The sequence below is a fragment of the Ruegeria sp. AL1 genome, from assembly GCF_056540905.1.
This window is the reverse complement of sequence record NZ_JBQFXP010000016.1, coordinates 1-57,509: the sequence shown is the minus strand read 5'-3', so window position 1 is coordinate 57,509 and position 57,509 is coordinate 1. Positions and strand designations below refer to the sequence as shown.

51 protein-coding genes and 1 tRNA gene (1 of these 52 running past the window's edge) are annotated in these 57,509 nt (G+C 58.7%); 29 read left to right on the top strand and 23 right to left on the bottom strand.

Annotated elements, in window-relative coordinates; genetic code table 11:
- Together uvrB and ACRZ9X_RS21085 are read left to right on the top strand one after the other, a co-directional pair.
- Positions 1-2,110, top strand: the 3' portion of a protein-coding gene (gene uvrB, locus ACRZ9X_RS21090; RefSeq protein ID WP_480522060.1) for an excinuclease ABC subunit UvrB. It extends 77 nt beyond the left edge of the window; the window shows 2,110 of its 2,187 coding nt (coding positions 78-2,187); the start codon falls outside the window, past its left edge; it ends in the stop codon at positions 2,108-2,110.
- Positions 2,110-2,748 carry a hypothetical protein gene (locus ACRZ9X_RS21085; RefSeq protein ID WP_480522059.1) on the top strand — a complete coding sequence of 213 codons (639 nt, stop codon included), beginning with the start codon at positions 2,110-2,112 and terminating at the stop codon, positions 2,746-2,748. Before uvrB ends, ACRZ9X_RS21085 begins: the two co-directional genes overlap by 1 nt.
- A 178-nt stretch (positions 2,749-2,926) precedes the next feature.
- Here the strand turns inward: ACRZ9X_RS21085 and ACRZ9X_RS21080 are convergent, their stop codons facing one another.
- Complete coding sequence (locus ACRZ9X_RS21080) at positions 2,927-3,217, bottom strand: hypothetical protein (RefSeq protein ID WP_480522057.1); 291 nt, start codon at positions 3,215-3,217, stop codon at positions 2,927-2,929.
- Positions 3,218-3,395: 178 nt separating this feature from the next.
- Entirely contained in the window at positions 3,396-4,319 is a 924-nt protein-coding gene (locus tag ACRZ9X_RS21075; protein WP_480522055.1) for a LysR family transcriptional regulator, read from the bottom strand.
- Positions 4,320-4,438: 119 nt separating this feature from the next.
- Between ACRZ9X_RS21075 and ACRZ9X_RS21070 the strand changes: the two genes are divergently transcribed.
- From ACRZ9X_RS21070 to ACRZ9X_RS21060, 3 genes are all read left to right on the top strand, one after another.
- On the top strand, positions 4,439-4,915 hold the full coding sequence (locus tag ACRZ9X_RS21070; RefSeq protein WP_480522054.1) for a nuclear transport factor 2 family protein: 477 nt from the start codon (positions 4,439-4,441) through the stop codon (positions 4,913-4,915).
- 18 nt (positions 4,916-4,933) lie between these two features.
- A complete protein-coding gene (locus ACRZ9X_RS21065; RefSeq protein WP_480522052.1) occupies positions 4,934-5,557 on the top strand; it encodes a glutathione S-transferase family protein in 624 nt (207 codons plus the stop codon).
- 62 nt (positions 5,558-5,619) lie between these two features.
- Positions 5,620-7,236 carry an FAD-binding oxidoreductase gene (locus ACRZ9X_RS21060; RefSeq protein WP_480522051.1) on the top strand — a complete coding sequence of 539 codons (1,617 nt, stop codon included), beginning with the start codon at positions 5,620-5,622 and terminating at the stop codon, positions 7,234-7,236.
- Positions 7,237-7,266: 30 nt separating this feature from the next.
- On the opposite strand, the gene ACRZ9X_RS21055 is transcribed toward ACRZ9X_RS21060, so the two are convergent.
- The 6 genes from ACRZ9X_RS21055 to ACRZ9X_RS21030 form a co-directional block, all read right to left on the bottom strand.
- Positions 7,267-7,611 (bottom strand): DUF427 domain-containing protein, encoded by a 345-nt coding sequence (locus ACRZ9X_RS21055; protein WP_480522050.1) that lies wholly within the window; start codon positions 7,609-7,611, stop codon positions 7,267-7,269.
- 61 nt (positions 7,612-7,672) lie between these two features.
- On the bottom strand, positions 7,673-9,454 hold the full coding sequence (locus ACRZ9X_RS21050; protein ID WP_480522049.1) for an aminopeptidase P family protein: 1,782 nt from the start codon (positions 9,452-9,454) through the stop codon (positions 7,673-7,675).
- Between the two features lie 256 nt (positions 9,455-9,710).
- Positions 9,711-11,588: a cobaltochelatase subunit CobT gene (gene cobT, locus ACRZ9X_RS21045; RefSeq protein WP_480522048.1), complete on the bottom strand. Its 1,878-nt coding sequence runs from the start codon at positions 11,586-11,588 to the stop codon at positions 9,711-9,713.
- A gap of 121 nt (positions 11,589-11,709) precedes the next feature.
- Entirely contained in the window at positions 11,710-12,696 is a 987-nt protein-coding gene (cobS, locus tag ACRZ9X_RS21040; RefSeq protein WP_170657405.1) for a cobaltochelatase subunit CobS, read from the bottom strand.
- A 172-nt stretch (positions 12,697-12,868) separates the two neighbouring features.
- Entirely contained in the window at positions 12,869-14,287 is a 1,419-nt protein-coding gene (locus ACRZ9X_RS21035) for a hypothetical protein (protein WP_480522046.1), read from the bottom strand.
- A gap of 458 nt (positions 14,288-14,745) precedes the next feature.
- A complete protein-coding gene (locus ACRZ9X_RS21030; RefSeq protein ID WP_480522045.1) occupies positions 14,746-15,369 on the bottom strand; it encodes a DnaJ domain-containing protein in 624 nt (207 codons plus the stop codon).
- A gap of 107 nt (positions 15,370-15,476) precedes the next feature.
- Here ACRZ9X_RS21030 and ACRZ9X_RS21025 point away from each other — a divergent pair, with 107 nt between their 5' ends.
- The 10 genes from ACRZ9X_RS21025 to ACRZ9X_RS20980 all read left to right on the top strand — a co-directional run bounded on the left by ACRZ9X_RS21025 (position 15,477) and on the right by ACRZ9X_RS20980 (position 28,596).
- Positions 15,477-15,731 (top strand): BolA family protein, encoded by a 255-nt coding sequence (locus ACRZ9X_RS21025; protein ID WP_480522043.1) that lies wholly within the window; start codon positions 15,477-15,479, stop codon positions 15,729-15,731.
- Positions 15,732-15,751: 20 nt separating this feature from the next.
- Positions 15,752-17,965: a hybrid sensor histidine kinase/response regulator gene (locus tag ACRZ9X_RS21020; protein ID WP_480522042.1), complete on the top strand. Its 2,214-nt coding sequence runs from the start codon at positions 15,752-15,754 to the stop codon at positions 17,963-17,965.
- Positions 17,966-18,103: 138 nt separating this feature from the next.
- Positions 18,104-19,210 carry a cytochrome-c peroxidase gene (locus ACRZ9X_RS21015; protein WP_480522040.1) on the top strand — a complete coding sequence of 369 codons (1,107 nt, stop codon included), beginning with the start codon at positions 18,104-18,106 and terminating at the stop codon, positions 19,208-19,210.
- A gap of 11 nt (positions 19,211-19,221) precedes the next feature.
- The gene (locus ACRZ9X_RS21010; RefSeq protein WP_480522039.1) at positions 19,222-20,406 is read left to right on the top strand and encodes a cytochrome-c peroxidase; all 1,185 of its coding nucleotides are present in this window, start codon (positions 19,222-19,224) and stop codon (positions 20,404-20,406) included.
- A gap of 5 nt (positions 20,407-20,411) precedes the next feature.
- Positions 20,412-20,981 carry an arsenate reductase (azurin) small subunit gene (locus tag ACRZ9X_RS21005; RefSeq protein WP_480522038.1) on the top strand — a complete coding sequence of 190 codons (570 nt, stop codon included), beginning with the start codon at positions 20,412-20,414 and terminating at the stop codon, positions 20,979-20,981.
- Between the two features lie 13 nt (positions 20,982-20,994).
- Positions 20,995-23,676 (top strand): arsenate reductase (azurin) large subunit, encoded by a 2,682-nt coding sequence (locus ACRZ9X_RS21000; protein ID WP_480522037.1) that lies wholly within the window; start codon positions 20,995-20,997, stop codon positions 23,674-23,676.
- Between the two features lie 144 nt (positions 23,677-23,820).
- On the top strand, positions 23,821-26,028 hold the full coding sequence (locus ACRZ9X_RS20995; RefSeq protein WP_480522036.1) for a HEAT repeat domain-containing protein: 2,208 nt from the start codon (positions 23,821-23,823) through the stop codon (positions 26,026-26,028).
- Positions 26,029-26,043: 15 nt separating this feature from the next.
- A complete protein-coding gene (locus tag ACRZ9X_RS20990; protein ID WP_480522035.1) occupies positions 26,044-26,529 on the top strand; it encodes a plastocyanin/azurin family copper-binding protein in 486 nt (161 codons plus the stop codon).
- Positions 26,522-27,766 carry a molybdopterin molybdotransferase MoeA gene (locus ACRZ9X_RS20985; protein ID WP_480522034.1) on the top strand — a complete coding sequence of 415 codons (1,245 nt, stop codon included), beginning with the start codon at positions 26,522-26,524 and terminating at the stop codon, positions 27,764-27,766. The genes ACRZ9X_RS20990 and ACRZ9X_RS20985 overlap by 8 nt, the downstream gene beginning before the upstream one ends.
- Before the next feature lie 104 nt (positions 27,767-27,870).
- Positions 27,871-28,596 (top strand): response regulator, encoded by a 726-nt coding sequence (locus ACRZ9X_RS20980; RefSeq protein ID WP_480522033.1) that lies wholly within the window; start codon positions 27,871-27,873, stop codon positions 28,594-28,596.
- Here the strand turns inward: ACRZ9X_RS20980 and ACRZ9X_RS20975 are convergent.
- The 5 genes from ACRZ9X_RS20975 to ACRZ9X_RS20955 all read right to left on the bottom strand — a co-directional run bounded on the left by ACRZ9X_RS20975 (position 28,593) and on the right by ACRZ9X_RS20955 (position 31,385).
- Positions 28,593-29,111 carry an N-acetyltransferase family protein gene (locus ACRZ9X_RS20975; RefSeq protein ID WP_480522031.1) on the bottom strand — a complete coding sequence of 173 codons (519 nt, stop codon included), beginning with the start codon at positions 29,109-29,111 and terminating at the stop codon, positions 28,593-28,595. The two genes, ACRZ9X_RS20980 and ACRZ9X_RS20975, sit on opposite strands and share 4 nt — an antisense overlap.
- Entirely contained in the window at positions 29,108-29,662 is a 555-nt protein-coding gene (locus ACRZ9X_RS20970) for a helix-turn-helix domain-containing protein (RefSeq protein WP_480522030.1), read from the bottom strand. The genes ACRZ9X_RS20975 and ACRZ9X_RS20970 overlap by 4 nt, the downstream gene beginning before the upstream one ends.
- A gap of 118 nt (positions 29,663-29,780) precedes the next feature.
- The gene (locus ACRZ9X_RS20965; protein WP_480522029.1) at positions 29,781-30,797 is read right to left on the bottom strand and encodes a Fe(3+) ABC transporter substrate-binding protein; all 1,017 of its coding nucleotides are present in this window, start codon (positions 30,795-30,797) and stop codon (positions 29,781-29,783) included.
- Positions 30,798-31,094: 297 nt separating this feature from the next.
- Positions 31,095-31,220 (bottom strand): type B 50S ribosomal protein L36, encoded by a 126-nt coding sequence (ykgO, locus tag ACRZ9X_RS20960; protein WP_005648635.1) that lies wholly within the window; start codon positions 31,218-31,220, stop codon positions 31,095-31,097.
- 90 nt (positions 31,221-31,310) lie between these two features.
- Positions 31,311-31,385 (bottom strand) — tRNA-Val (locus ACRZ9X_RS20955).
- Positions 31,386-31,533: 148 nt separating this feature from the next.
- Between ACRZ9X_RS20955 and ACRZ9X_RS20950 the strand changes: the two genes are divergently transcribed.
- A complete protein-coding gene (locus ACRZ9X_RS20950) occupies positions 31,534-32,394 on the top strand; it encodes an N-formylglutamate amidohydrolase (RefSeq protein WP_480522027.1) in 861 nt (286 codons plus the stop codon).
- A gap of 3 nt (positions 32,395-32,397) precedes the next feature.
- Here ACRZ9X_RS20950 and ACRZ9X_RS20945 read toward each other — a convergent pair whose 3' ends face one another.
- Positions 32,398-33,651, bottom strand: coding sequence for a DNA polymerase IV (locus ACRZ9X_RS20945; RefSeq protein ID WP_480522026.1), 1,254 nt, complete (start codon positions 33,649-33,651; stop codon positions 32,398-32,400).
- 404 nt (positions 33,652-34,055) lie between these two features.
- Positions 34,056-34,775, bottom strand: coding sequence for an orotidine-5'-phosphate decarboxylase (pyrF, locus tag ACRZ9X_RS20940; RefSeq protein WP_480522025.1), 720 nt, complete (start codon positions 34,773-34,775; stop codon positions 34,056-34,058).
- Between the two features lie 111 nt (positions 34,776-34,886).
- Between pyrF and ACRZ9X_RS20935 the strand changes: the two genes are divergently transcribed.
- On the top strand, positions 34,887-35,192 hold the full coding sequence (locus tag ACRZ9X_RS20935) for a hypothetical protein (RefSeq protein WP_480522024.1): 306 nt from the start codon (positions 34,887-34,889) through the stop codon (positions 35,190-35,192).
- A 128-nt stretch (positions 35,193-35,320) separates the two neighbouring features.
- A complete protein-coding gene (clpB, locus tag ACRZ9X_RS20930) occupies positions 35,321-37,939 on the top strand; it encodes an ATP-dependent chaperone ClpB (protein WP_480522022.1) in 2,619 nt (872 codons plus the stop codon).
- A 150-nt stretch (positions 37,940-38,089) separates the two neighbouring features.
- Here the strand turns inward: clpB and ACRZ9X_RS20925 are convergent, their stop codons facing one another.
- A complete protein-coding gene (locus ACRZ9X_RS20925; RefSeq protein WP_480522021.1) occupies positions 38,090-39,043 on the bottom strand; it encodes a LysR family transcriptional regulator in 954 nt (317 codons plus the stop codon).
- 113 nt (positions 39,044-39,156) lie between these two features.
- On the opposite strand from ACRZ9X_RS20925, the gene ACRZ9X_RS20920 reads away from it, so the two are divergent.
- The 7 genes from ACRZ9X_RS20920 (at position 39,157) to ACRZ9X_RS20890 (ending at position 45,159) form a co-directional block, all read left to right on the top strand.
- Positions 39,157-39,627, top strand: coding sequence for a TRAP transporter small permease (locus tag ACRZ9X_RS20920; protein WP_480522020.1), 471 nt, complete (start codon positions 39,157-39,159; stop codon positions 39,625-39,627).
- Entirely contained in the window at positions 39,624-40,934 is a 1,311-nt protein-coding gene (locus tag ACRZ9X_RS20915) for a TRAP transporter large permease (protein ID WP_480522018.1), read from the top strand. The genes ACRZ9X_RS20920 and ACRZ9X_RS20915 overlap by 4 nt, the downstream gene beginning before the upstream one ends.
- Positions 40,935-40,977: 43 nt before the next feature.
- On the top strand, positions 40,978-41,979 hold the full coding sequence (gene dctP, locus ACRZ9X_RS20910; protein ID WP_480522017.1) for a TRAP transporter substrate-binding protein DctP: 1,002 nt from the start codon (positions 40,978-40,980) through the stop codon (positions 41,977-41,979).
- A 64-nt stretch (positions 41,980-42,043) separates the two neighbouring features.
- Positions 42,044-43,144 (top strand): NAD(P)/FAD-dependent oxidoreductase, encoded by a 1,101-nt coding sequence (locus ACRZ9X_RS20905; RefSeq protein WP_480522016.1) that lies wholly within the window; start codon positions 42,044-42,046, stop codon positions 43,142-43,144.
- Complete coding sequence (locus ACRZ9X_RS20900) at positions 43,119-43,427, top strand: (2Fe-2S)-binding protein (RefSeq protein WP_480522015.1); 309 nt, start codon at positions 43,119-43,121, stop codon at positions 43,425-43,427. The genes ACRZ9X_RS20905 and ACRZ9X_RS20900 overlap by 26 nt, the downstream gene beginning before the upstream one ends.
- A complete protein-coding gene (locus ACRZ9X_RS20895; RefSeq protein ID WP_480522013.1) occupies positions 43,417-44,808 on the top strand; it encodes an FAD/NAD(P)-dependent oxidoreductase in 1,392 nt (463 codons plus the stop codon). The genes ACRZ9X_RS20900 and ACRZ9X_RS20895 overlap by 11 nt, the downstream gene beginning before the upstream one ends.
- A 9-nt stretch (positions 44,809-44,817) precedes the next feature.
- Positions 44,818-45,159 carry a RidA family protein gene (locus ACRZ9X_RS20890; RefSeq protein ID WP_480522012.1) on the top strand — a complete coding sequence of 114 codons (342 nt, stop codon included), beginning with the start codon at positions 44,818-44,820 and terminating at the stop codon, positions 45,157-45,159.
- Between the two features lie 12 nt (positions 45,160-45,171).
- Here the strand turns inward: ACRZ9X_RS20890 and ACRZ9X_RS20885 are convergent, their stop codons facing one another.
- From ACRZ9X_RS20885 to ACRZ9X_RS20865, 5 genes are all read right to left on the bottom strand, one after another.
- A complete protein-coding gene (locus tag ACRZ9X_RS20885) occupies positions 45,172-45,756 on the bottom strand; it encodes a c-type cytochrome (RefSeq protein ID WP_480522010.1) in 585 nt (194 codons plus the stop codon).
- Positions 45,753-47,015: a PQQ-dependent sugar dehydrogenase gene (locus ACRZ9X_RS20880; RefSeq protein ID WP_480522086.1), complete on the bottom strand. Its 1,263-nt coding sequence runs from the start codon at positions 47,013-47,015 to the stop codon at positions 45,753-45,755. Before ACRZ9X_RS20880 ends, ACRZ9X_RS20885 begins: the two co-directional genes overlap by 4 nt.
- A 319-nt stretch (positions 47,016-47,334) precedes the next feature.
- On the bottom strand, positions 47,335-48,663 hold the full coding sequence (locus ACRZ9X_RS20875) for an ATP-binding protein (protein ID WP_480522008.1): 1,329 nt from the start codon (positions 48,661-48,663) through the stop codon (positions 47,335-47,337).
- Complete coding sequence (locus tag ACRZ9X_RS20870; protein ID WP_480522006.1) at positions 48,663-49,322, bottom strand: response regulator transcription factor; 660 nt, start codon at positions 49,320-49,322, stop codon at positions 48,663-48,665. Before ACRZ9X_RS20870 ends, ACRZ9X_RS20875 begins: the two co-directional genes overlap by 1 nt.
- Positions 49,323-49,360: 38 nt before the next feature.
- Positions 49,361-49,963, bottom strand: coding sequence for a PepSY domain-containing protein (locus ACRZ9X_RS20865; protein WP_480522005.1), 603 nt, complete (start codon positions 49,961-49,963; stop codon positions 49,361-49,363).
- A 210-nt stretch (positions 49,964-50,173) separates the two neighbouring features.
- Here ACRZ9X_RS20865 and ACRZ9X_RS20860 point away from each other — a divergent pair, with 210 nt between their 5' ends.
- Entirely contained in the window at positions 50,174-51,193 is a 1,020-nt protein-coding gene (locus tag ACRZ9X_RS20860) for a hypothetical protein (RefSeq protein ID WP_480522004.1), read from the top strand.
- A 292-nt stretch (positions 51,194-51,485) separates the two neighbouring features.
- On the opposite strand, the gene ACRZ9X_RS20855 is transcribed toward ACRZ9X_RS20860, so the two are convergent.
- Positions 51,486-51,677: a hypothetical protein gene (locus ACRZ9X_RS20855; protein ID WP_480522003.1), complete on the bottom strand. Its 192-nt coding sequence runs from the start codon at positions 51,675-51,677 to the stop codon at positions 51,486-51,488.
- A 595-nt stretch (positions 51,678-52,272) separates the two neighbouring features.
- Here ACRZ9X_RS20855 and ACRZ9X_RS20850 point away from each other — a divergent pair.
- Positions 52,273-53,379, top strand: a complete 1,107-nt coding sequence (locus ACRZ9X_RS20850; RefSeq protein ID WP_480522002.1) for a saccharopine dehydrogenase family protein — start codon at positions 52,273-52,275, stop codon at positions 53,377-53,379.
- Positions 53,380-53,397: 18 nt separating this feature from the next.
- On the top strand, positions 53,398-54,894 hold the full coding sequence (amaB, locus tag ACRZ9X_RS20845) for an L-piperidine-6-carboxylate dehydrogenase (RefSeq protein ID WP_480522001.1): 1,497 nt from the start codon (positions 53,398-53,400) through the stop codon (positions 54,892-54,894).
- A 38-nt stretch (positions 54,895-54,932) separates the two neighbouring features.
- Here amaB and ACRZ9X_RS20840 read toward each other — a convergent pair whose 3' ends face one another.
- Entirely contained in the window at positions 54,933-56,510 is a 1,578-nt protein-coding gene (locus tag ACRZ9X_RS20840; RefSeq protein ID WP_480522000.1) for a DUF5928 domain-containing protein, read from the bottom strand.
- Positions 56,511-56,653: 143 nt separating this feature from the next.
- Here ACRZ9X_RS20840 and ACRZ9X_RS20835 point away from each other — a divergent pair, with 143 nt between their 5' ends.
- Complete coding sequence (locus tag ACRZ9X_RS20835; protein ID WP_480521999.1) at positions 56,654-57,478, top strand: sulfotransferase family protein; 825 nt, start codon at positions 56,654-56,656, stop codon at positions 57,476-57,478.
- Positions 57,479-57,509: the final 31 nt, after the last annotated feature.

The window sequence follows — 57,509 nt, the reverse complement described above, 5'->3', positions numbered from 1 at the left end:
GCAATTCGTGATGCATACCGAGTTCAATGCGGCAGGCGACCAGCCGACGGCAATCAAGGAACTGGCGGGCGGCGTTCTGGACGGCGAGCGCGATCAGGTTCTGCTGGGCGCGACCGGGACCGGCAAGACTTTCACTATGGCCAAGGTGATCGAAGAAACCCAGCGCCCCGCCATCATCCTTGCGCCCAACAAGACGCTGGCGGCGCAGCTATATGGCGAGTTCAAGGGCTTCTTCCCCGAAAACTCGGTGGAATATTTCGTTTCTTATTACGATTACTATCAGCCCGAGGCCTATGTCCCGCGGTCGGACACCTATATCGAGAAAGAGTCCCAGATCAACGAACAGATCGACCGGATGCGCCACTCGGCCACCCGCGCGCTGCTGGAACGCGATGACGTGATCATCGTCGCCTCGGTGTCCTGCATCTACGGTATCGGCTCGGTTGAAACCTACGGCGCGATGACGCAAGACCTGAAGGTCGGCCACGAATACGATCAGCGGCAGGTCATGGCGGATCTCGTCGCCCAACAATACCGCCGCAATGATCAGGCGTTTCAGCGCGGCTCGTTCCGGGTGCGCGGCGACAGCTTGGAAATCTGGCCCGCCCACCTAGAGGACCGCGCATGGAAACTGTCCTTCTTCGGCGAGGAGTTGGAACAGATCACCGAGTTTGACCCTCTGACCGGTGAACGTGCGGCGACGATGGAGCATGTGCGCGTCTACGCAAACTCGCATTACGTCACGCCGAAACCCACGATGCAGCAGGCAATCATCGGCATCAAAAAGGAACTCCGCATCCGGCTGGACCAACTGGTCGGCGAGGGCAAACTGCTGGAAGCCCAACGCCTTGAACAGCGTACCAATTTCGACCTTGAAATGCTTGAGGCCACCGGCGTCTGTAACGGGATCGAGAACTACTCGCGCTATCTCACAGGCCGCGCCCCGGGCGAACCGCCCCCGACCCTGTTCGAATTCATCCCCGACAACGCCATCGTCTTCGCCGACGAATCCCACGTCTCGGTCCCGCAGATCGGCGGCATGTACCGCGGCGACTATCGCCGCAAATTCACACTGGCCGAACACGGCTTCCGCCTGCCGTCCTGCATGGATAACCGCCCGCTGAAGTTCGAAGAATGGGACGCCATGCGCCCGCAATCCGTCTTCGTCTCGGCCACCCCAGCTAAGTGGGAGATCGAGCAAACCGGCGGCGTCTTCACCGAGCAAGTCATCCGCCCGACCGGCCTTTTGGACCCCGAGGTCGAAATCCGCCCCGTGTCGATGCAGGTGGACGACCTGCTGGACGAGGTGCGCAAAGTCGCCGCCAACGGGTTCCGCACGCTGGTCACCACGCTGACCAAACGCATGGCCGAGGACCTGACCGAATACCTGCACGAACAGGGCATCAAAGTGCGCTACATGCACTCGGATATCGACACGCTGGAACGCATCGAAATCCTGCGCGACCTGCGGTTGGGGGCCTTCGATGTGCTGGTCGGCATCAACCTGCTGCGCGAAGGCTTGGACATCCCCGAATGCGGGCTGGTCGCCATTCTGGACGCGGATAAAGAGGGTTTCCTGCGCTCGGAAACCTCGCTGATCCAGACCATCGGCCGCGCCGCGCGGAACGCCGATGGCCGGGTGATCATGTATGCCGACAAGATCACCGGTTCCATGGAACGCGCCTTGGGCGAAACCAACCGCCGCCGCGCCAAACAGCTCGCCTATAATCAGGAACACGGCATCACGCCCGAGACGGTGAAGAAGAATGTCGAGGACGTTCTGGCCGGTCTCTACGAGGGCGACGTCGACATGAACCGCGTCACCGCCACCATCGACAAACCGATGCACGGCGCGAATTTGGAGGCGCATCTGGACGGTCTGCGCGAAAAGATGCGCAAAGCCGCCGAGAACCTCGAATTCGAAGAGGCCGCCAATATCCGAGATGAGATCAAACGTCTGGAAGCGGTCGATCTGGCCGTCGCCGACGACCCCATGGCGCGCCAATGGGCGGTTGAGAAAGCGTCAGAGGATGCCGTCAAGTCGCGCGGGAGGTCAACGGCTGGCAGGCCGGGGCAAAGGGGTGGGAATGTGAAGCGGCGGAAGCGGTGATGCCATCCAGTCGAGAAGTAATTCGTTTCTGCCCAACAAATGAGGTCACCGAAAAGGATAAGGCTACTTTCACATTGTTCAGGCAAAGAGTTCTGACTTTGCTAGAAAACTGGAACGACTTGAATGACGGTCTAAAGAATATCCCATTTAGTTTTTCTCGATCGGACGAAGGCCACATTACCGTCGATGACTTCCCCTTTAACATTCACCGGATGAAAGGCCTATATCTCGACTACAGAGTTTTCATTTCTAAACAAGAGTTTACAAATTTCGGGCGGATTGCCAACCAAACGAAAAAGTGCTTTCGATCGGTGCCAGTCATCTCTGAGGTAGAGAGGTTCCAACGCAGTTGGAACGAGAATCAAACGGCTCTGGGCGATTGGCACGGTTACAACCATGTGCAACTCACGGACAATTACTTTAACGGCAATCTGTTTCATACCGACCCAGACAAGCGGGAGTTTTTTCAAACTATCCAAAGTTCAATTTCAGACCCCGCATTTCACGCTACGCTGTGGTTGGACATTCACTTTAGACTACAACTGATATTGTCGCTCGCCTTCATTATAAAACCAGTTGCAGTTGGGGAAATGTTTGCTCAATTGCCTATTGAAGTTGCTGGACGTAACTCGGCCTAGTTCGCAATTGACTAAGCTGGAATAGTTGCTTCCGGAGATCTTCTCGGCGGTCTACAAGCGCTTAGCAACCGTAGGATGGGTTTCCAACCCATCGCGCCGCATCACCAAAACACATGATGGGGTAAAACCCCATCCTACACCGCCACAAAAAAGGGCGGGGAAACTCCCGCCCTGTCGCTCACCCCTTATCCCAATGGGCAATCACATCATACCCAACCGGCGTCGGCGGGCCTTCCATGAACTCGGCGAAATGGCCCCACAGCTCGGCCACTTTGGGCGCGTTTGCGTTTGAGGTCGCCTCGCTCTCGACCACCGAGACCACATAGCCCGAGCCGTCCTCGTTCATCACATTGGTAAAGCAGTGCATGCCGGGCATGCCCATGATTTCGGATTTAAGTTCATTCATTTTCGCCGTCGCCGCCTCGCGCGTGCCGGGCTTCATTTTGTATTGAGTAATACGTGCAAACATAACGTTCCTCCCTCGTCTGGCGAAATTGCCAAGCGGCGCGGCCGGAAGGGCCGTGCTGGGGAAACTTAACACAACATCAAGAAATCTCATATTGAGATTCATGATCTGCGGTCATTTTCAACCCTACGCTTTATCATTATCTGATACCTGACACTTCAGGGTTGAGGTATTTCCCAGTTCATCCGGTCTGATCCGGAATCGGCGGGAAATTCAGTCGTGATACTGCACGCAATCGGGTTTTGGCGAATTCCACAAACGCCCGGGTTTTTGCCGGGGCCCGGCGTCCTTCCGCATGTACCAGATGGATCGGCAACGGGGCTGGTTCGTGTTCGGCAAGAACAAGACGCAGCTTGCCTGCGTCCAGATCAGGGCCCACCTGATAGGACAGAACGCGGCACAAACCCCAACCGCTGCGTGCAACTGAAATCGCGGTGGCAACGCTGCTGACGGTCAAGCGGGGGTCAATCCGGATCGCCTCGTGCTGGGTGAGTCCGAACTTCCATTCCGGCAGAGGGCTGCCCGATGCCGCCGCGACGATCCGATGTGCCTGCAGGTCTGATGGGATTTGCGGAATGCCATGCGTCTCGAAATAGGAAGGCGCCCCGCAAATGACGCGCCGCACCTGCCCGACGCGGACAGCCATGAGGCCCGAGGACGGTAGCTCTCCGATCCGGACGGCAAGGTCAAAGCCCTCCTCGACCATATTCACGACCCGGTCGAGCATCACCACTTCGGCGGATACATCCGGGTAGGCGTCCAGAAAATCGGTTAGAATAGGGGTCACGTAGATACGCCCAAACTCGTTTGGACAGGTGATCCTCAGCTTGCCGACGGGTATGCTCGCAGCCCCCGAGGCCGCATCGTCCGCTGCCTGCAGCTGTGCCAGAATGTGGCGGGCATCTTCCAGATAGGCCGCGCCCACTTCGGTCAGCCTGACGCGCCGGGTGGTGCGGGTAAACAAGCGCGCGCCCAGCCGCAATTCCAGCGCATTGATGCCGCGTGTGGCAGACGGCGCGCTCAGGCCGGTTTTACGCGCGCCACCTGCAAAGCTTTCTGCTTCGGCGACGGCAATAAAGACTTCAAGGCTTTTGATACGATCCAAACCCGACCTCGCTGATTATCATCGTTTTGCAAAGCAATGAGTTTCCAATTCAGAGTATTAATACATTTTTCGACATAAACTAGATGTGGCTTGCAGAAACCAACGCAGGATGCCCTCGGATGACCGCTGAACCGCCACGCCCCCCTCTCCCTCCGTTCACGAAAGAGACCGCAATTCAAAAGGTGCGCCTAGCCGAAGATGGCTGGAACGGTCGCGACCCGGCCAAGGTTGCGCTGGCCTATACGCCCGACACCACCTGGCGCAACAGGGCCGAGTTTCCCAAAGGCCGCCAACAGGTCGAAGAGTTCCTGACCCGCAAATGGAACAAGGAACTGGATTACCGCCTGATCAAAGAGCTGTGGGCCTTCTCGGACAACCGGATCGCAGTGCGATATGCCTATGAATACCATGACGACAGCGGCAACTGGTTTCGTGCCTACGGGAATGAAAACTGGGAGTTCGATGAGAACGGCTTCATGGCCCACCGGCACGCGTCGATCAATGAATTGCCCATCAAAGAAGAAGACCGGAAATTCCGTTGGCCTTTGGGTCGGCGGCCCGATGACCATCCGGGTCTCAGCGATCTTGGCCTCTAATCAAAACAGGATACTGTGATGACACCGATCAAACTCTACCGAAACCCGAAATCCGGCCATTGCCACCGCGTTGAGCTGATGCTGGCCCTGCTGGATCTGCCATATGAAACGGTCGATCTGGATATGGCAAACGGCGCGCATAAAGCACCCGACTACCTGAAAATCAGCCCGTTTGGACTGGTGCCTGCCATTGATGATGCAGGATACACGCTGGCCGATTCAAACGCGATTCTGGTTTATCTGGTTCAAACCTATGCCAAAGGGTCCAACTGGATGCCGGAAGATCCCAAAACTGCGGCCGAGGTGCAGCGTTGGCTGACCGTCGCGGCGGACAATGTCTATTCCGGCCCCTGCGCGGCACGGCTGGTCAAAGTATTCGGCGCGCCTTTGGATCATCAGGCTGCAGTGACCAAAGCCCATGCCTTGTTTCAGGTGATGGATGCGCATCTGGACGGGCGCGAGTGGCTGGCCCACGACACGATCACAATCGCGGATGTGGCCGGGTACAGCTATATCGCTCATGCACCCGAGGGCGGTGTGAATCTGGCCCCATACCCGAATATCCGAGCATGGTTGGAGCGGATCGAAGGCCAGCCGAACTTTGTTGGAATGGTCCGGTCCCCCATACCCGAACTGGTCTGATCCATCGGGTCAGCCGGACGGGCTGACCCTCAATCACCTATGTACATGAAGGAGCGGATGCGATGGAAAGCCCTTTCCACGCAGGCGAACGTGCTGCGCAGATCAAGGCTGGCGTCGGTGACGTCGCGACATGGGCGGGCGGTTTTATCCGGGATCACATGCCGGAACAGCATCGCGCTTTTTATACATCGTTGCCGTTTCTGGTGTTGTCCGGCGCGGATGCATCAGGGTCAGTCTGGGTCACTCTGGTCGATGGGCCCGAAGGGTTTGTACGGTCCCCAGATCCCCGGACCCTGACGCTGGCGACGGGTCTCGATAGCCAGGACCCGCTGCATGCGGCATTTTCGGCGGGGGCCGAGGTCGGTCTGATCGGGATCGAACTGGCCACGCGCCGCCGCAACCGACTGAGCGGGTTTGTCGGTCCGTCCGCGCAGGGTTTTCAGCTGGATGTCCGCCAGACCTTCGGGAACTGTCCGCAATACATCCACGAAAGGGCTTGGCGGCGCGAAGACGCGAACATGCCCGACAAAGCCCGGCGCAGCACCCAACTCAGCCCCGACCAGATGGCATGGATCAAACAGGCCGACACGCTCTTCATCGGGTCCGGCACGCTGAACGAGGCCTCGGGTCCGGCGCGGGGTTTTGATGCCTCGCATCGGGGTGGCGCGCGCGGATTTGTGCAGATCAAATCGCCAAACCATCTGCGCATCCCGGATTATTCGGGCAACAACTTCTTTAACACCATCGGCAATCTGCTCAGCGACCCTCGCATCGGTCTGGTGTTCATTGATTTCGAAACCGGCAGCCTGCTGCATTTGTCCGGTCGTGCCGAGATCGACTGGTCGCTCGGGGATGCCCGGGACCCTGACGCGTGGCGTATGATCGATATGACCATCGACACCGTTATCGAGCGCCCCTGTGCGCTGGCTTTGCGCTGGGCCCGTCAGGATGCGGCCGATCGTGTGCTCCGGGTTGCCCGGCGGGTCCGGGAAACAGAAGAAATCATGTCGTTCTATCTGACGCCTACGGATGGCCAACCACTGTGGCCGTTCCGGGCAGGTCAGCACTTGCCGATCTCGGTGTACCTACCGGGTCAAACAGCGGCGCAGCGGCGGACCTACTCACTCTCGGGATCACCGTACGACAAAGATACGTACCGCCTGACAGTCAAGCGCGCGCCCGGGGGGCAGGTCTCGGGTTACCTCCATGACGCTTTGCGGGAAGGAGCAGAGGTAACGGCCTCGCGCCCGTCAGGTGACTTTGTGATCCCAAGCAGCGATGCCCCGCTTGTGCTGGTCAGCGCCGGTGTTGGCCTGACGCCCATGGTGTCGATGCTGCATGCCGCTGTCACGCGCCAGTCAAACCAGCGCATATGGTTCATACACGGGGCCAGAAGCGGCACGGATCACGCGTTGTCGCCTGAAATCGAAGGGCTTTTGCAAGCGCATCCTGATGCAGTGGGACAGGTCTATTACAGTCGCCCGGACCTGCATGACGCGCCGCACAAAACCGGACGCATCACCGTGCAGGATTTGTTGAATTTGGGCGCGGGTGACGGGGCACAGTATATGCTGTGCGGCCCGGCACCGTTTTTGTCCCAGCTTCAGGCCGGTCTGGAACAGGGCGGCGTGCCCGCCCGCAATATCCATTTCGAAAGCTTCGGGTCGTCCGACCCGTGAGTCAGAGTTCAGGCTGTGAAGAAGTCGATGTCAAAGCTGTTCGACCTTTACCGAATCCGCCGGGTAAAAAGCCAGATATTCTTTGATTTCGGCAACAGTTGGGATCGGGTCCTCATAACTCCACGCCGCGTTCTCTGTGACCGAGGATTTGTTGACGATGGAAAAATGTGTGGCATCGCCCTTATGCGGGCAATGGGTCACCTTATCTGAGCGATCCAGAAAGGCCATCGCGATATCGGCGCGGGGGAAATAGATCACCGGGTCCAGGTTGCCCTCGAACAACTCCAGCGCGTTGGTCGTTTCACCCAAAATCGCACCGCCGGACCGGACGCTCCATTTTCCCGGTGCTTTGCGAATTTTTGTCAGATCGGTCATTTCCACTTCTCCCCTTGGGCCAAGGCCCATTCCTGTGTCCACTTTATGTGAAAGTGCGATGTCAGATCGGCGCCGTTGCGGCATCCAACCACAGCTGAGCGTCATCGCCCAGCCTTGGGCGGACTTTATCCGCAACGCCACGATGGTAAGCGTTCAGCCACGCGCGCTCATCTGCTGACAGCATGCTTGTCATGATCAGACGCCGATCAATCGGAACATAAGTCAACGTCCGCCAACACAGCATAGCGCGTTCGGGATCTGCGGTCGGAAGGGCCGGTGCCTCTTGCACGACAAGAAGATTTTCGATGCGGATGCCAAAGGCTCCTTCGCGGTAATATCCCGGCTCGTTCGACAGGATCATGCCGGGTTCAAACGGGACATGACTGACCTTTGACAGACGCTGCGGCCCCTCATGCACACTCAGATAGGCCCCGACCCCATGGCCAACCCCGTGGTTGAAATCCTGCCCCGCAGTCCAAAGCGGCGCGCGCGCAACGCATTCGATGTCGCGCCCTGCAAGCCCCACTGGCCAGCGCAACACGGACATGGCGATCATCCCCTTGAGAACCCGGGTGAAACAGGCTCTTTCTTCGTCCCCGACCTCTCCAATCGCAATCGTTCGAGTGATGTCGGTGGTCCCGTCCAGGTATTGCCCTCCACTGTCCAGCACCAGAAGATGCCCATTCTGTAACCGGGAATCCGTTTCTTCGGTTACGCGGTAGTGCATGATTGCACCGTTGGGCCCGGTGCCCGCGATCGTGTCGAACGAGATGTCCTGAAGGGCGTTGTCTTTGCGCCGGTTTGCCTCCAGACGGCTGACCACCTGGGTCTCGGTCAGGCTGCCCGGCGTCTGCTTGTCGAGCCAGCACAGGGTTTCGATCACGGCGACTGCATCCCGCAGATGCGCTTCGGCGCTTCCTGCGATTTCCGCTGCATTCTTGCAGGCTTTGGGCAAGGCGCACGGATCGCCATCATCCACCATCTTGTCCTGCAACACATCGGCCACCGCTTGCGGCAGCGTGCCCAGGTCCACCTGAATTTTGCCTTGCAGCGCGGCGGCGACACCCAGAAAGGCAGATGGCGCATGAAGACGCACCTGTTCGCTCAGTTGAACTGTTAGTTTTTCCTCCGCCATGAACAGGTCCACACGACCAGTGTCGTGCAGAATGGCGAACCCGTGCGCTACCGGATTATACCTGACATCCGAGCCCCGAATGTTCAGCAACCACATGATCGAGTCCGGCAAAGTGATCACGGCGGCGCTGTTGCCCGCCTCCCGCAACGCTTCGGACAATCGTTTGATCTTGCTATCGGCGGTTTCTCCGGCAAACTCCACCGGATGTAATTTGACCGGACTCATAGGGGGATCGGGTTGATCCGACCACACACGGTCGATCAGGTTATCACACCGCACAAGCGCGATCCCGGTATCTGCAAGTTCCTTCTGAGCAGAAGAGATTTGTCGGGCAGCATGCAGCCAGGGGTCAAAACCAACTTTGCCCCCCTGCGGCAACTGTTCTTTCAACCATGCGCTCAGACCGACATCGGGCCAGGGCACCGGAGTATAGTCGCTTGCCAACTGCGCTTTGACCTGTGTGCGGTAACGGCCATCGATAAACACGCCAGCCACGTCCGTCAGAACGGCACAAAAACCGGCAGAGCCCGTAAACCCCGTCAACCACGCCAGTCGCTCGTCCCGCGGGGCGACATATTCTCCCTGATGGGCGTCGGCGCGCGGGACCAGAAACCCGGCCAATCCGTCGCGCAGCATCTCCGCGCGCAAGGCTGCCAACCTGGGAGGCCCCTGTTCCGGACGTGCCGTGACCGCAAAGGACTGAAACATGATCTCCCCTTTCATTGTCTTGCCCGGGAACCTGCGGCGCAATGCGCCAAATGTCCAGATGCCGGGTTCTTTTCAGGTCATCTGCATCCAACCGACGGGCTCTGTTTAAAACAGGGGGCCACATCAAAGACCCATGATGGCGATAAAACCCCACGCAACCTTAATAAAACTATCGTCGGACCCGCCCATTCACTTCTTTGAACAAGCCCCACACTTCATCTTTTTAAAAATACTCCCGCCGGAGGCAAGGCAAGCGTCAGCTTGCCTTTTTCATCCCCATCACCCGAGCGCGGGCACGTGGATCACTGTCGAACAACGCTGCCAGTTGCTCGGTCATCGCCCCAGCCAGTTGCTCGACATCCGTGATTGTCACCGCACGATCATAATACCGCGTCACATCATGCCCGATCCCGATCGCGAGCAATTCGACCATTTTGCGCTTTTCGACCATCGCGATCACATCGCGCAGGTGTTTTTCGAGATAGTTCGCGGGGTTCACGCTCAGCGTTGAATCATCGACCGGAGCGCCATCAGAGATCACCATCAAAATCTTGCGCTGCTCACGTCGGGCCAACATCCGACGATGCGCCCATTCCAGCGCTTCACCGTCGATGTTTTCCTTCAGCAGCCCTTCTTTCATCATCAGGCCCAGATTGTCCCGAGCCCGCCGCCAAGGCGCGTCGGCGCCTTTGTAGATGATGTGGCGCAAATCGTTCAGACGCCCCGGCTGCTGCGGACGCCCATCGTTTAACCACGCCTCACGCGCCTGACCGCCCTTCCACGCCCGCGTGGTAAAGCCTAGAATCTCGACCTTCACATTGCAGCGTTCCAGCGTCCGCGCCAGAACATCGGCGCAGATCGCGGCAATCGAGATCGGACGTCCGCGCATAGACCCTGAATTGTCCAGCAGCAGGGTCACCACCGTATCGCGGAACTCGGTATCTTTCTCGACCTTGAAGCTCAGCGGCGTCGTGGGGTTTGCAACAACCCGCGCCAGGCGTCCGGCATCCAGAATCCCTTCCTCGCGGTCAAACTCCCAGCTTCGGTTCTGCTGCGCCTGCAACCGGCGTTGCAGCTTGTTGGCCAGACGACTCACCGCGCCTTTCAACGGCTCCAACTGCTGGTCCAGATAGGCCCGCAACCGCTCCAACTCGGCCGGTTCCGCCAGATCCTCAGCCGCGATTTCTTCGTCATGGGTGTTCAGATAAACCTTATAATCCGGATCGGCCTCGGACGCGGGCGGTGGGGCAGGTGGCTCCAGCGGAGCCTCCCCTTCGGGCATTTCCGCCTCTTCTCCCATCTCCTCATCGGCCATCTCATCCATCGAGACCTGGGCCTGAGACTGATCCTGCTGTTCTTCCTGCGTCTGCTCTGGATTGGCGTCGGCGTCCTGTTCGTCCTGATCATCCTGCCCGGTGCTGTCGGGATCGGGCTGTTCCTCGGCGTCGTCTTCGGCCTGATCTTCCTGCTCGTCATCCAACTCATCGGGGTCGTCCCCCAGCTGATCGCCATAGCCCAGATCCTTGATCATCTGCCGCGCGAACTTGGCAAACTCGGCCTGATCCGAGAGCACCTCGTCGAGGTTTTCCAGCACACCACCGGCCTGTTCTTCGATAAACCCGCGCCACAGATTCATGACGTTCTCGGCGGCAGGCGGCATGTCCCGCCCCGTCGCCAAATGCCGGATCAGGTAACCGGCGGCAACGGCCAAAGGCGCATCAGCAGGCTGCTTGCATTGATCATAGCCACGCCGGATCGCCTCATGTCCTATCTTGACATCGATATTCGACGCGGTCCCCGGCATGTCTCGTGCACCCATCGCCTCGCACCGGGCCACCTCCATGGCCTCATACAAATCCCGCGCCATATCTCCCGGAGGCGCATAGCGCGCATGGGTCGCGTCATCATGGTATTTGCGCTGCAAAGCCAAGGCATCCGCCGTCCCGCGGGCAAGCAGAACCTCTTCCCGCGTCATCCGCCGCGAGACTTGGGGCAACCGCATCGACTCACCCGTCATGCCCGACGGATCGACGGTATAGGTCACGTTCAACTCAGGATCATCGGCCATCACCTTGGTGGCCTCGGCCAAGGCCTTCTTGAACGGATCAGCAGGATTGTCGTTCTTCTGCACCATGTTCAAACGCCCTTTGTGTTGCGGAGATCCAATGCCTCAAAGCGCAACCGGATCCCCCTTCATCTGGCCAAAAATATCCCCGCCGGAGGCATTGCGCCCGGTACGGGCGCAATTCAGTACGCTATCCCAAACTCGCAGACGCCGCACTTTCAGGCAATTCCTCATCAAAACAGCGCTGATAGAACTCCGCCACCGTCTGGCGCTCCAACTCATCACATTTGTTCAGGAATGACAGGCGGAACGCGTAACCCACATTGCGGAAAATCTCGGCGTTCTGGGCCCAGTTTATCACGGTCCGCGGGCTCATCACTGTACTGAGATCGCCGTTCATGAACGCGGTCCGGGTCAGATCGGCCACCGTCACCATCTGGCTGACGGTCTTGCGGCCCTTTTCGGTGTTGTAATGCGGTGCCTTTGACAAAACGATCATCGTCTCGGCATCGTGGCTGAGGTAGTTCAGCGTCGAAACCAGCGACCAGCGGTCCATCTGCGCCTGGTTGATCTGCTGCGTGCCGTGATAGAGGCCCGTCGTATCGCCCAGCCCCACCGTGTTCGCCGTTGCGAACAGGCGGAAATTCGGGTTCGGCGTGATGATCTCGTTCTGGTCCAGCAGGGTCAGCTTGCCGTCATGCTCCAGCACGCGCTGGATCACGAACATCACATCCGCGCGACCCGCATCATATTCGTCGAACACAATGGCCACGGGGTTACGCAGCGCCCAGGGCAGAATACCCTCGTGGAATTCAGTCACCTGCTTGCCGTCGCGCAGTTTGATCGCGTCCTTGCCGATCAGATCGATCCGGCTGATATGGCTGTCCAGGTTCACCCGAACCGCAGGCCAGTTCAGACGCGCGGCGACCTGTTCGATATGGGTCGATTTCCCGGTGCCGTGATAGCCCTGGATCATAACGCGGCGGTTATGGGCAAAGCCTGCCAGAATCGCCAGCGTCGTTTCGGGGTCGAACTTGTAAGTGTGATCGATCACCGGCACCCGGTCACTGCGTTCGGCAAAGCCCTTGACCGCCATATCGCTGTCAATGCCAAACACTTCACGGACCGAGATATCCTCGGTAGGTTTTGCGTTGATATCGATCGATCCGTCAGCCATGCGCCTTGTCCTTATCCTTTGACCCGCTCCCCGGGTTTGAACCCGTGTGTGGTGCAACAAATTGCGGGCAAGGGCAAGGGAAAGCGCTGCGATAAGATGAAATCATGCCGTGGCGTCCGCCATCTGTCCGGACGGGGCAATCAGCGGTGCATTATTGTTCGAATCCGGCGGATCAGGATGGGCGGGCGGACTCGGGCGTTTGCAGGCGACCCTGCAGGAATGCCTCCATTCGGTGCAACGCAGACAGCACGGCATCAAAGGAATACCCGAACAGAAAACAGGCCAAAAAGATTAGCGTCGGATTGCTTTGCTCATTGATGGTGAAAACATTTGCCGGAATCAGCAGCATCGAAAGCGTCATTGCCGCAAAGGCTCCGAACAAAATACGCAGGAATGCACGTGCAGGGCCAAGGTCGGACAGCGCTGGTGTCAACACCCGAACCAGGCAGAACAGCGCGGCACCAAGCGAGCCGTAGACCATTGGCAATGCGAACCTGTTGGATAGGGAAATCTTGGCCTGCAAACGTTCGGCCGATTGCAGCAATTGCAGTCTTGTCACGATATGATCGGCCGGATTGGCCAGTGAATTGCGGCCTGTTTTCTTTGAGATTTCCCGAACGATTTCCATGAACCCGTCATGCCCCGCAAGTGCGATTCTGACCAAAGACGAGGTCTGCGCCGCCTCGGATGCGCTTGGGGCAAGGCTTTCGGACGGGCTGGCAACGGTTGCATTGGCCGCCCGCGCGATTTGCGCGTCGGTCTTGCGTTGAATTTCTTGTATCGTGGTGACGACATCGCCAGGGGTTGACAGGGTTCCGGTATTGCTTTTTGCGCCGCCGCTGCCAGCAAAACCCGCCCTGGAAGCGATCGTGTTCGTGCCGTTGGTAACGGACGGCCTCAGGCTGCTCGGCGGGGGTGCGGGAAACAGCCGGTGGGAAACGCCGCTGATGGTTTCACGCGCGGCGATCAGAAAATCGAACCTTTGCGTTGCGACCGAGCTTTCACGGCGCAACGCCTCTTCCTGATAGTGATAGGCCTTCAAGCGGCTCATTGTTTCGTTGAAGAGCTTCTGGGCCGGTGCATTTGAGTTGGGCACGGCCGTTTGCTGTTCGTTGGTTTCAATGGCGGTTGCAACCACGATCAGATCGCGGACCTCTTCGTGTATATCCGTGGTCATGTGCTCATCCAGCCGCGCCAGCAGCAAATTCGCCCGGAAGGTCCACTGGGTATAGTGCATGGCAAGAACCAGCAGTACGACCGCGATCCCGGGCAGCACCCATCGTTGCCAAAACCAGGGCCAACTTTGCTTGAAGCGGCGACCGAAGCGGTTCAGCTGGGCCGCAAAACCGAGATCAGACTCTTCCTCGTCATTCGATCCGCGAAATCGCGCTGACGGGCTGCTGATACGTACCGGAGGTTCACCATCAAGAATTCGCGTCAAGGTATAGTCGTCAATATCACGGCAGGTATCGCGCATGGCTTTGCGCAGATTAACCAGATGATCCGTTGTAATCTTGCTGGGGGTGCCATCGAAGGGTGCAAGCGCGTCGATCAGCGCGTCAGATTTATCGCTCGCGCGTCCGGTCAACATGCAATATGTGCGGGTTGCACGTGCAGCTTTCAATAAATCTCGAACTTCAGGTTTCTCAGTTAATTTCACGATAACCTCTGTTCAGTTCTGGATACCCTCCACCCAACCATCTTCGGTCAGACAATAGCATATCTCACCAGGAAAACCGGCGGACGGCGGAATGCACCATTGACCGGTGTCCAGAATGATGCAGGCCCCAATAGGGTATTGCTGAGCTTGGAGAGTTGACCCGGGATAAAAAACAGCCCCGGCTGCAACAATAATGCACAAAAGGGTTTTCATTAATTGACCTCTGAGAAGAGACCCAAGAAAATAGTTAGGTTAACCTAGCGTAAGTTGCGTAACTTGGCAAGTTTCCGCAATAAATTGCCACAACACACTATTTTTTGACGTGCAAGCCCATCGTCAAACACGACACCATACGCATGAGAAATCAGACGCCCAGGCGGGCCGGAGCGCTACTTGAAACTCCGGCTGTCCTTGATCTGATCCCAGGCCCACACGACCTCTTGCAGCTGTTCTTCCTGGGATCGGTCGCCGCCGTTCATATCCGGGTGCAGCACCTTGATCAGTTTCTTGTAGGCCTTGCGGATTTCGGCCTTGGACCAACTGTCCTGTGCCTCCAAAATCTCGATGGCGCGGCGTTCGGTGGGGGGCAGGCGACGACCGCCGGAATTGGCGCGACCTTTGTTCTGGGTCCCGTTCGCGCCCAGAACCTGGTGTGGATCTTCGATGCCCAGCCGGGCCCAGGCGCGGGCTTCGGGGTCGCCCATGGGTTTGGTTTCGCGTTCCCACACCTTGTCTTTGGATCGCTGCGCGTTCAGCTCGGCTTCGGTGGTGCCATCGAAGAAATTCCATTTCTGGTTATATTCGCGCACATGCTGCTGGCAGAACCAGAAAAAATCGTCCAGCACATCGGGCGCTTTCGGTGCCCGGAACTTGCCGGCCTCTTCACAGCCCTCGTGGTCGCAGATTCGGACCGATGTTTCGGACGCACCCGACATGCCCCGACGCCCGCGCGGTTTCTTTTTCTTTGCGCTGGATACGGACATATCGAATCCGAAAGGGTCTGATTTCACCATGGGCCTGCTCCTGCGAACGCGTCTTTTCGACTCGGAGGCAGCAGTTTAACCTAAGCGTCAGAGAGTAGAAGAGGGGAGCGGCAAAAATTTTGCCGCCGGGCAGAAAAATGACCGTTACCGAAGACATCCGTACCCGGCTACAGGCCGCATTCAACCCCCGCGAGCTGGAGGTTGTCGATGACAGCGAAAGTCATCGCGGGCATGCCGGGTATCAGGACGGGGGCGAGAGCCATTTCAACGTGCGCATCAGATCCGACGCTTTCGCAGGTCAATCCCGCGTTGCGCGCCACCGCGCCGTTCATGCTGCATTGGGGGATATCGTGTCGCGCATTCACGCGCTGGCTCTGGATATTGATGTCTGACTGCAGGGACGGGTCGCTAAATGGACACGCAACATTCCGAGCCCGAGACCTACCCCACGCGTCTTATGGCGGTGGCGCTGGGCATTGGTGTTGCTTTGGTCATTATCCTGTCAGTGTTCCTGTACATGTCCCGCGAGACGGGCACCCGTATCGGCGACATGCGGCAAGCCTGGCAGAGTTACGCGGCCGAGACGACACCGCGCGGGTACTGGATATCTGACATCCGGCAATATTTCGGCTATGGCGGTCTGATCCACAATTTCAAGAATTATGTCCTGCGCCAGGACCCCACATATGGAACGACGCTTGGCCGTCAATCACGCAATCTGTTGTCCACGATTGCAGAATACCGTGACGCCAACCCCTCGAAAGCCGAATTGGAGGCGCTGGCGCATATCGAGAGCGTGGCCCATGAGTATATCGGCAATATCACCCGGATCGAGGATGGGATTGCTGCAGGACTGGGGGCCGAGCAGATCGATGCTTTGGTCCGTGTGGATGACAGTGCGGCCCTGAGTGCGCTGGCAACCCTTGAACAGCTTTGGATCGCCGAACGCGACGACAGCCTGTCGGCCATGGTCCGGGCGTTTTCGGAGGGCGAGCGCCTGGTGCGCAATTTCTCGGTTCTGCTAATCGGGTTGATCGTGGTGATCGGTTTGATTGCCATTCTGACCACATTGCTGATCGCCAATATCCTGCGCACCAATCATCGGCTCAAGGCCGAGCTGGAATTGCGTGAACAGGTTGAGCTGGCCGAACGCAAGCTGGCGCGGGCAGTGGAACAAAGCCCGGCGTCAATTCTGATCACGGACACCGATCTGAAGATCGAATACGCCAACCGCAAATTCTTTGACCTCAGCGGGTACGAGGCGGACGAGGTATATGGCCACACGCCGCGCATTCTGCAGTCAGGGCATTCGGGCAAGGGGATTTACCGTGACCTGCGTCAGCGCTTGCAGCAGGGTCGCAGCTGGTACGGGGTGTTCCGCAACCTGCGCAAGGATGGCTCGCACTATTGGGTTTCAACTGCGATCTTTCCGCTGGTCGGACAGGATGGTGCGATCACGCATTATATTGGCATTGGCGAGGACCTGACTGAGGCGCGACGTACCAATGAGCAATTCGCGCAGGTGCAGAAGATGGAAGGCGTCGGCATTCTGGCCGGTTCGGTTGCGCATGATTTCAACAATGTGCTCATGAGCATCACCGGCAATGCCGACCTGATCGAGATGGACGCGGAGGACGATGCCGACATCCAGACCTCGGTCAATCACATCAGGATTGCGGCGCGTCGGGCACAGGCACTGGTGCGCAAGATGCTGACCTTTGCGCGGCAACGGCCTCGCAATCCCACGCGGGGTGATATGGTCAAGGCCACGCAAGAAGCGCTGGACCTGATCCGCGTATCGGCGCCACCCAATGTTGAAACGCGTTTTGACATCGAATTGGATGCGGCGTTTTCCGACTTCGACGGGACGCTGTTCTTTCAGACGCTTTTGAACCTGTGCCACAACGCATTCGAGGCGATGGGGGATCAGCCGGGCGAAGTTGTCCTGACGATCAGTCAGGCGCCTCGGGATGCGCTGGAGGATCTGCCGGACGAGGCGATCGGCGTGATCCGTCTGGACGTGACAGATACCGGTCCTGGTATGTCGGCCGCGTTGCAAGAAAAGGTGTTCCAGCCCTTTTTCTCGACCAAACCGGTGGGCAAGGGCACTGGGCTTGGCCTGACGATCGTGCATAACAGTGTCGAGGAATGTCATGGCCGGGTCGAGCTGAACTCGGCTCCTGGCGAAGGCACCCGGTTCAGCCTGTTCTATCCGCTGATGCCCGCACTCAGCCAGGATGAACAAGCTGTGGTGGCGGCGATCACTGGGTCAGAGCATGTCTTGCTGGTCGATGATGATGAAAACGTCCTTTATGTGACGCGCACCTTGCTGACCCGATATGGCTATCGGGTCGAGGCATATTCCGATCCATTGAAGGCGCAACAGGCGTTTCAAAGTGATCCGGACAGTTATGATATAATTGTCACCGATTTGAAGATGCCGGGGCTGATCGGCACGGACCTGATCGAGGCCGCACGCGCCGTTCGGGGTGAGGTTCCGGCGATTCTGATCAGCAGTTATTTCGATGATATGGAGTATTTGTCGACTGCCAAAAATTTCATCATGGCGCAAAAACCTATTGAGATACAGGACCTTGCAAGGTTTATCCGATCATCCGTCGGTTGAATGCCGTTACATTTCTTAACATCTCTTCACAGACCTTAATCTGGATCAAATCCTCACGAAACAACTGCCCCCTAAGGTTCGCCCTACCGGTTTGCGGCCGTGCCGCGAAGACCGGACTAGCGATAAAGGGGCTTTTAAATGACAACCAAAGCCAGAACATGGTTCTCGGCGCTATCGACAGTTTCGCTGCTGACGATTTGCGCTGCTTACCCGGTTCACCAGGCCCAGGCGGATGAGCCGGGCCCGGTAGAAGCCATTGAGTTCGACCCAGCCAAGGCGGCCCTTGGCAAGCGACTTTTCTTTGATCCACGACTGTCCGGCGACGCCGCGCTGTCGTGTTCCAGTTGCCACCAGCCGGAAAACGGGTTCACCGACGGGCAGGCCCTGTCGGACGCCTATACGGGCAACCTGCATTTCCGCAACGTGCCGACGCTAATCAACACGGCCAAGCGCAACGCGTGGTTCCATGACGGGCGCATAGGCACCAACCTCAACGATGTGACCCGCGAAAGCATCACCGAGACCTATCTGATGAACATGGACATGCGGATGATGCAGGAACGCATCAAGCAGGACCCGGTCTATGTCGAGATGTTCGAAGCCGCCGGATTTGGCGAGCCTTCGAATGGCGGCGTCCGCAATGCGATCCCGGAATATCTGAAAACGCTGATCTCGCGCGGCGCGCCCTTTGATAGCGGCGAGATGTCGGACGAGGCCAAGGCAGGCTATGAGCTGTTCAACGCCAGCGGCTGTAATTCGTGCCACTCGGGCGAACGGTTCACCGATGACCTGCCGCACAATATCGGCGTCGGTGACAACCCTGACATCTGGGCGGACCCGACCCGTCACATCACCTTCGTGACGATGATGAAGTTCCTCGGCGTCGAGAACTACATGAACCTGCGCGCCGACCCCGGAGCGTATATCCGCACCCACACTGCAGACACCTTCGGCACCTTCATGACCCCCACACTGCGCGAGCTGACCTATACCGCGCCGTATATGCACAACGGCACGATGGAAACGCTCGAAGATGTGGTGGCCTTCTACAACGCCGGTGGCGGTGACGATGAAAACAAGGATCCGCGCATCAAGCCGTTGAACCTTTCCGAGACCGAACAAGCGCAGCTGGTGGCCTTCCTGAAGGCACTGTCCGGCGAGCCGCTGACCGGGCCCGAATTCGTCGCCGAGGAAATCGATACGGACTATGCGCCGATCGAAAACTGGCGTGAAACGACAAACTGAGGAGTGGACCCATGAAAGACCTTAAGTCTTACCTTTCAGGCACAATCGCCACCGCTGCCTTGTTTGCTGCCATCGGTTCGCAAGCGTTCGCTGCGGACAGTATCGCGATTGAGGCCGGTATCGGCGGGGCAGACCCCGACACCGATGCGCCGCTGGTGGCGCTGGGCGAACCGCCCATCCCGCTGGACAACCCGCAGACCGAGGCCAAGATCGAACTGGGCAAGATGCTGTTCTTCGATCCGCGTCTGGGCGGGAATGAGACGACGCCCTGTTCGGCCTGTCACCTGCCCGATGTGGGCTGGGACGTCGAGGCACCGATTTCGTTCGGCTACCCCGGCACGACCCACTGGCGCAACAGTCAGACCATCGTGAACTCGGCCTATTACGGCAAACTGTTCTGGGCGGGCTCTTCGAAAAGCCTTGAAAGTCAGGCCAAATCCGCCGCAGGCGGTGCGGTTGCCGGCAACGGTGAATCCGACATGATGGAGGCCCGTCTGGCCTTTGTCCCCGAATATGTCGAACGCTTTAACGACGTCTTCGGTGACCAATGGCCACGCATCGGCAACGCATGGCGGGCCATCGCTGCGTTTGAACGCACCATCGTTCAGACCGACACGCCCTTCGACAACTATCTGCGCGGGGATGATGCGGCGCTGAGCGACGAACAGAAACGCGGGCTGGAGCTGTTCACAGGCAAGGCCCAATGTTCCGAATGCCACAACGGTGCGCTGTTGTCGGATGAGAAATACTACAACACCGGCGTTCCGCCCTATAGCGGCTGGGAAGATGATGGTCTGGCGCAGATCACCTTCCGGTATGAGCTTTATTCAAAAGGCTCGACCGAGGATTTCTATCGCCACACCAAGGACGACCCCGGCTTCTATTTCCGCACCAAGGAAAAGGCTGATCTGGGCAAGTTCCGCACGCCGAGCCTGCGCTACACCCTCTATACCGAACCCTACATGCATAACGGCATGTTGGAGACGCTCGAGGATGTGGTCGAGTTCTACAACCAGGGCGGCGGCGAGAATGAATTCGCAGCAACCAAATCCGATCTGATCCAGCCGCTTGGCCTGAATGATCAGGAAAAGGCGGATCTGGTGGCCTTCCTGAAATCCCTGTCCGGTGACGAGATTCTGGTCGAAGAACCTGATCTGCCGGATTACCAGCCGCTTCCCGCGGCAGCAGAGGAGTAAGCGTCATGAAAGATCATAACGCAACCGGATGCAGTTGTACGGGTGAGGCCAAGAAGGCCTGCACCGTGAACCGCCGCCAGTTCCTGTTCGCCTCGGGCGCAACAACCTTTGCCGTGATGGTGGCCATGCCCGCCCGCCACGGTCAGGCCGAACAGGTGCCCGCATTGGTATCCACCTATCCGCGCAAGTTGATCGGCAAACTGTCCGAGTTGGAACAGGATGTCCCGGTCGAGTTCTACTACCCCGATGAGGGCGACTATTCGGACTCGATCCTGGTCAAAACCGGCGTGGAAAGCGGCGGCGGCATTGGTCCGCAAAAGGATGTTGTGGCCTTCAACCTCACCTGCACCCATCAGGGCGGGTCGATGTATGACAGCTACAAGCCTGAACATAAGGTGCTGGGCCCATGCCCGCTGCACCTGTCCACCTATGACGTGACACGGCACGGCATCCTCGTCTCGGGGCAGGCCTATCAGTCGCTGCCGCAGGTCCTTTTGGAACTGGACGGTGACGATATCTATGCCGTTGGCATGTTCGGCCTGATCTACGGCCGCTACGACAACCTCATTGCATAAGGGAAACGGAATCATGGCAACCCCGTATTACGTACCCGAAACCAACGTCCCGCTGCCGCCCAAAGGGGCCGAGGTCATCTCGACCGCCTGCGACTACTGCATCGTGGCCTGTGGTTACAAAGTCTACCGCTGGCCCGTGACGGCCAAACCAGGTGGCCCAACTGCGGACGAAAACGCCTTTGGCGAGGATTTCCCCGTTGCACCGTTGGGTGCATGGGTCGCGCCGAACCAGCACAATATCGTTCTGCACAAAGGTCAGCCGCACCATGTGGTGATCATCCCTGACAAGGACACGCAATACGTCAACACTGACGGCGACAGCTCCTTGCGGGGTGGGTGTATCGCGCAGAAATGCTATAACCCGCAGACACCGACGCGCGACCGTCTGAAGACGCCGCTGATGCGGATCTATGGCACCTTGATGCCGGTTCCGTGGGATCTGGCGCTGGATGTTGCGGCTGAGGTGGGCAACCACGTCATCGCCAAACACGGCACCAATGCCTATGGCGTGAAAACCTTCAGCTATCAGTATATCGAGAACACCTATGCGATCTCGAAATACGCGCTGCGCCATATCAACACCGCGAACTTCACCTTCCACGACACGCCGTCCGACGTGACCTCGACCCCCGGTTTCCGGGATGCGGGTTTCGACAACTTTGGCCCGTCCTACGAAGACTGGCGGGATGCGGAAACCCTTCTGGTTTGCGGCACCGACCCCTATGAGACCAAGACCATCCTCTATACCCAGTGGATGATGAAGGGGATGCAGAACGGTCAGAAAGAGATCTATCTGATCCCGCGCCGGTCTGCCGGTGTGGCCCATGCTGAGAAAATGGGTGGCCTGCATATCGACGTTCTGCCCGGCACCGACCTGCTGGTCGTCAACGCCATCGCCCGCGTCATCGTGGAAAATGGCTGGGAAGACAGCGACTGGATCAAGAAATGGGTCAACAACAAGTGGGAGAGCTCGTCCGGCTTTGGTCAGGGCACCCGCAACACGCCATGGCAGTGGCGGACGACTTGGGGCAAGTTCCAGACCGCAGGGTTTGAGGACTGGAAAGAGTGGCTGCTGTCGCAAGACGAGTTCTCGCCTGAAAATGCTGCCGCCATGGCCGAAATCGACGTGCAGAAAATCTATACTGCCGCCGAATGGCTGGCCAAACCCAAGGCGGATGGCACACGGCCCAAAACCTCGGTCATGATCGAGAAAGGGTTCTACTGGTCCAACAACACCGGCAACACACAGGCGATCTCGGCTCTGGGCATCATCTGTGGCTGTGGCGGTCGTCCGGGTCAGGTCATTGGCCGGGCCGGTGGTCACCAGCGGGGCGGCGTGAAGGGCGGGAAATATCCGCGCAACAAATCGCCCGAGAAACTGCCCGGTCGCCGTCGCCGCGCCATGGATACCGATCGGTATCTGATCGCAGGTCATACCCGTATGGCCCACGTGATCGGCACCACTTGGATCCAGTCCATGTGCGGATCGCAGCAACTGGCCGACAAGTTTGAGGAACTGACCGTCCGCAACCCGCATCAGATCGCCAGCTTCGACAAGCAAGAGATGATCGACACGCTGAAGGCCCGTGCCGACAGCGGCGGTATGGTGGTGATCAACCAGGACATCTATCTGCAGGACCCGATCGGCAACCGCTACGCCGACATCGTGTTCCCCGCAGCAACCTGGGGTGAAGAGGACTTTCTGCGCGCCAACGGCGAACGCCGTCTGCGTCTGTACCAGAAGTTCTATGATGCCCCCGGTGCGGCCAAGCCTGACTGGTGGATCATTGCGCAACTGGCACAGCGGATGGGCTTTGACGGGTTCGACTGGCAGACCTCGAACGAAGTCGCGGAAGAGGCCGTGCGCTTTACCCGCGGGTCGCGCAAGGACTTCCACGCGGTGCACCGTCTGGCCAAGAAAGAGGGCAAGACCCTCCACCAGAAGGTCCGTGAGTTCGGTACCGATGGGGTCCAATGCCCGGTCATGCTGGATGCCGATGGGGTCACGCTGATTGAAACCAAGCGTCTGCACGACACGACCCGCGAACTGCCCGAAACAGGCGCAGCTGGCGCGGATGTGTTCAACAAGAAGCTGACGCATTTCAACAGCCAGACCGGCAAGTGCAACATCCAGAAATCGCCGTGGAACCTGTTCTCGGACTATTGGGAATGGCTGAAACCCAACAAGGATGAAGGCGAGCTTTGGGCGACCTCCGGTCGGATCAACGAGCGCTGGCAGTCCGGCTTCGACGATCGCCGCCGCCCGTATATAGTGCAGCGCTGGCCGGAGAACTGGGTTGAGATTCACCCCGATGATGCGGCTGAACGCGGCATCGAAAGCGGCGACTATGTGATGGTCTATTCGGAACGTGTTCCGGGCAACAAGACCACGCTGCTGGGTGTGGAAGGCGACGACTTCCAGTTCTCGAAACTGATGGAGAACGGGCATATCGAACTGACCAAAGCGGCGATCACCGCCGTGGCCATGGTCACGCCCGCCATCAAGAAAAGCGTTGTTTACATGGACTTCCTGCACATGCAGCAGCCTGCAAACGCGCTTGAAGGCCGGATCGTCGACTGGATCAGCGGCAACTACAACTACAAGATGGGCGTTGCCAAGCTGCGGAAACTGGGGCCGAGCCCCTACAAGACCTCGTTCCGCACGATGTCCTTCGCGCCGCGCGACATCGCCTGATGTCTTTCCGGGGGGCGGTCGCCATGCCGCCCCTCGGGTCTGGTCCCACTGCAGAAGGGACCACATGGAAGGCAGGCTTCGGTTGGGAAACCTGCCTTCCACTTTCACCCAACCTGTCCCAACGCAAAACATGGCAGACCCGATATGACACTGAAATCCGATACCGCCCTGCGCGATGAGGCCGCTGGCCTGTTTTCCGAATATGCGAAATCCGACTATGACGTGGTCCGTTTGCGCGCCATTCAGGCCCTGACCGCCATTGGTGCCGCCAACAGCCCCGCACTGGTCGAGGCGCTGCTGGACGATGACGAAGACGTCCGTCAGGACGCGGCGCAGGCGCTGGGCGCGCTGGGCGTGCAGGACGCAGCACCACAACTGCTGGAAAACCTGATCCACGATCCCTGCGGTGAGGTGAAGCTGGCCTGCGTGACCGCTCTGGCCGAATTGAAGTCCGAAGATGCCGCGCCCTACCTGCGCACCCTTGTCACCGGACGCGGCGAGGACATCACATGGGATGAAGACGAGCTGCACCAGGACGAATGGGACGACTGGCTGGACACCCAGATCGCAGCCATCAAGGCGCTGGGTCGCATGGGCGACGCTGCCGCCATTGAGCCCATCGTCATGGCGCTGATGGACGAAGACGGGCAAGAGCTGGGCGATGTGGCGTGCGAGGCGCTGGGCCGGATCGGCCAGCCCGCCGTGCCGACGCTGGGCGTGTTCGCCCAATCCCAAAACCGCCGCCTGCGCCACCGCGCCCTGCGCACGCTGGCCACCATCGGCGGGGCCGAGGCCGAAGCGATCCTGCGCAAGGCCATCGCCGACAAGGACGGCGCCGTGCGCCTGATCGCCTATGAGGCGCTGATGCCCGGCGATCCGGCGTTGGTCGAACAGGCGCTGACCGATGCGGTCGAGGATATCCGCATCGCGGCCCTGACCCAGTCCGGCTTTTCTGAACCCGAATTGCTGGATCGCATGATGCGCGACCCCGGTGCCAAGGTGCAACTGGCGCTGCTCGACCGGCTGGACCGCGACACGCCGATCACGGATCAAGAAGACCTGCGTTGGCAGGTACTGGATTTCCTCGCCACCGGCCAACAGCCCGAGGTCTCGGCGCAGGCACTGGGTCTGCTGGCGGCGCTGGCCCCGGACTTGGTGGCCGATCGCCTGAACGCGCTGTTTTCGGTCGATGCGGACGACCTCAAGGCCGAGCGCATCCAATGGGCCATCGTCGACGCGCTGGCGACCTCGCCCCTGCGCGAGGCGGCAGAATGGCTGCAACGCGCCTGCCGCGCGCCCTTCCGGTCGGTGCGGCTGAAGGCCATCGCATCTCTGGCGATGATCGTCACCGATACGGACCGCCCGCATGTGAACCAGCAGCAGGGCCGCGAATTGCTGCTGTCCTTCGCGCTGGCCCCCATGCCCATGGCCGCCGAGGAAACTCCGGAAGAAGAGACCCCGCAAACCGACATCGCCGCGCTGGAAGAGGCCGGGCTGGACGTCTCGGAGGGCGGCGAGAACGGCCCGACCTCAAGCCTCGGCGCGATCCTCGGTCACGACGCCATCGCGGCGGAGATGACGCAGGAAGCGCAAGAGGATGAGGTGCAACCCCTGACCCCCCGCGAACAGGCGCTGCTGGCCAAGGCCACCCGCCATCCCAAACGCCGCCGGGTGGCTCTGGATGACGATGCCGAGGCGCTGGAGCGGGAAACCCGTCTCTCCGCCATCCGTCTGCTGGGCGAGGTGCCGGGGATGCAGATCATGCTGGCCCAGATCGCGCAGGACCCCGAGACCGAGATCGCGCAACAGGGCTTCTCGGCACTGGCCGCTGCAGTCACCCGCAACGGTGTGGAACTGGAGCAGGATCAACTGGTGGACCTGATTACCAAGGGCCTGTCGCACACCGACTCAAGCCTCTCGCTGCAGGCGCTGAAACTGCTGCAACAGGCTGATCTGCCGCCGCAGGATAGCCTACGCGGCAAGCTGCGGGCGATGGTGAAGACCGGCGATACGCCTTTCCGCATCGACGCCATGCAGATCCTGACCCGCTGGGACGGCACGCCGGATGTCGCACGCAGCCTGCTCGATGACGTCTCGGCCCCTGTGCGGCAGGCAGCGATGCGTCTGTTGTCGGAAACCGCGCCCGATCAGGCCGGTGCCGCCATCGTGCCCTTCCTGATGGCCAACCCCGAGCAGCGGATCGTGACCTATGTCAATGACAGCGCGCCTGCGGTGGTGTCCATTGGCCGCCAATTGCTGACCGAACTGCGCGACGAAGACCGCCGCGCGCAATGGCCGGTGATGATCAGTGCATTGGCCGACTTGCTGGGGACCGACTCCCGGGCGGCGTGAACCCCGGAGGGACAGATGAACATATCGCTGAAACTGACTGCGGCGATTCTGGCGGGGGCCATGGCCTTTGGCCCCGCCGCACAGGCCGACGACCTGCCCGAGGTCGCGGTGGTGCATCAGATCATCGACCTCAACGCCGATACCCCGGCCCATGCGTTCCGGTTCGAACCCAAGTTCCTGCAGGTCCCTGCAGGCGCAACCGTGCGCTTCAAGGGCTCGACCGGGCGGCATACGGTGACCGCCATCACCCGCATGATCCCCGTTGGTGCCCGCAGCTTTGAAATTCGTGGCAAGCCCGAGATGGACCTGACCTTCGAGAAAGAGGGCGTCTATGGCATCCGCTGCCGTGTGCATGGCCGCCACGGCATGGTGATGCTGCTGGTCGTTGGCGACCCCAGCTCGAACCTCGAAGAGGCCAAGGCTTACCTGCCCAAGCTGGGTGAGGCCGAGCAGGCCGGTTTCGAAGAACTCTTCGCCTATATGGAGGCCCAAAATGGCTGATGGATGCGCCTGCGACCGCCACGCCCATTTGTATCTGACCGTTGACGACGCGCTGCGGCGTGGGCTGTCCGTTGCTGACCCCCTCACGGACACCGAAACGCTGCCGCTGGCGCAGGCCATCGGTCGGGTATTGGCCGAGGATTGCACCAGCAAGGTCGATATGCCCGCCTTCGACAATTCGGCGATGGACGGCTACGTGCTCCGCACAGCCGATTTGGGCGAGGGGCCTGTGTTCGAACTGCCCGTCGCCGGGCGCATTGCCGCCGGAGACAGCGGCGCACATGACGCGCCCCAAGGCAGCGCCCTGCGCATCTTCACTGGCGCGCCGGTGCCGCCCGAATTCGATGCGGTGCTGATGCAGGAAGACTGTGACGCGACCCCGGACCGCATCCGCTTTAGCCGCCGCCCCAAACCCGGCCAGCACATCCGCCGCGCGGGCGAAGACCTGAAGGCCGGTGCGCCCATCCTGCGGCGTGGTTGCGAGATCACCGCGCGCGAGGCCGCCGCGCTGGCCTCGTCGGGATACGGAGAAGTTAAAGTCTACCGCAAGCTCAAGGTCACCATCTTCTCGACGGGCAGCGAACTGCGTCAGCCGGGTGAAGACCTCGGCCCGGGCCAGATCTACAACTCGAACCGCTATATGCTGCTGGCGCTGCTGGACAAGCCGTGGATCGACCTGACCGACCGCGGCCCGGTCGAGGACAACCCCGCGCTGCTCGAACAGGTTCTGCGCGAGGCCTGTGAGACGTCCGACCTGATCATCACCACCGGCGGTGTTTCGGTCGGCGACGAAGATCACATGCCACGCCTCTTTGCCGAGATCGGTGGCGAGGTCGACGTGATGAAGGTTGCCATGAAACCCGGCAAACCGATCATGTTCGGCCGTCGCGGTGATGCGCTTTATGTGGGTCTGCCCGGAAACCCGGTTTCGGCCTATGTCACATGGCAGATCATCGGATCACAGATGATGGCTCGTCGCGCCGGGTTGCATTGCGGCGAACGCACTCCGGAACACGCCGTTCTGGCCGAGCCGTTGGAACGCCGCGCGGGTCGGCGCGAATACCGTCCGGTACGCATCGACGGGAGCGCGCCGGATGGTACGCCACGGCTGCGTCTGATGGCGGCCTCTTACAGCGGGCGCGTGGCGTTATTGGCGCAGGTTGATGGTCTGGCGGTCATCCCGGCTGAAACCGAGGCGCTGCCCGCCGGTGACTCGTTGGATTTCATCAGGTTCTGAACAAATCATTCGTGTCCCCGCGACGCGCCTTGACCTTGCAAGATCAGGGTGCCAACCGCTAGAAACGTCCTGCGCCAGCCCCATTTGCCCGCCCGGAACCTCATATGGCCAAAGAACATATCCTTGTTGTCGATGACGACCCGCAGATCACCTCGTTCCTACAGCGCTATCTGGAAAAGCAGGGCTGTCAGGTGACATGCGTGGGCGATGGCAGCGCCATGGATGCGGTGCTTGCGCGGGAAGAGGTTGATCTGATCCTGCTGGATATCGGCCTGCCGGGGCGCAACGGATTCGACATCACGCGTGAACTCAGGGTCAGTTCGAACATACCCATCATCGTGCTGTCAGGCCGGGATGAGATCTTCGACCGCGTCGTCGGGCTGGAATTCGGGGCAGATGACTATATCACCAAACCTTTCGAGGCGCGCGAGGTTCTGGCCCGTATCCGCACCGTTCTGCGCCGCGCCAGGCCTGAGGACAAACCGGTCAACGGGGCCGAGATGCCTCTGATCGCCTTCGGAGACTGGGTGCTGAACCTGAACGAGCGCACCCTGATCGCGCAGGGCGCCGAGGAGAACACCGCCCTGACCACGACAGAGTTCGATGTGTTGCAAGCCTTTGTCACCAATCCGCATATGGTGTTCTCGCGCGATCAGTTGCTGGACAAGGCGCGCGGGCGCGAGACCATCGTTGGGGACCGCACCATCGACGTGCACGTTGCCCGCCTGCGCAAGAAGATCGAACCCGATCCGGCTGCACCGACCTTTATCAAGACCGTTCACGGCATTGGTTATTGTTTTGCCGCCAATGTGCGCAAAACCGGCGGCTAGATCAGGTCCTTGTACATGTAGGTGGTGGGCTCCAGCCGATCCTCAAACGGGTTGCGACAGTAGTTCGGGATTTCTCCGGCGATTTGAAAGCCCATCGATTGGTAGAGCAGCCGCGATGGGTCCGAGCTCCGCGTATCCAGCACCAGAGTATTTCTGCCCAGCTCAGCCGCGCGATCCTGCAGCGTTGTCATCAATGCCCGGCCCAGCCCGCGACGGCGGGCGTCGGGATGGACCAGCAGCTTGGCCACATCCGCCCGGTGGGGTTGGTTCGGCATGGCGGCGGGGATCAGTTGCACCGTGCCTTGAATGCGCCCTGCCTCATAGGCGACAAACAGGTCCAGTGTTTCAGATTGCAGGTCTGGATACACGCGATCCTGCCAATAGGCGCGCGCTTCGTCCTGCGAGAACGGCAGGATGAACCCGATGCTGGCTCCGGTGTGCACGCAAGCGTGCAGGATGTTTGCAAGGTCCGGCAGGGCGCCTTCAAAATAGGTCGGGCTCAGGCGCGTGATCATATCAGAACCAACAGATACCGCGCGCCGCGGTTGGGTGCGGTCTCGAAGCGGGTGGGCCCTGACAGGTGATAGCGCAGGCAATCCCCTCCGCTCAGTTGATGTTCAGTGCCGTCCACTGTCAACGTCAGCCCGCCATCCAGCATGATCAGGTGATGTTCCTGCCCGGGTTTGAGCGGGGCGTCATAGGTGATCACGGTTGCAGGGGGGAGATGGCCTTCCATCACCTCGCCGCTCAACCCAGTGGCTGGAGGCGAGACAGAGCGGCGCGTGAACCCGGTCTCAGGGTCGCGCCACTCGGGTTGACGTTCGAAGGGGACGCGCGGGTCAAAGCTGTCCTCGACCATCATCAGCAGGCGCGACATCGGCAATCCATATGCGGCGCATAATCGCCCCAGTGTTTCCGCAGTCGGACTGACATCGCCCTTCTCCATCCGCGACAGGGTTGCCCGGCTGATGCCACTATGCTCGGCCAGTTGGTCCAGCGACCAACCGCGACCCTGTCGCAGTTCATTCAGTCGCACAGCGAGGCGATGGGAGAGATCATCTAACATGAGTCAAATATGGGAATAATTTTCATATTTGGGATTATTGTCATGAAATATGACGCATGCAAACAAAAAAAGAGCGCAGCTCACGCCGCGCTCTTTCGCTTGCCCGATGGATTGGAGCTTATTTCCAGCCAACTTCATTAAAGATTTTCTGCGCCTCGGGGATGTTCTTGGCGACTTCGGACAGGTTGACCTCATCGGCCTTGAATTCACCCAGCGACGCCACGTTTTCAGCCAGCGCCACGCCTTCGACGGCGGGGAATTCGTCATTGCCGTTCGAGAAATAGACCTGCGCCTGATCGCTGGCCAGATACTCAAGGAACTTGATGGCGTTGTCCTTGTTTGGCGCATTGGCGGCGACACCGGCACCTGACAGGTTCATATGCGCACCTTCACCATCCTGCGCGGGGAACTGCACGCCGATCATGTCGATCTCGGCGCTCAGGCCTTTGACATCTTTGCGCAGTGCGCGGGCGAAGTAATAGGAGTTGGAAACGGCGATCTCACACTCGCCAGAGACAATGCCGCGCAGTTGGTCAGTGTCACCGCCTTGCGGGTCACGCGCCATATTGGCGACCACGCCTTCGGCCCACGACTTGGCGGCCTCGGCCCCATGGTTGGTGATGATCGAAGCCAGCAACGTCTGGTTATAGGTGTTGCTGGAAGACCGGATGCAAACCAGACCTTTATATTCGGGTTTGGCCAGGTCCAGATAGGTCGCGGGCGGGTTGGCCATATCGGCTTTGTCGAAGAAGATGATCCGTGCCCGTTGTGAAAAGCCGTACCACTGGTTGTCTTCGTCCTGCAGGTTGGCGGGGATACGCTCTTCCAGGACAGCGCTTTCGATCGGCTGCAGGATGCCCGCATTCTTGGCACGGGCCAGACGCGAGGTATCAACCGTGAGCAGAAGATCAGCGGGCGAGTTTGCGCCCTCGGCTTCCATCCGCGCGATCAACTCGTCAGCCTTACCTTCGATGCGGTTGATGGTGATGCCGGTGGCCTCTTCGAAATCGGAATACAGACGCTCATCGGTGTCGTAGTGGCGCGAGGAATAAAGGTTCAGCTCGCCCTCGGCAGCGGCTGAAGTGGCGATCAGGGCCGTCAGGGCGGCGGCGATACAGGTAGAGGATTTCAGCATTATGTGTCCTAACATTAGAATACGCTGCGGGTCATAACCCGACTGATTTAGTCAATTAAAGAAATCCGGCCGAGATGCAAGGATTTCCGACAGATTTAGTTGGTCAAAAGGCCGCAGCCACCTTGTGGGCCGGGTTATCGGAAAGAAACCGATCCTGAAACAATGAAGTTCCGGACGCCACCCTCGCCCGGACGGAAGCAGATGAAGTAACAGCGGGCTTTTGTCACTTTGCCAATGGGCACGAACTAAAAAACCGCACCCGAAGGCGCGGTTCTTTGAAATCGGTTTAGGCTATTCTTAGCCCTGACGCGCTTTGAACTTGCGCTGCGTCTTGTTGATCACGTAGACGCGGCCTTTGCGACGCACAACCCGGCAATCACGGTGCCGGTTCTTGAGCGAGCGGAGCGAGTTCTTGACCTTCATGGGTCTGTCTCCAATCTGCGGCGCCTTCATCAAAGACGTGGCCAGCGCCTGGGTTTATCGGGTGTCCCGGAACCCGGAACAGTGAAATCATGGTGGGCGGTACAAGGATCGAACTTGTGACCCCTTCGATGTCAACGAAGTGCTCTACCGCTGAGCTAACCGCCCATGAACCGATGCAAGACGAACCCCATAACGAAATGGGGCGCGGAACCCCGCGCCGGTGACGGGCTCTATAAAAGGAGTCGTTGGGGGGATCAAGGGGTTTGGAAGAACTATTTTTCCGGTCTATGTTCAGTGCGAACAAGGAGTCGCCATGCGCAACGCACCCTATGCCCTGGATATGCCTCAAGACCGCAGTTCCTGTGTGGTATTCGCGTCTCCGCATAGTGGGCGGACCTACCCGGCGACTTTGTTGCAGAAGTCGGTTTTGAACCGCAACGTGATTCGATCTTCCGAAGACGCTTATGTGGACCAGCTGTTCGACTCGGTCTCCGAGTTTGGTGCCCCTTTCATCGCCGCGATCATGCCGCGTGCCTATCTGGACCTGAACCGCAGCGCGGATGAGCTGGACCCGGCTCTTATTGCTGGCGCGCGTCGTCATGGGCACAACCCGCGGGTTGCGTCGGGCCTTGGGGTGATTCCCCGCGTCGTGGCCAATGGGCGCGCGATCTACAATGGCAAACTGACCATGGATGAGGCACGTTTGCGCATCGATACCTATTGGCGGCCCTATCATGCGCGTTTGAAATCCCTGCTGGCAGAATCGCATGAGACATTTGGTCAGGCGATCCTGATCGACTGTCATTCGATGCCGCATGAGGCGGTTGTAACGACCGGAACAACCGGCGGCAAACATGCCGAGATCGTTCTTGGTGACAGGTTCGGAGCCGCCGCATCGGGTATTGTCGTCGATCAGATCGAGGCCGCTTTTGTCGAGGCAGGGCTGAACGTGGCGCGCAATGCGCCTTTTGCTGGTGCCTATGTCACCCAGACCTATGGCCGCCCGGCGCGCCATCAGCACGCGGTACAGATCGAGATCGACCGGTCATTGTATATGGATGAAAACACGATCCAGCCAAACGGAAATTTTGAAGCCTTTCGTAACCTGCTGCGCGATGTAACCGAAAAGATCGCCGGCATTTGCTCGGAACCAACCCGGCTGGCCGCTGAATAGGCGTTACCGCAGGGCACGCCCTTTGACGATCGCGTCGGTGCCGAACCGCCGCCGTATTTCGTCTGTTGCCCGTTCGGCTTGCGAACGCTTCGCGGCCCCCGGGTCAAGCAGATCACCTGAAACATCGGCGTTCTCACCGGGGCACAGATCTGAGAGACCACAGCCCAAAAGCCGGAATGGCCCCTGATCCGGCACTTGATCAAACAATCCGCGCGCCGTGCGGTAAATGCGGTCGGCAATCTGGGTCGCATCGCGCAGAGACACCCGGCGTGTGATGATCTTGTGATTGGCGCGCTTCAGCTTCAGGGTTACAACACGACCTGCCAGATTTTTTGCCTTGGCGCGATCTGCGACCTTCTCTGCCATGCGCCATAAATGCCCGTCCAGGATGTCGGGATTGGCTGTATCTTCGAAGAAGGTCGTCTCATTACTGATGGATTTCATCGGCTCGTGCGCCGAGACGCGGCGCTTGTCCTGCCCTCGCGCCAGGTGCCAAAGCCGGTATCCCATCGATCCGAACCGTGCAGTCAAAGCCTCCTGATCCCATCGCAACAGGTCCGAGAAGGTGCGAATGCCGGCACGCTCCAGTGATTCCTGTGCTGCAGGCCCGATGCCCCAGATCAGGCGGACCGGTTTGTCATGAAGAAAGTCTGCTGTTTCGGTCCTGCCGATCACTGAAAACCCGCGTGGTTTGTCGAGGTCTGATGCAACCTTGGCCAGAAACTTGTTGTGCGACAAACCAATCGAACCGGTCAGGCCCAGCTCATCCTTCATCCGTTTCACCAACCGGGCGAGCATCACGGCAGGCGGTGCGCCGTGCAACCGCTGCGTGCCGGACAGATCCATGAAAGCCTCATCCAGCGACAAAGGCTCTACCACCGGGGTCAGTTCGTCCATCATGGCGCGGATGTCGCGCGACACTTCGGCATAAAGCGACATGCGGGGTTTCAGAACCACAGCTTCGGGGCATAGTTTCAGCGCCTTGAACATGGGCATGGCTGATCGCACGCCCCGAATGCGCGCCACATAGCAGGCGGTTGATACGACGCCCCGCTTTCCGCCCCCGATGATGACCGGTTTGTCTGTAAGTTCCGGGTTGTCGCGTTTTTCGACCGAGGCGTAAAAGGCGTCACAGTCCATATGCGCAATGGTCAGGTCAAACAGCTCGGGGTGCGTGCGCACGCGCGGGCTGCCGCACGAGGGGCAGCGCCGTTCTTCCGTCAACATGGTTAGACAATCGCGGCAAAGGCCGGGCATCCGGGGGTTCCCGATAATCAAGGGTGCGCAGATGGGGCAATTTTACACGAGCCGCAATCCGGAACAAAGACCTGAAACGCGATGACACCAAGGCCGGCTCTTCGGAAGAAAACCCCCCCGCGAAAGCGGGGGGAGAGGTAACGGACCTCAGGAAGAAACGGTCCGTTGGGGAGTATCTCGGTCACAGAATCCCTTAAAATAGGGCGATTTGACAGCTTCATGCCCGGATGCGCGAAACTCGCAAAAACCATGTGTGTTTTCAGGCACAGGGGCAATTTGGCACGGAAAGACGGAATATTGACGTAAGGTCAACTGCTTGCGGGCCAATCCTGCGATCTTTTTCGTCTGTTTCAGACGGCCGGAGAGTGGGAGATCAAAAATATCTGATCTTTATAGCGGCATACTTACTCTCTGTTAGGAGCGGTTGCCTGTGGTGAGGCAAGTTCGTGCAGAATCGCCTGGACGGCGGCCTTCGGGTCTTCGGCGCGGTAAATCGGGCGACCGACCACGACGTGATCCGCGCCATTCGCAATTGCGTTGGCCGGTGTTGCGACCCTTTTCTGATCTCCCAGCTCCGCTCCTGCGGGGCGCACGCCAGGGGTAACGATCAGGCGGCCTTCGGACTGGGGCAGGGCGCGGATCAGGGCGGCTTCTTGCGGGCTGGCGATGATACCATCGGCTCCGGCCTCGAACGCTTTTGCCGCACGTTCGACCACAAGTTCCCGCACGTCGCCCGCTTTCAGCAGGCTGGCATCCAGATCATCGCGGTTCAGAGAGGTCAGGATTGTCACCGCGAGGATTTTCAGGTCCTTGCCCGAGGCGCCTTCCTTGGCGGCGCGCACCACATGCGGATCGCCATGCACGGTCAGGAAATCCAGATCGAACTGCGCCAGCCCCCGCACGGCGTTTTCGACCGTGTTGCCGATATCGAACAGCTTCATATCCAGAAAGATGCGCTTGCCGTGATCCTGTTTCAGCTCATTGGCCAGCGCCAGCCCGCCGCCCGTCAGCATCCCCAGCCCGATCTTGTAGAAGGATACGGCATCCCCCAGCCGCTCGGCCATGGCCAACCCCTGCAAGGCGTTGGGAACATCGAGGGCTACGATCAGGCGATCATCAGACATGGGCGGGCTCCTTTTTGGCAAACGTCTGCGTCCTAACGGGTTCGGGGCGATCTGTCCATGCGCCGTGCAACTACTGTGCTAAACTTGCGGTATTCTTTGAAAGGGACAGACATGAGAAAGCTATGTGTTCTTTGCCTTGCATTGGCCGCCTGCCAGGAAACCCCATCCGAAACCCCTGTTCAGGGTGTCACCCCGCCCAACGACGATCTTCGGTTTGTCGGGGGGTACCGGGCTACAGATGACGACTGCCAATTGACCGGCGAAACCGCGTTTACCATCGATTTCCTGGATGACGCCGCTGACCTTGTGTCCTGCCCGACAGGTGGTGAACCAGCGCGCTCGCTGGTCGAAATGTACCGGGCGCGACAGGTGGCTGAGAGCGGAGGCTATACGCTCTATTCTGTGCCACGCAGATAATCGCTGTTTGCGGCCTTCAGGCCCCTTGAACCGGCGAAGATATTTCCCAGATTGAATGTGAGGCCCCACCCAACGCGTGCCGCCAAGCGGGCGCATTACACAAGGGGCGCTTGGAAAAGGAGAATGCTATGGACTTGAACAAGTTCACGGAGCGGGCACGGGGATTCGTGCAGGCCGCGCAGACCATTGCGCTGCGCGAAGGGCACCAGAGGCTGGAGCCCACACATATACTCAAGGCATTGATGGATGACGATCAGGGGCTGGCGAGCAACCTGATCACCCGCGCGGGCGGCGCGCCCAACCGCGTGGTCGAGGCGCTGGATGCTGCGATGGGAAGAATTCCGAAGGTCAGCGGCGACGCGAGCCAGATTTACATGGACGGCCAGACTGCCAAGGTTCTGGACGAGGCCACCAAGATTGCCACCAAGGCAGGCGACAGCTTTGTGCCGGTCGAACGCGTTCTGATGGCGCTGTGCATGGTGAAATCCAAAGCCAAGGACGCTTTGGAGGCCGGGGCCGTATCCGCTCAGAAACTGAACGAAGCCATCAACGACATCCGCAAGGGGCGCACCGCTGACACCGCCTCAGCGGAAGAGGGCTATGACGCCCTCAAGAAATATGCGCGCGATCTGACCGAGGCTGCGGCTGAGGGCAAGATCGACCCGATCATCGGGCGGGATGAGGAAATCCGCCGCTCGATGCAGGTTCTGTCGCGTCGCACCAAGAACAACCCGGTTCTGATTGGGGAACCCGGCGTCGGTAAAACCGCGATTGCCGAGGGTATGGCCCTGCGCATCGTGAACGGCGACGTGCCGGAATCGCTGAAAGACAAGAAACTGCTTGCGCTCGACATGGGCGCGCTGATCGCCGGTGCGAAGTACCGGGGTGAGTTCGAAGAACGCCTCAAGGCGGTTCTGACGGAGGTCACCGAGGCCGCTGGGGAAATCATCCTGTTCATCGACGAGATGCATACGCTGGTCGGCGCCGGTAAATCCGACGGCGCAATGGACGCCGCCAACCTGATCAAGCCTGCTCTGGCGCGCGGTGAGTTGCATTGTATCGGCGCGACCACGCTGGATGAATACCGCAAATACGTGGAAAAAGACGCAGCCCTGGCGCGCCGGTTCCAGCCCGTTGTCATCGCTGAGCCGACCGTCGAGGACACGATCAGCATCCTGCGCGGTATCAAGGAAAAGTACGAGCTGCACCATGGTGTGCGCATCTCGGACTCGGCGCTGGTGTCGGCCGCGACCTTGTCGCATCGCTATATCACCGACCGGTTCCTGCCCGACAAAGCCATCGATTTGGTCGATGAGGCGGCGTCGCGTCTGCGGATGGAAGTGGATTCCAAGCCCGAGGAACTCGATCAGTTGGATCGCCAGATCCTGCAGATGCAGATCGAGGAAGAAGCGCTCAAGCTGGAAGATGACGCGGCCTCCAAAGACCGTCTGGAAACCTTGCAAAAGGATCTGGCCGACCTGCAGGAGCAATCCGCCGAGATGACCGCCCAATGGCAGGCCGAACGTGACAAGCTTGCGGGTGCACGCGATCTGAAAGAACAGCTCGACAAGGCGCGCGCTGATCTGGAGATCGCCAAGCGCGAAGGCAACCTCGCCAAAGCGGGTGAGTTGTCTTACGGTGTCATCCCCGAGCTTGAGAAAAAGCTGACCGAGGCCGAAAACGCCGAAAGCAACGCCATGATGGCTGAGGAAACGGTGCGCCCGGAACAGATCGCCAGCGTTGTTGAGCGTTGGACCGGCATCCCGACCTCGAAAATGCTGGAAGGCGAGCGTGAGAAACTGCTGCGCATGGAAGACGACCTGCATTCCCGCGTGATCGGTCAGGATGCCGCCGTCACCGCTGTCGCCAACGCCGTGCGCCGTGCGCGTGCGGGCCTGAATGACGAAGGCCGCCCGTTGGGCTCGTTCCTGTTCCTCGGCCCGACCGGCGTTGGGAAAACCGAACTGACCAAGGCCGTGGCGAACTTCCTGTTCGACGACGACAACGCGATGGTGCGCATCGACATGTCCGAGTTCATGGAGAAACACGCGGTTGCCCGTCTGATCGGTGCCCCTCCGGGCTATGTCGGCTATGACGAAGGCGGTGTGTTGACCGAGGCCGTGCGGCGCAGACCCTATCAGGTAGTGCTGTTCGACGAGGTCGAAAAGGCGCACCCGGATGTGTTCAACGTGCTGCTGCAGGTTCTCGACGATGGCGTGCTGACCGATGGTCAGGGCCGCACCGTGGACTTCAAACAGACGCTGATCATCCTGACGTCGAACCTCGGCTCTCAGGCGCTCAGCCAACTGCCCGAAGGCGCGGACAGCGCGCAGGCGCGGCGCGATGTGATGGATGCGGTCCGGGCCCATTTCCGGCCGGAATTCCTGAACCGTCTGGACGAAACCATCATCTTCGACCGGCTCAAGCGGGCCGATATGGATGGCATCGTCGATATCCAGATGGCGCGTCTGCAAAAACGTCTGGCCGCCCGCAAGATCGAGCTTGCGCTGGACGACGGCGCCAAGGAATGGCTGGCGAACGAAGGCTATGACCCGGTCTTCGGTGCCCGTCCGCTGAAACGCGTGATCCAGCGCGCCCTGCAGAACCCTCTGGCCGAGGCGCTGCTGGCCGGCGAGATCAAGGATGGCGAAACCGTGCCGGTGACAGCTGGGTCTGAAGGCCTGATCATTGGCGACAGGTTGGGGACGTCAGACCGTCCCCGCCCGGATGATGCTGTCGTACACTAAAAGCCAAACCCTACAAAGACCCGCCAAAATGGCGGGTCTTTTTTGGCCTGTTTTCAAATACGTCTCGCCAAGGAAATCAACGCGGTGCCAGAGCCACATGATCAGCCCTCTGCTCGAAGCGCGAGAGGGAACCGACGAACAGGCAGTGGCTCAACCAGAGCGCATTGACCACGGTGCGCCTATGGCGTGTTCTATCTCATCGGACACACCTCTGACGGCTGCCTCAAGCTCTGAGATAAAAGCGCGAGCGGCCATAGACTGGGTGGCAAAGCCGGGGGTCAGAATTGACACGTGGCTGGATATTCTTGGTGCAAACCGCCGAAGCGCAAGCCCGCCATTTTGGGGCGCGTGCAAGACGTGGCTATAGGCCGTGATCATATCGCAGACCATTGCGCAGGCCCCGGCTGCCACAAATTGAAGACCTGGTAAAAAGGTTCGAAGATCAAAGCGTTTGACGAAGCGGCTGCCTGCAGAGCGGAAGGCCGCTTCAGTTTGAATGGCAGTGCTGTGTCCGTCAAACAGGACCGCCAGAGGACGGCCATCAAGATCCTGCGGGTGAATAACGGGTTTCCGGACCAAAGGATCGTCGGCGGGCAAAACGCAAACACATTCCATATTGTAGTCGGATTGCCGTATCGATGCACGCGGCACGGGTGTTTCCGAGAACCCGATATCATATTGCTGCGAGGCGATCATATCCTCGATGACCCCCGACGATCGCATAATCAGCGACACATCCAGATCGTCGCGATCCTTCAGGAAGCCGGTCAGCAAACGGGGCAGAAACACGCTGGATGCAGCCGGATGGCATGCAATTTTAAGTTTGCCGGATTGCAACGAACTGATCCGCTCCAGGGTGCGTTCCGTGCGTTCAACCCGGCCCAGAATATCTTCGCATTCTTCCAGAAAAAAATGGGCCTCGGGTGTTGGCGTCAGTTTGCCATGCGATCGCAGGAACAAAGGAAACCCAAGCTGGTCTTCAAGCGTCTGGACCATTGTTGAAACCGCTGGTTGGGTGCGGCCAACGGATCGGGCCGCCTGGCTGATCGAGCCGGATCGCATGACTTCGCGAAAGGTTGCGAGTTGTCGGAGAGACAGGTGCATAGACATAAACTCAATTTATGAAGTTACAGATTTTATCAAATTGATTTTATACTCAATGTCCAGTGTGATCCCCGGAAAGTTCTCAGGCAAGGGCCTGTGGGAACGGGGGACCAATGGATACATTCGCCAAATACCTGCTCACGGCGCTGATCATTTCGGTGGCGTTGGGTCAGTTTGTTCAGGTTATCACGCGCTATGTATTGCAGGTTCCCGTTATGGGGCTGGAAGAGACGATGGCCTACCCTACGGTGTGGCTTTACATCCTTGGTTCGGTGAATGCTTCGCGCGAGAATACCCATATCCGTGCCAACGTGCTGGAGATTTTCGTTAAGACGGATCGTGGCCACATAATCCTGGCCATTATCGGTGAAATCATCAGCCTGGTCGTTGGTCTGTGGCTGCTGTCCTGGGCCTGGGATTATACGCAATATGCCTGGCGCGTTTGGCGGGAAAGCCCGACACTTTATATCCCCACGTTCTATTCCGACGTTGCGCTGGTCATCGGTCTGACGCTGATGATGATCTACACCGCCGGGCATCTTTTGCGTCACATTCTAAGTCTGCGCACGGGAGAGCCGGCATGATTGAAATCGCCCTTCTTGCGATTGCCCTGCTGGTCATTACGCTGACCCTGGGTGTACCGCTTCCCTACTGCTTCGGATCGGCCCTGATGGTCATGTATTTCATGGGCGGAGTGACCATGAAGGGCATGATGCTGTGGGGTGTGCAACAGCTGGGGAACCCTGTTTTGCTGGCGATTCCGCTGTTCGTTCTGGCGGGCACGGTCATGTCGGAAAGCGGGATTGCCGCGTCCCTGCTGCGCTTTGTGAACGCGTTTATCGGTCACGTGCGCGGCGGTCTTGGTGTTGTTGCAGCTGTGTCCTGCGCCATAATCGGCGCGATATCGGGCTCGGGTCTGACCGGGATCGCCGCCATCGGGCCGCTGTTGATCCCCGAGATGGAAAAGCGCGGCTATCCTCGTGAATACGCTACGGCCCTGATTGCCAATTCTTCGATCCTCGGCCTGTTGATCCCGCCCTCTGTCACGATGATCGTCTATGGCTGGGTCACCGATACCTCGATTTTGGCCTGCTTCCTTGCCACGCTTGGCCCGGGCCTTCTCATCATGACATCCTTTTCCGTCATCAATCTGGTCATGGCGCGCAAGTTCAATCTGATCCTGGATGACAAACCCTCATTCTCGGAGCTTTCAGGCGAGGTTGCCCGGCGCGGGTTTCATGCCTTCCCGGCGCTGCTGATGCCGGTGATCATTCTGGGCGGCATCTATGGCGGTATCATGACTCCGACCGAGGCCGCCGCCGTTGCGGTGATCTATGCCGTCCCCGTGGGTTTCCTGATCTACAAAGGCCTGAATTGGAATAACTTTCTGTCGGCGGGCAAAGAAGCGGCCACCGCTGTGGGCGCGATCATGATGATGATCCTGTTTTCCATGATCCTCAGCCAGATGTTCGTTTACGAGAGCATCCCGCAGCAATTGGTTCAGGGCATCTTCGCGATTACCGAGAACAAGGTGTTGTTGCTAATCATGATCAACATACTGCTGTTTCTGGTCGGGATGGTGGTCAATGACGTGACTGCGATCATCCTGATCGCACCGCTGCTGTTGCCTTTGATGAATGCAATCGGGGTCAGCCCCGTCCAGTTCGCGGCGATTATGGGGGTCAATACCGCGATGGGGGGTGTGACACCGCCTTATGCGTCGATCCTTTATCTGGGCGCGCGCATCGGCAATGTGAAGGTGACCAAGGTCATCCCGCCAGCGATGAAACTGATCCTGTTCGGTTATGTGCCGGTGGTGTTCCTGACCTCGCTCTGGCCCGATCTGTCGCTCTTTTTGCCGCGGTTCTTCGGATACGACGTGGCGCCCTGATCTCAACCAAACCAAACGCATACCGATAAGGAGGAACTTCCAAATGAAACATGTATTTCTCAGCACAGCCACAGCGGCGCTTATGGCGCTTGGCAGTTATGCGCAGGCGCAAGACCTGAAGATGAGCCACGTGCGCCCGCAAGACACCACCATCGACAAGGAGTTGCGGGCCTTTTCTGCTGCGGTGGACGAAGCGACTGGCGGGGATGTGAAAATCAACCTGTTCCCGGCATCTGCGCTTGGAGACTACACGACTGTTCAGGAACGCATCAGCGTCGGGGCAATCGACATGGCGACCCAACCTGCCGCCGCTGCGGCCGATCGTCGGATGCAGATCAGTTCTTTTCCGTATCTTGCTGGTAACTGGGATCAGGCCCGCGCGGTCTATGGCCCGGACGGCGTTGTTCGTGACGTGATGACAACCCTTTATGCCGAGCAAGACATTACCATGTTGGCCGCCTATCCGGTTTACTTTGGCGGTATTTCGCTGAATGTCGAAAATGCCAATCCCGGCTCGGTGGATCCCAACGGTATCAAGGTCCGTGTACCGGGCATCAAAAGCTTTCAGCTGACCGGCGAGGCGTTGGGATATATCCCCGCACCGATTCCTTTCTCGGAGGCGTTTACAGCCGTTCAGACCGGCGTTGTGGATGGTGTAATCGGATCGGGCGCCGAAGGATATTATGCCTCTTTCCGCGATGTGACGCGTACCTATATTCCGGCAAATACGCATTTCGAAGTCTGGTACATGATTATCTCGAACGAGAGCCTTTCGGCTTTGTCCGACGAAGATCAGACCGCATTGCGCGAGCAGGCCGCCATCTTCGAAGCCACCCGCTGGGAAGTGGCCGAAGAGGATCAGGGGCGTAACGAGCAGCGGCTGGTAGATGAGCTGGGTGCAACTGTTGCCGTGCCGACCGAAGCGGACCTGGCTGCAATGGCGGAAAAAGTTCGTACCGAGGTTTGGCCCGCCGTTCTTGAAGATGTCGGCGTCGATTGGGGTCAGGCGATACTGGACGAAGTTGCCGCCGCAGGGAATAACTGATCCTGAAATCAGTCGGGGCGGATTGTTCCGCCCTGACACCGCCATCTGTGATCGGAACGATAGCATGGACACCGATTATGCCATTATCGGAGGGGGCGTTGTTGGCCTTTCCGTCGCGTGGGGCTTGCTGCGACGCGGGCTGACCGTGACCGTTCTGGATGGGGATGACGGCGCGTTTCGGGCGAGCCGGGGGAATTTCGGGTTGGTCTGGGTGCAATCCAAAGGCATGAACCAACCTCGCTATGCCCGCTGGTCGCAACAATCCGCCGCTATGTGGGCCGAGTTTGCCGAAGAAGTGTCCGGCAACACCGGGCAGGCAATCCCATTGGAGCAAAACGGCGGGTACGACTTTCATTTCTCTGAAGAATCCCTGGAAGCAACGGTTGAAAAGTACAAAAAGCTCAAGGCCGAGCTTGATGGCGATTACCCCTATGACGTTCTGGGGCATAACGCGCTGCGCAAAGAAGAGCCGCATATCGGCGCCTCGGTCGTCGGCGCGATCCTGCATCATCAGGACGGTCACGCTAATCCTCTGAAACTATTGCTGGCGCTGGCTGCCGATGTGCGCCGGATGGGTGGGCGCGTATTGACGGGCAAAACCGTTACAGAGGTGAGCAAGCCTGGTGGGTTTTGTGTAAGCTGCGAGGACGGTACCACGACAACTGCGGGTAAAGTGGTTCTGGCCGCCGGGTTGGGGGCGATGCAACTGGGCCCGAAAATGGGGTTCAAAGCCCCCATTCGTCCACAACGCGGACAAGTGCTGATTACAGAAAGACTGCCCAAGTTGATCAATCGCCCGTCGCTGATTGCGCGGCAGGTGGATGAAGGCGGAATCCAGATTGGGGCGACCAATGAAGAGGTCGGGCTTGATGATCGGGTCACGCAGCCGGGCGTGTCGCGGCTGACCGCTGATGCCATCTCGGCCTATCCGGCGCTGGCCCGCGCGCAATTGGTGCGCAGTTGGGGCGCGCTGCGGGTACTGTCACCGGACGGGCTGCCGATCTATCAGGAAAGCGCCTGCATGCCCGGGGCCTATCTTGTCACCTGCCACAGTGGCATCACCCTTGCCGCCGCACATGCCAGGCTTCTTCCCGACTGGCTTGAGGCTACAGATGCAGCCCCGGATCTGGAGGTGTTCAATGAATCCCGCTTCGCCGTTTCTTGAACTGGAGGAGACCCCCCGTGTGGACGTGTCTTTCGAAGACACGACGCTCAGCCTGCCTGTCGGAGCGAACCTTGCGGCTGCGTTGCTGGGTGCCGGTGTCGATGTGTTCCGGCACACCCCTGTCTCGGGTGCCCCACGCGGACCGTTTTGCATGATGGGTGCTTGCTTTGATTGTCTGGTCGTGATCGGCGGCACAACAAGGCAAGCCTGTATGGTCGAAGTGACTGAAGGCTTGAAGGTGACCCGCGCGAACGGGCAGGGGGGCCATTCTGATGCATCGTGATCTGGTCATCATTGGCGCGGGTCCCGCAGGCATGGCCGCGGCCGCCGAAGCCGCGAACCGCGGCCTGCGCGTCGCGTTGCTGGATGAACAACCCCGCGAAGGTGGGCAGATCTACCGTGACGTAGACCGCGTCGTGCCCTTGCGGGGCGAGATTTTGGGTGCAGATTACACCTATGGCACCGGGCTGACGGCGGGTTTGCAACACGATGCCATTGATCATGTCACCGGAGCGGTGGTCTGGGCCATCGAAGAGGGCTTTCAGGTGTCCTATACCCGCGACGGGCGGGCAGCGCAGGTCAGTGCAGACTGCGTTTTGTTGGCAACCGGCGCGCTGGAACGACCGATGCCGCTGCCGGGTTGGACATTGCCGGGTGTCATGACAGCCGGAGCCGGACAGATCCTTTTGAAACAGTCGGGCGTGGTTGCTCGCAATGCGGCTCTGGTGGGGTCGGGCCCGTTGCTCTACCTGATCGCGACGCAAATGATACGTGCAGGTGTGCCTCCGGCCGCGATGATCGAAACCCAGACACACCGCGACTTGGCCCAAGCGGCCCGCCATCTGGGTGGAGCAATACGGGGATGGCGCTACCTGCTCAAAGGGGCGCGGATGCTGGCGGAAATCACACGCGCCCGGGTGCCACGGTTTGTGGCGGCAAGCGATATCAAAATCGTGGGGTCTGACAAGGCTGAAGCGGTGAGTTTCAAAAGCAAAGGCCGCACGCATCGTATCGCCTGCGAAACGGTAATGCTGCATCACGGTGTGGTGCCCAATACGCAGGCCGCGCGGTCGCTCGGGGTGACGCATTTTTGGGATACCGCGCAGCATTGCTTTGTCCCAAACACAGACAAGTGGGGTCAAAGCAATGTCGCGGGTGTCTTTATCGCGGGCGATGGTTCCGGGATTGGCGGCGCAAAAGCCGCCGAAATTGCCGGTCGACTGGCCGCGTTGGAAATCGCGTGTCAGGCCCGCCGTCTGTCTGAGGCCGCGCGCGACGACAGGGCCCCGGCTTTGCGCCGCCAGCTTGCCCGTGAAATGGTCGCGCGCCCTTTTCTGGATGCGGCTTATCCGCCCTTGGCCGAAGCGTTACTGCCAGCAGATGACATTACGGTTTGCCGATGCGAGGAAATCACCGCGGGCGATATTCGCGGTTACGCCGAATTGGGCTGTCTCGGACCGAACCAGACAAAGGCTTTTGGCCGCGCAGGCATGGGTCCTTGCCAGGGAAGGTATTGCGGCTTGACTGTCACGGCGCTGCTTGCGCATGCCAACGGCAAGTCCCCGGATGAGACCGGGTATTATCGCATCCGCCCGCCTTTGAAACCTGTCACTTTGGGCGAGATTGCGGCATTGGAAGACAGCACGCTGGATGCAGCGGAGTAGGAGGTTGAAATGATCGAACGTTACGAAACCGGCGCGCGAATGAGCAAGATCGTCAAGCATAACGGTGTTGCATATCTGTGCGGACAGGTTGGATCAGGCGACGATGTCACCGCACAAACCGAAGACTGCCTGTCCCGCGTGGATGCCCTGCTGGATCAGGCCGGGTCGTCGCGGGAACAGATATTGCAGGCGATTGTCTGGCTGTCAGATATGGCTGATTTCGCCGATATGAATGCGGTTTGGGATGCCTGGGTTCCCGCCGGTCACGCTCCGGCGCGCGCATGTGGCGAGGCCAAGCTGGCCCGCGCCGATCTGAAAGTAGAGGTCATCATAACTGCCGCCTGTGACTGAACAGCGGGGTTCTTATTCTGCCGCGATGATCTCCAGCTCTATGTTTGCATACCAGTCCGCGAGCGCACGAATGTCTTCATCGGTAAGATTGGCGGCAATCTCGGACATGATATCATGCTTGCGGTTGCCGTTTCGAAACGCTTTTAGCTGGGTGTCGATGTAGATATTGACCTCGCCCGCAAGGTTGGGCGCGTCGAGCAGCGTCGAAATGCCGTTCGCCCCATGGCAGGATACACAGGCATCCGGAGCATCATCTTCCGAGACACCCTCTGGCAATGTTGCGCCCGCTTTATGGGTCGCATACCAGGCCGAGACGTCAGATATCTGCTGCGCCGACAGGCTGGCTGTAACAACGGACATCATTTCATGTTCGCGCGCACCCGTCTTGAACGCCATGAGCTGCGCTTCGAGGTATTCTTTTGGCTCCCCTCCGATATGCGGGGCAAGCGGGATGCGGGCAAACCCGTCGATCCCGTGACAGGTCTGGCACATATTGGCGATTCTGCGGCCCGCATCCGGGTCGTCGCTTAGGGCCGGTTGCGCCATGCCCCCGGCGAGCGTGAGCCCGCCGAGAGTGATTGCGAGGATGCGCCTCATTGCGCAGGAGCCGGATTATAGGCGATGCGCCAGATCGCTCCCGCGAAGTCGTCCGAGATCAACATGGAACCATCGGGCAGAAACTCGATATCCATCGGGCGACCGCGATACTCGCCCGTTTCCTCGTTCAGCCAGCCATCGGCAAATACCTCAGCGCCAGTGGCGTCACCGGTCTCGGGGTCGAGGGCAGTGAACATGATACGGGCCCCAACCGGGGTCGTGCGGTTCCAAGACCCGTGCTGGGCCCAGAAGATACCGCCGTGGTAGGCTTCGGGGAAACTGCTATCGTGGTAAAAGCGCATTCCCAAATCGGCAGCGTGCGCCGTAAGCTCCAGCTGTGGCTCGACAAAAGTTACACCTTCCGGGCGTGGGAAATCGCTTTCCTTGACGATTTCGACACGAGAGTTGGTCCAGGGAAATCCGAAATGCTGGCCCGCTTCGGTCTGACGGTTAAGCTCACCCGGCGGGATGTCGTCGCCCAATCCGTCGACCTGATTATCGGTCCACCAGAGTTCTCCGGTGGCCGGGTTGAAGTCCTGACCAACCGAGTTGCGAACGCCACGCGTATAGACCTCGCGCCCGGACCCATCGGTGTTCATTCGGATTATGCCGCCGATGCCAATTTTGTCATACATCTCAATCTTGTCGACGGGCTGCACGTTGTGCGGTTGCCCAAGCGAGACATACAGCATCCCGTCCGGCCCGATGTCGCAAACCCGGGCAGAATGGTTGAAGCTTTCCTCTTCCGGTGGGATCAACTCTCCCTGTGCCACGACCGTACCGACCGCAATATCAGGGCTTTCAAAGAAAAATTCCGCAGCAGGAAAGACGAGAATCCGATTTCGCTCGGCGATATAAAGGAAGCCATCGGGTGAAAAGCAAGGCCCGTTGGGAATGTCAAAGGTAACTGAAGGCGCAAAGTCCTTTACCTCATCTGCCACGCGATTGCGGTCACGATCCACAATCGACCAAACCTTGTCCTTTCGCGTTCCAGCAAAAAGAACCGTACCCTGCGGGGCCATCGACATGGATCTGGCGTCCGGGACAACGGCATAAAGGCTCACCTCGAACCCTTCGGGAACTTTTATGTGTTGCAGGATGTCTTTCAAAGCCTCGGCGCGCTCACCATCCTGATCGACGAAAGTGAATGTCGCGTCAGTCTTCTGCATATTGCCGAGTTTCTCCATGTTGTCCTGTGCCGCGGACGGCCCGGCCAGCATGGTACCCAACAAAAGACCTGCAAGAACTTGTTTTCGCATCATAATCTTCCTCCCAAAATCGGTGGATGCGACGCGCCACCCCAGACCCGCCATCATCCGACACCGCGCCATATCACTGCGCATTAGATAACAAGTCAACTTTTTCTTGCCGTAGCGTCAAGAGAGTGTAAGCGAGGAAATTCATCCTACGCGGGAAAAAGCGCGACGCATCCGAGATAACTTCGGTGCCAATCATTGGGGCTACGGCGCAGTTTGCACGCTGCGGCATCATAGGTAAATCAGGCCTCAGAACACCAGTGCCATGAGATTTGAATACCCTCAAACGCCGCTTCATTCTTACGGACAAGGCACCTGTGTTTCATCCGGGAAGCAGAACCTGGATGGCCAAACCGCCGAGCTTTTTCGAGGTTTTCAAGGTTAGCTGGCCGCCATACGCGTTCAGCAGATCGACAGATATTGCTAGCCCCAAGCCGGTTCCGCTGACCGAGGTGTCCAATCTCTGGCCGGATCGCAGAACGTCCTCGCGGGAATCTTCCGGGATGCCGGGGCCATCATCTTCGATGCAAAGCCCTATTCCGTTCTCCTGGCGCTCGACCGAAATTTGGACTGTCTTGCGGCTCCATTTCAGGGCGTTATCCAACAGGTTGCCGATAACCTCTTCGATGTCCTGCGCGTCCATCCGAATCCATAGACCCGGCCCGCATTCTGACCTGAGCGACTTACCTTCACGCTCTGCCATTATCGAAAACAACCTGGACAATCGATCAACCGAATTCGACAGGTCCGTTCGTGCATGGGTCAGTTCTGCGGTAGTAGATGCCCGCATCCGCGCAAGGGACCGGCCCAGTTGCGCGTCAATTCTGTTCAGGGCCTCGTCAGCCGGAGCCGTGTCTGCCCCGGATTCGGTCAAGCTGGTCAGTTCGTTGCGAAGGATCGCCGTCGGGGTTTTCAAGGCATGAGCCAAGTCGGCGGCCTGCCGCCGGGAACCAGATACGATCTCGCGGTTGCGGTGCAGCAACTTGTTTAAGTCTTCAACAAGTGGCGAGACCTCTTCCGGGTAGTCATAAGGGTTCAGATCATCCCCCCGGTCCCAGCGATGAGTGACATCCGCACGCAACTTTCTCAGCGGACCGACAATTGCGGACATGAGAAGAAGTGAGCTTGCAACCCCGATCAGACCGACGAGGGCAAAGACAGGCAGCAGGTTTTGTTGCGCTTCGCGGCGGGCGCTGATCAGTTCCTGCCGACTTTCGGCGACGGTCACGCCCCATTCGGTGCCGTCTTCGAACGCAATGCTTTGATAGACGCTGCGCACGGCTTCGTCGTCGGGACCTGACGTATTCCAGATGGTTGCCTGAGTGTTGTCCTGCGCGGGCTCGGTAAGCGTTTCGTCAAATAGTGAAGCAGATGTATATGCGGCCCCGTTGATATCCGTCACTTGCCAGTATCGACCGGAATAAGGTGTACCGTAGGCCGGGTCGAACATCAGGTCGCGCAGCGCTTCGGGGTTGTCTGTTGTGGCGCTGAGCCCGACAACAAGCTGAGTGTGCCGGTCGCGCAGCGCATCGTCGAATTGGTTCAGGACCCGCGTGTTGATATACGAGAACACCACCAACGTGCCGACCCCAACGGACAACGCCCCCGAGGCAAGACCGCCCAGCAAAGCCCGTTGGCGCAGCGATAGCATCAGGCGTTGTCAATCATGTAACCGCGCCCCCTGACCGTAGTGATCAGGTCAGGACCCAGTTTCTTGCGCAGACGGGTGATGAACACGGCGATGGTATTTGAGTCCCGGTCGCCGTCATATTCGTAGATGTGTTCAGACAGTTCGGTCCGCGACACCATGCGCCCGATGTTATGGGCAAGATAGGTTAGAACGGCGATTTCCTGTGCTGTCAGATCGACAGGAATGCCATTCAAACTGACCCGCCCGTTTCGCGTGTCCAACGACACTTCACCCATGTCGATCACCGGGTTGAGCTGGCCGCTCTGCCTGCGCAGGATTGCCCGGACGCGGGCAGCCAACTCGGGCATGTGAAACGGTTTGGTCATGTAATCGTCCGCGCCCGCGTCCAGACCATCGACACGTTCGCTCCAGCCGTCTCGGGCTGTCAGTATCAATACAGGGGTCTTGATGCCCCCGTTGCGCCATTCACGCAGGACGGAGATGCCATCGCGTTCCGGCAGCCCGATATCGAGAATGATCATGTCGTAAGGTTCTGTCGCCCCCAGATGCAGCGCATCTGTTCCGTTGTGAGCTACATCGACCACGCGGCCTTCTGCGCCCAGAAGCTTTTTTATCTGCGCGCATAGCTGCGGTTCGTCTTCTGCAAGCAATATCCTCATCAGAGAAAGCTACATTGGCTGGGACTACAGTTTAAGCGTTATTTTTTGCCGCCGCCCTTGCCGCCGCCTCCGCCTTTGCCGCCGCCGCTGTTACCGCCGCCTCCACCATTGCCATTGCCGCCACTATTACCACCACCGCCGCCGCCACTGTTACCGCCGCCATTACCATTCCCGCCGTTACCATTGCCGCCTCCATTCCCGTTGCCATTTCCGCCCGCGTTATTGCCACCGCTATTGCTGTTGCCGCGTCCCGTGCTTTTGCTCTGGGTAATGCGCTTGGAAGTCGCTTTGGACGTGTTGCTTGGTTTTGACTTGGCTGCTTCCGAGATTTGGCGACCTACGCTGGATCGGTTTGAAACAACCACCCCGGTTCGCGCGTTGACAATCACACTGATGACCTTGCCGTCCGGCTTCTTGAGCAGGATGCGATAATAAATCTCATCCGCGCGGAAGGCGCGCGCATCGACTGGAGTTCCACCAAATGCCTTTTCAACCCCTTTGATCACGCTTTTCAGGCGGATCGCACTTCCGGTCAGGGTCGCTTTGCGCAATTCGAGTTGCTTCAGCTCACGCGCGGCGGCAAGCCCTTCCTCAACTTGGAAGAGGCCCAGCAGGCAGGTGATCAAGATGAGCTTTTTCATTTCGAGTACTCAACAACTCAGTAAACGCGCAAACAAATTAACCGCAGCAAGGTGAACCGGCGATGAACAATCGGTTTCGCGAGGGTTCAAGCGCGATGCGATCAACTGTGTTAGCTGACGTGCGATTCGCCAGCACATCGAGACTGTCGGCGGGGGTGGCTGTCGGCACTGAAACAGAAACAACGAAACACTCGTTTGACGGGGATAGTCATGAAAGCCACATCGTCCAATCTGATCAAAGCCATAACCCTTTCAGTTGCCCTGATGGGCTCGACTGCGATTGTTGCAACCCTTGCCATGCCGGATGTGGTCTACGCCAAAGAAGGAAAAGGTGGCGGCAAAGGCGGTGGCAATGGCGGCGGTAAGGGCGGCGGTAACGGCGGCGGAAACGATGGGGGCAAAGGCGGCGGTAAGGGTGCCAGCTATGGTGCTGACAAAGGCGACAAGAAGAAAGCGAAAGGGAAATCGGGTAAGACACGTACAAAATCCGATGGTTCCCGCAGCAAGTCGTCAAAGAAGGGCAAATTCTCTCTGAAGGATCTGTTCAAGGGCAAGAAGGCCAAGGAGCGTACTGCCAAGGTAGAGAAAAAGAAGCTCAGGGTGACACGCAAGACCGTTGAAGTGACACCGGTGGTCAAGCCTCAACCGCGCCCGAAGGGCAACAGGATTGCGGGGCTGCTTGGTGTTCACCCGTCTGAATTAGGGGCGCTGAACGCAGCAAACGCCAGCGAAACGGCTTTGCTGAACGCTGCTCCGAATTCGCGCGTGGGTCGTATTGCGATTTATCGTGACACGGTTCTGGCGGGTGGCGTTCTAAAGACCGAGTTGGAAGAAAAGCAGGCATTGCTGGACAGTATGGACCCACCGGCTCGCACGGTTGAGGAAATCGACGCCGAGCTGGACCTGGCACTTGAGCAGGTTAATCAGGATGCCGAGCGTGTTGCGCAACTGGAACAGGACCTAATAGATGCAGGCGGCGAGGATGCTGATATTCAAGCCGAGCTGGATCAGGCGAATGAGGACCTGGCGTCTTCTCAGGCTGCGGTGGACGATCTGAGTTCGGAACGTCAGACCACGCAGGACTATGAGGACACGGTTGCCGCCGTCGATGATCTGACAACCCAGGTGGAAAACCAGACATTGACCGAACGCGAGGCGCTGGAAGCAGCGGCAAACAAGCCGGTGACGGATGAGGTCGAAGCTGCCGTAAGGGCGATCCTTGGCCTGTAAAGGCTGCTAAGCTTCAACAATACATAGAACACTCGCGGAACTGCTGAATTTAGAACCCTTCAGTAGTGCGCTGACCGGGCCGGCCCAATACCCTGCATATTTCGCAGGGGGTCGGCCCGGCGCTTTTCCGATGACCTGACTCAAAAGAGGTCAGGCAATAATTTTTGCCAATCAAACCTGATGGTGAATTGCATAAAAAAGCCTGCTCCGGGGGTGGAGCAGGCTTGAGTCTCTCAATTCCAGTAGAGGTGGGACGGTAACCGGGAATTGTGTGGGGTGCGCTGAATTGACTTCAGACGTTGTTGTTCTGTGCCTCAAAAAGCCGCTTGTTTTTTACGATATCCGTTAGTGCATTCTCGATCGGAGGAAAGCGGTCATTGCTCGCGTTTGCTGACCCTGACCCGGGTCTTCCGGTTTCAGCGCCGGATGCTGGCATCACAGCTGTTGCGCCGGAGTTTTCAATCACAAAGGCAGACTTGATCATGGTTTTCCCCTTGTTCGCGATCAAGCGACATACGGCCGTTTGATCCAACATTGTCATTATGCCTGAGGTTGTTTGAACACGCTGAGAATACGCTGTTCATGTTCTGTTAATGTTGTTCGGGAATTGAGGACAAAGATCTGCGCCAAGGGAACATGGACAGGATTTGGCGACATTTACTGCGGCGAAAAATGGCGCAGTCAGAAATATTGTTGTGTATCAAAGTCTAAGCGTGCCCTTCAGTCGAGGCATCCGTCGGGCGATCTTTGAAGAGAACAACAGAACCAGTCTCACGTCGTGCTGCATTTTGTTGATTGGAGCGGGTGCGGACCAGTGTGAGGCGTTCATCTTCAGTTGCGGAACCCTGCCGCACATACATCGATTCCCATTGAGAGTAGTCTGAGAGATCAGACAATATTGCTCGTTCTCTAGATCCGGGCGTTTTGATAGCCGTGCGCGAGCGAGGTGAGCCTGTTTTTGGCAAAACGTCGAAAAATCCGACATAACGACGGCATTACCTCTCGATTCGTCATCTTGCTCTCTGCGCGCCGGACAGGTCGGCCTCCATATTTGAGGTGACGACTATTGGAGGCGCAGAATGAACTGGAATGTTTGCATCATCGGGGCAGGCAAGATCGGGCAGATGATTGCCGCCTTGCTGAAATCTTCTTCAAATTACTCGGTCACCGTCGCTGATCGGGATCTGTCCAGCCTGGCGGTATTGAACCGGCAGGGGATTGCAACCCGGCAGGTTGACGTGCAGGACGCCGACAGTCTGGCACTGGCACTTTCGGGATTCGACGCGGTTATTTCTGCGGCACCCTTCTTCCTGACCCCGGCGATCGCAAAGGCCGCCAAGACGGCCGGAGCGCATTATTTCGACCTGACCGAGGATGTGGCATCGACAAATGAAGTGCGGGCACTGGCCGCGGATAGCGATACGGCCTTTATGCCTCAATGCGGTCTGGCACCTGGTTTTGTTGGCATCGCGGGTGCTGCGCTGGCGGCAGAGTTTGATGAGCTGGACAGTTTGCACATGCGTGTCGGTGCGTTGCCGCTCTACCCAACCAACGCGCTGAAATACAATCTGACGTGGTCTACCGACGGGTTGATCAACGAATATTGCAACCCGTGCGATGCCATCGTGAATGGTGCGCGGGTCAAAACTGCGCCGCTCGAGGATTACGAGCTGATCGGACATGACGGGGTCGAGTACGAGTGCTTCAACACATCCGGTGGGCTCGGCACCTTGCCCGAGACGCTGGACGGAAAGGCAAGGGCGGTCTCATATCGCTCGATCCGCTATCCGGGCCACCGCGATATCCTGCGTTTGCTGCTGAACGATCTGGGGTTGGACCGCCGCCGCGATTTGATGAAAGACATCTTCGAAACAGCGCTGCCGCGCACCGATCAGGATGTGGTTCTGGTCTATTGCACGGCCAAGGGGACAATTGACGGCGCCCTGCGCGAGAAATCCCTGATCAATAAGTCCTTCGCCCGAACTCTGGGCGGTCAGGTCTGGAGCGCGATTCAGGTCACCACCGCTGCGGGTGTTCTGGGTGTGGTGGACCTGATGCGGACGGGCGCACTGCCCGGTGCCGGATTTGTCCGGCAAGAACAGGTGAAATTGTCCGATTTCCTGAATACCGAATTTGGCCGGCTGTATCGTGCCGGTGACGTAACCGAACAGCATAAGGCGGCCTGAGATATGAAAGACATCGTGATGACAGCCCAAACAACCCTTGCCAATCTGGACCTGACAGAGGCCGAACTGACAGGCGGTACCTTGCCCGTGCGCTCGCCGATTGATGGCGGTCTGCTGGCGACGGTCCATGAGACATCCTTCACTGACATGGACGCGGTTTTTGATCGTGCCAAAACGGCATTCAAGGCATGGCGCACGGTTCCGGCTCCGCGCCGGGGCGAATTGATCCGCCTGCTTGGAGAAGAGCTGCGCGCGGCCAAGGATGATCTGGGCGCACTGGTCAGTTGGGAAGCAGGCAAGATTACTTCGGAAGGTCTGGGTGAAGTTCAGGAGATGATCGATATCTGCGACTTTGCCGTCGGTCTGTCACGCCAGCTTTATGGCCTGACCATTGCATCTGAAAGGCCTGGCCACAGGATGATGGAAACATGGCATCCGGCGGGTCCTGTGGGCGTGATCTCGGCGTTCAACTTCCCTGTCGCCGTCTGGTCCTGGAATGCGGCCATTGCCTTGGTTTGTGGCGATCCGGTGATCTGGAAACCATCGGAAAAGACACCTCTGACCGCGATGGCGTGTCAGAAGATATTTGAGCGTGCGCTGGCCCGGTTTGGCGATGCGCCGGACAACCTGTTGCAGACCCTGATCGGAGGGTCCGCCCTGGGTGAGACGCTGGTGGCCAGCGAAGAAGTACCGGTGATTTCGGCCACAGGGTCCACCCGCATGGGGCGTGCGGTTGCGCCGGTTGTGGCGCAACGGTTCGGCAAGTGCATTCTGGAACTGGGTGGCAATAACGCGATGATCGTCGGCCCGTCGGCCGATCTGGAAATGGCTGTGCGCGCCATCGTCTTCTCGGCCGTGGGCACGGCGGGTCAACGCTGCACCACTCTGCGGCGTCTGATCGTTCATAACTCGATCCGCGAAGAACTGGTGAGCCGACTCAAGAAAGCTTATGCGGGTCTGCCCATCGGTAACCCTCTGACCGAGGGGACGCTGATTGGTCCGCTGGTCGACGAAGCCTCGGGAGCGGCGATGACAGATGCGCTGAACGCGGCCAGAGCCGAAGGGGGTGCGGTCTTTGGTGGCAACCGTGTGACCGAAGGTGTTCCGGCGGGCGTCTACATGGAACCCGCCATCGTCGAGATGCCAGGACAAACCGCGACCGTCAAAACCGAGACCTTTGCCCCGATCCTCTATGTCATGGGGTATGACGACTTTGATGAGGCAATCGAGCTGCAAAACGACGTGCCTCAAGGTCTGTCCTCGTGCGTGTTCACATTGAACATGCGCGAAGCCGAGCAATTCCTGACCGCAGCAGGGTCGGATTGCGGCATCGCCAATGTCAACATCGGGCCGTCAGGGGCCGAGATCGGCGGTGCCTTTGGGGGCGAGAAAGAAACCGGCGGCGGACGCGAAAGCGGATCGGACGCATGGAAGGCGTATATGCGTCGCCAGACCAATACGGTGAACTACTCGGCCGAGCTGCCGCTGGCACAGGGCGTCAAGTTCGACATCTGATGAAGGACCGGGCGGTGGCCGTTACTGCCGCCCGGTGCCTAATCGGTAAACAAATAGTCCAGCCGCATTACCGCCTGCGCCTTGTCTTGTGAAACGTTCAGAAACGCCGCGACTGTGGCTTCATTCTCGGCCTTGGCGCTGGTTTCCTTGATCCGCAGGTACCCATCAAGCCCCGCGCCCCGGATCAATTCCGATTCATATGCCAACGCATTGCGCAGCGCCGGGATCAGGCGTGCCACGGATTCAGTCGGGCTGCTTTCACCGGCCAGACCCACGCGGCGGGCATGGCCGATCAGGTAGTCGTCAGAATACTCGCACTCAATCTCAAGCACATGCGTTTTCGCCTGATCGCTGCAGAAATCCTGAATGATATCCAGATTTCCCGGGTCAACGCACAGCACCAGCTTGTCCGAGCCGAAGCTGTCAAACAACATCTTGACCACGGCCCGCCGATGGCGCGACCGTTTGAGCAGCGTTTTCTCAATGCCGCCAAGGTCGGGAAGGATCGTATCTTCTTCGTTGAAAAGGTATTCAACGCACGGAATGTCTGTCTCGGACACGATCTGGTCGACCAGACGTTTGGCGACATGCCACTTTTTGCAGACGACCAGAAACAATTCTCGTTCCGGTCCCAAAGTATTGCCGGCCTCCCAGAACCGCTGCGCATGACGGCGCCCAACCCGCCCGCGCCCGGTCAGAAACCCAAACAGGTTGCGCCCTTCATCTGAGATCTGGAAGGAGACTCCCTCGGCGGCATAGAGCTTTCCCAAACGTTCCCTCAGCTCATGCGCCTCGGGGCTGATTTTTCGCGCAAACAGGTAATCCTGACCCAACAGCATGTTGTAGTGATCATTATAGAACGTCACGGGCATGCCATAGTCCGAGAACATCAGAAAAGTGGGTGTCCGGTTTTCGATCTCGTCCCTTGGAATCAGGTGACGGACGAGGGTTTGAAAAAACGTCTCGTCGGGTATCCAGGTGGTAGAGAAAAACCGGGTGACATCCGGTCGTTTGCGCAGGAATGCAAGGATCATTTCAATCGTCCGGCGGCGCAGGCACCACCATTGGCTGCCGATCATGACCTGAATGTCTGCGGGTATCTCGCGGGTCAGACCCAGACGTTTCTGCAGATCATATGAGGTGTAGAACAACCGGCTTTGGGTGCGTTCGTTGAAATAGTGCCGATAAACCAACCGGTCCTTTTTCATACCGGTCTTGATCCAGTTGCTTTCAAGGAAATCGTGGCTTTCGATGTAATCCTTGTCCCGTTCCTCAAGAAAGCGGTGCGCATATTCAGCCGTCTTGATGGCCATGCAATCGCCGGACACCATGTAAAAATGCGTTGCACGGGGAAAGGCCGTCACCGCCGCTTGCACCGCGTTTAGCGAAGCTTGTACCAGAGACCATTCTCCCCAGCCGCACTTGATCCGTTTGGCCGCGAAAGTGACATTGGGATTGTCTTGCAAAGCGTTTCGTATGCGGGAATAGGCGGCCGCATCGGCGCGCGCATCAAAGTGAATGGCCATGCAATCGCCTGTTGCGGTCAGCTGCTCAGCCTGCGCGATTATGGCGTCAGGGTCTTTGTGACACAACAAGATATACGCAATCTTCGCCATTTCCGTTTTACGATTTCCGTTTCTGCCCGTTATCAACCGTGATACTGAGGATGAGCGATTGAATAAACAGAATATTTTTGGTTTTCTGAGACCAAAAGCGGGTGCGATCAAACATGACGTGACCCGCTAAGGAGGCGCAGCAGATGGGTTTTCCCGGTACATGGATGACCGAAAGCGAAAGCATGGTGTACCGTGTGGTGCCCAAATGCGCCTGCTCGACCATTGGTCAAATCATGTATTACTCGGATCATGGCCGGTTTTTCGACGGTGATATTCATGACGCCAAGGACGGGTTGCACAAATGGGCGTTCGACGGCAGTCAAAGCCGGATTTCTGGCAATGTGCGCAATCATCAATCTTATGCGTTTACCTGTGTGCGCAATCCCTACACGCGGATTCTCAGTTCGTTCTTTGACAAGATCTGCGGGATTCAACGCAACGGCAAACGCTATCGCGGCAATCTGGTGCCGACGCTGATCTATAATTACGGGATCGAGGTCGGGGGCGAAGACGGCAAGGGCGAATTCGATCAGATTGCCAGCTTTCGCAGATTCCTGCTGTTTGCGCGGGATACGATCCGCTGGCGCAGGCCGATGGATCCGGACATTCACTGGTCGGCTATGTCGGGCCATGTGTCGACCTTTATCGTGAATGGCGGGCGATATGACCGCGTTTTCTGGACTGAGAAATTCAATGACGGGATGCAGGATGTTCTGGATCATCTGGAAACGCCGCACGCTGTAACCCTGTCGGATATTCCACGGTTCAACGAATCTGAGGGCCATGGCCCCAAACGCGCGCATCCGGTCGAGGCTTATTTTGACGATCTGTCGATGCATCTGGTCTATGAAATCTACAAGCAGGATTTTGAGCTGTTCAAATACGATTTCGAAAACCCGGCGAACAAGATGCCGGTCGGGGATATCGATCTGGACGAGATCCGCGCTTCCAAGCCGATGGATCGATAGACAGGGGGGCCGGAGGTTCACATGGCGCGGG

Bases quoted from the DNA above. Each gene is read 5' to 3' on its own strand.
- ACRZ9X_RS21085 (WP_480522059.1), top strand. From the start codon at position 2,110: ATGCCATCCAGTCGAGAAGTAATTCGTTTCTGCCCAACAAATGAGGTC.
- ACRZ9X_RS21080 (WP_480522057.1), bottom strand. From the start codon at position 3,217: ATGTTTGCACGTATTACTCAATACAAAATGAAGCCCGGCACGCGCGAG.
- ACRZ9X_RS21070 (WP_480522054.1), top strand. From the start codon at position 4,439: ATGACCGCTGAACCGCCACGCCCCCCTCTCCCTCCGTTCACGAAAGAG.
- ACRZ9X_RS21065 (WP_480522052.1), top strand. From the start codon at position 4,934: ATGACACCGATCAAACTCTACCGAAACCCGAAATCCGGCCATTGCCAC.
- ACRZ9X_RS21060 (WP_480522051.1), top strand. From the start codon at position 5,620: ATGGAAAGCCCTTTCCACGCAGGCGAACGTGCTGCGCAGATCAAGGCT.
- ACRZ9X_RS21055 (WP_480522050.1), bottom strand. From the start codon at position 7,611: ATGACCGATCTGACAAAAATTCGCAAAGCACCGGGAAAATGGAGCGTC.
- ACRZ9X_RS21050 (WP_480522049.1), bottom strand. From the start codon at position 9,454: ATGTTTCAGTCCTTTGCGGTCACGGCACGTCCGGAACAGGGGCCTCCC.
- cobT (WP_480522048.1), bottom strand. From the start codon at position 11,588: ATGGTGCAGAAGAACGACAATCCTGCTGATCCGTTCAAGAAGGCCTTG.
- cobS (WP_170657405.1), bottom strand. From the start codon at position 12,696: ATGGCTGACGGATCGATCGATATCAACGCAAAACCTACCGAGGATATC.
- ACRZ9X_RS21035 (WP_480522046.1), bottom strand. From the start codon at position 14,287: ATGTTGACCGGACGCGCGAGCGATAAATCTGACGCGCTGATCGACGCG.
- ACRZ9X_RS21030 (WP_480522045.1), bottom strand. From the start codon at position 15,369: ATGGTGAAATCAGACCCTTTCGGATTCGATATGTCCGTATCCAGCGCA.
- ACRZ9X_RS21025 (WP_480522043.1), top strand. From the start codon at position 15,477: ATGACCGTTACCGAAGACATCCGTACCCGGCTACAGGCCGCATTCAAC.
- ACRZ9X_RS21020 (WP_480522042.1), top strand. From the start codon at position 15,752: ATGGACACGCAACATTCCGAGCCCGAGACCTACCCCACGCGTCTTATG.
- ACRZ9X_RS21015 (WP_480522040.1), top strand. From the start codon at position 18,104: ATGACAACCAAAGCCAGAACATGGTTCTCGGCGCTATCGACAGTTTCG.
- ACRZ9X_RS21010 (WP_480522039.1), top strand. From the start codon at position 19,222: ATGAAAGACCTTAAGTCTTACCTTTCAGGCACAATCGCCACCGCTGCC.
- ACRZ9X_RS21005 (WP_480522038.1), top strand. From the start codon at position 20,412: ATGAAAGATCATAACGCAACCGGATGCAGTTGTACGGGTGAGGCCAAG.
- ACRZ9X_RS21000 (WP_480522037.1), top strand. From the start codon at position 20,995: ATGGCAACCCCGTATTACGTACCCGAAACCAACGTCCCGCTGCCGCCC.
- ACRZ9X_RS20995 (WP_480522036.1), top strand. From the start codon at position 23,821: ATGACACTGAAATCCGATACCGCCCTGCGCGATGAGGCCGCTGGCCTG.
- ACRZ9X_RS20990 (WP_480522035.1), top strand. From the start codon at position 26,044: ATGAACATATCGCTGAAACTGACTGCGGCGATTCTGGCGGGGGCCATG.
- ACRZ9X_RS20985 (WP_480522034.1), top strand. From the start codon at position 26,522: ATGGCTGATGGATGCGCCTGCGACCGCCACGCCCATTTGTATCTGACC.
- ACRZ9X_RS20980 (WP_480522033.1), top strand. From the start codon at position 27,871: ATGGCCAAAGAACATATCCTTGTTGTCGATGACGACCCGCAGATCACC.
- ACRZ9X_RS20975 (WP_480522031.1), bottom strand. From the start codon at position 29,111: ATGATCACGCGCCTGAGCCCGACCTATTTTGAAGGCGCCCTGCCGGAC.
- ACRZ9X_RS20970 (WP_480522030.1), bottom strand. From the start codon at position 29,662: ATGTTAGATGATCTCTCCCATCGCCTCGCTGTGCGACTGAATGAACTG.
- ACRZ9X_RS20965 (WP_480522029.1), bottom strand. From the start codon at position 30,797: ATGCTGAAATCCTCTACCTGTATCGCCGCCGCCCTGACGGCCCTGATC.
- ykgO (WP_005648635.1), bottom strand. From the start codon at position 31,220: ATGAAGGTCAAGAACTCGCTCCGCTCGCTCAAGAACCGGCACCGTGAT.
- ACRZ9X_RS20950 (WP_480522027.1), top strand. From the start codon at position 31,534: ATGCGCAACGCACCCTATGCCCTGGATATGCCTCAAGACCGCAGTTCC.
- ACRZ9X_RS20945 (WP_480522026.1), bottom strand. From the start codon at position 33,651: ATGCCCGGCCTTTGCCGCGATTGTCTAACCATGTTGACGGAAGAACGG.
- pyrF (WP_480522025.1), bottom strand. From the start codon at position 34,775: ATGTCTGATGATCGCCTGATCGTAGCCCTCGATGTTCCCAACGCCTTG.
- ACRZ9X_RS20935 (WP_480522024.1), top strand. From the start codon at position 34,887: ATGAGAAAGCTATGTGTTCTTTGCCTTGCATTGGCCGCCTGCCAGGAA.
- clpB (WP_480522022.1), top strand. From the start codon at position 35,321: ATGGACTTGAACAAGTTCACGGAGCGGGCACGGGGATTCGTGCAGGCC.
- ACRZ9X_RS20925 (WP_480522021.1), bottom strand. From the start codon at position 39,043: ATGCACCTGTCTCTCCGACAACTCGCAACCTTTCGCGAAGTCATGCGA.
- ACRZ9X_RS20920 (WP_480522020.1), top strand. From the start codon at position 39,157: ATGGATACATTCGCCAAATACCTGCTCACGGCGCTGATCATTTCGGTG.
- ACRZ9X_RS20915 (WP_480522018.1), top strand. From the start codon at position 39,624: ATGATTGAAATCGCCCTTCTTGCGATTGCCCTGCTGGTCATTACGCTG.
- dctP (WP_480522017.1), top strand. From the start codon at position 40,978: ATGAAACATGTATTTCTCAGCACAGCCACAGCGGCGCTTATGGCGCTT.
- ACRZ9X_RS20905 (WP_480522016.1), top strand. From the start codon at position 42,044: ATGGACACCGATTATGCCATTATCGGAGGGGGCGTTGTTGGCCTTTCC.
- ACRZ9X_RS20900 (WP_480522015.1), top strand. From the start codon at position 43,119: ATGAATCCCGCTTCGCCGTTTCTTGAACTGGAGGAGACCCCCCGTGTG.
- ACRZ9X_RS20895 (WP_480522013.1), top strand. From the start codon at position 43,417: ATGCATCGTGATCTGGTCATCATTGGCGCGGGTCCCGCAGGCATGGCC.
- ACRZ9X_RS20890 (WP_480522012.1), top strand. From the start codon at position 44,818: ATGATCGAACGTTACGAAACCGGCGCGCGAATGAGCAAGATCGTCAAG.
- ACRZ9X_RS20885 (WP_480522010.1), bottom strand. From the start codon at position 45,756: ATGAGGCGCATCCTCGCAATCACTCTCGGCGGGCTCACGCTCGCCGGG.
- ACRZ9X_RS20880 (WP_480522086.1), bottom strand. From the start codon at position 47,015: ATGCGAAAACAAGTTCTTGCAGGTCTTTTGTTGGGTACCATGCTGGCC.
- ACRZ9X_RS20875 (WP_480522008.1), bottom strand. From the start codon at position 48,663: ATGCTATCGCTGCGCCAACGGGCTTTGCTGGGCGGTCTTGCCTCGGGG.
- ACRZ9X_RS20870 (WP_480522006.1), bottom strand. From the start codon at position 49,322: ATGAGGATATTGCTTGCAGAAGACGAACCGCAGCTATGCGCGCAGATA.
- ACRZ9X_RS20865 (WP_480522005.1), bottom strand. From the start codon at position 49,963: ATGAAAAAGCTCATCTTGATCACCTGCCTGCTGGGCCTCTTCCAAGTT.
- ACRZ9X_RS20860 (WP_480522004.1), top strand. From the start codon at position 50,174: ATGAAAGCCACATCGTCCAATCTGATCAAAGCCATAACCCTTTCAGTT.
- ACRZ9X_RS20855 (WP_480522003.1), bottom strand. From the start codon at position 51,677: ATGATCAAGTCTGCCTTTGTGATTGAAAACTCCGGCGCAACAGCTGTG.
- ACRZ9X_RS20850 (WP_480522002.1), top strand. From the start codon at position 52,273: ATGAACTGGAATGTTTGCATCATCGGGGCAGGCAAGATCGGGCAGATG.
- amaB (WP_480522001.1), top strand. From the start codon at position 53,398: ATGACAGCCCAAACAACCCTTGCCAATCTGGACCTGACAGAGGCCGAA.
- ACRZ9X_RS20840 (WP_480522000.1), bottom strand. From the start codon at position 56,510: ATGGCGAAGATTGCGTATATCTTGTTGTGTCACAAAGACCCTGACGCC.
- ACRZ9X_RS20835 (WP_480521999.1), top strand. From the start codon at position 56,654: ATGGGTTTTCCCGGTACATGGATGACCGAAAGCGAAAGCATGGTGTAC.